The sequence below is a fragment of the Streptacidiphilus sp. EB103A genome (genome assembly GCF_041261405.1).
Lineage (GTDB): Bacteria > Actinomycetota > Actinomycetes > Streptomycetales > Streptomycetaceae > Streptacidiphilus.
In genome coordinates, this window is sequence record NZ_JBGCAQ010000014.1 from 57672 (window position 1) to 115342 (window position 57671).

At 71.8% G+C, this 57671-nt stretch carries 60 protein-coding genes (2 of these 60 cut by a window edge); 48 read left to right on the forward strand and 12 right to left on the reverse strand.

Annotated features, from left to right (window positions below; translation table 11 throughout):
• The 3 genes from ABH941_RS23125 to ABH941_RS23135 form a co-directional block, all read right to left on the reverse strand.
• Positions 1–273: the 5' portion of a hypothetical protein gene (locus ABH941_RS23125; protein WP_370131341.1), read on the reverse strand. Its footprint begins 12 nt before the window's first position; only the first 273 of its 285 coding nucleotides appear in the window; it begins with the start codon at positions 271–273; its stop codon lies off the left edge, out of view.
• A 387-nt stretch (positions 274–660) separates the two neighbouring features.
• Positions 661–972, reverse strand: coding sequence for a hypothetical protein (locus ABH941_RS23130; protein ID WP_370131342.1), 312 nt, complete (start codon positions 970–972; stop codon positions 661–663).
• A 417-nt stretch (positions 973–1389) separates the two neighbouring features.
• Entirely contained in the window at positions 1390–3249 is a 1860-nt protein-coding gene (locus ABH941_RS23135; protein WP_370131343.1) for an RNB domain-containing ribonuclease, read from the reverse strand.
• 465 nt (positions 3250–3714) lie between these two features.
• On the opposite strand from ABH941_RS23135, the gene ABH941_RS23140 reads away from it, so the two are divergent.
• The gene (locus ABH941_RS23140; protein ID WP_370131344.1) at positions 3715–8280 is read left to right on the forward strand and encodes an SNF2-related protein; all 4566 of its coding nucleotides are present in this window, start codon (positions 3715–3717) and stop codon (positions 8278–8280) included.
• Positions 8280–9503 (forward strand): hypothetical protein, encoded by a 1224-nt coding sequence (locus ABH941_RS23145; RefSeq protein WP_370131345.1) that lies wholly within the window; start codon positions 8280–8282, stop codon positions 9501–9503. Before ABH941_RS23140 ends, ABH941_RS23145 begins: the two co-directional genes overlap by 1 nt.
• A gap of 182 nt (positions 9504–9685) precedes the next feature.
• Here ABH941_RS23145 and ABH941_RS23150 read toward each other — a convergent pair whose 3' ends face one another.
• Positions 9686–10234, reverse strand: a complete 549-nt coding sequence (locus ABH941_RS23150; protein WP_370131346.1) for an N-acetyltransferase family protein — start codon at positions 10232–10234, stop codon at positions 9686–9688.
• 16 nt (positions 10235–10250) lie between these two features.
• Positions 10251–11228 carry a hypothetical protein gene (locus ABH941_RS23155; RefSeq protein WP_370131347.1) on the reverse strand — a complete coding sequence of 326 codons (978 nt, stop codon included), beginning with the start codon at positions 11226–11228 and terminating at the stop codon, positions 10251–10253.
• Between the two features lie 1374 nt (positions 11229–12602).
• Between ABH941_RS23155 and ABH941_RS23160 the strand changes: the two genes are divergently transcribed.
• The 3 genes from ABH941_RS23160 to ABH941_RS23170 all read left to right on the forward strand — a co-directional run bounded on the left by ABH941_RS23160 (position 12603) and on the right by ABH941_RS23170 (position 15954).
• Complete coding sequence (locus ABH941_RS23160; protein ID WP_370131348.1) at positions 12603–13652, forward strand: protein-L-isoaspartate O-methyltransferase; 1050 nt, start codon at positions 12603–12605, stop codon at positions 13650–13652.
• Positions 13653–14016: 364 nt separating this feature from the next.
• Positions 14017–14583 (forward strand): hypothetical protein, encoded by a 567-nt coding sequence (locus tag ABH941_RS23165; protein ID WP_370131349.1) that lies wholly within the window; start codon positions 14017–14019, stop codon positions 14581–14583.
• Positions 14584–14631: 48 nt separating this feature from the next.
• Positions 14632–15954 carry a GDSL-type esterase/lipase family protein gene (locus ABH941_RS23170; protein ID WP_370131350.1) on the forward strand — a complete coding sequence of 441 codons (1323 nt, stop codon included), beginning with the start codon at positions 14632–14634 and terminating at the stop codon, positions 15952–15954.
• A 31-nt stretch (positions 15955–15985) separates the two neighbouring features.
• On the opposite strand, the gene ABH941_RS23175 is transcribed toward ABH941_RS23170, so the two are convergent.
• Positions 15986–16411, reverse strand: coding sequence for a hypothetical protein (locus ABH941_RS23175; protein ID WP_370131351.1), 426 nt, complete (start codon positions 16409–16411; stop codon positions 15986–15988).
• A gap of 476 nt (positions 16412–16887) precedes the next feature.
• Here ABH941_RS23175 and ABH941_RS23180 point away from each other — a divergent pair, with 476 nt between their 5' ends.
• Both ABH941_RS23180 and ABH941_RS23185 read left to right on the forward strand, forming a co-directional pair.
• Complete coding sequence (locus ABH941_RS23180; RefSeq protein WP_370131352.1) at positions 16888–17268, forward strand: hypothetical protein; 381 nt, start codon at positions 16888–16890, stop codon at positions 17266–17268.
• A gap of 143 nt (positions 17269–17411) precedes the next feature.
• Positions 17412–17897, forward strand: a complete 486-nt coding sequence (locus tag ABH941_RS23185; RefSeq protein WP_370131353.1) for an NUDIX domain-containing protein — start codon at positions 17412–17414, stop codon at positions 17895–17897.
• A 128-nt stretch (positions 17898–18025) separates the two neighbouring features.
• Here ABH941_RS23185 and ABH941_RS23190 read toward each other — a convergent pair whose 3' ends face one another.
• Positions 18026–18748, reverse strand: coding sequence for a restriction endonuclease (locus ABH941_RS23190; RefSeq protein WP_370131354.1), 723 nt, complete (start codon positions 18746–18748; stop codon positions 18026–18028).
• A gap of 558 nt (positions 18749–19306) precedes the next feature.
• Here ABH941_RS23190 and ABH941_RS23195 point away from each other — a divergent pair.
• Both ABH941_RS23195 and ABH941_RS23200 read left to right on the forward strand, forming a co-directional pair.
• Complete coding sequence (locus ABH941_RS23195) at positions 19307–19825, forward strand: hypothetical protein (protein WP_370131355.1); 519 nt, start codon at positions 19307–19309, stop codon at positions 19823–19825.
• Between the two features lie 66 nt (positions 19826–19891).
• A complete protein-coding gene (locus tag ABH941_RS23200; RefSeq protein ID WP_370131356.1) occupies positions 19892–20272 on the forward strand; it encodes a hypothetical protein in 381 nt (126 codons plus the stop codon).
• 512 nt (positions 20273–20784) lie between these two features.
• On the opposite strand, the gene ABH941_RS23205 is transcribed toward ABH941_RS23200, so the two are convergent.
• Positions 20785–21867 carry a hypothetical protein gene (locus ABH941_RS23205; RefSeq protein ID WP_370131357.1) on the reverse strand — a complete coding sequence of 361 codons (1083 nt, stop codon included), beginning with the start codon at positions 21865–21867 and terminating at the stop codon, positions 20785–20787.
• A gap of 322 nt (positions 21868–22189) precedes the next feature.
• Here ABH941_RS23205 and ABH941_RS23210 point away from each other — a divergent pair, with 322 nt between their 5' ends.
• Positions 22190–22798, forward strand: coding sequence for a hypothetical protein (locus ABH941_RS23210; RefSeq protein ID WP_370131358.1), 609 nt, complete (start codon positions 22190–22192; stop codon positions 22796–22798).
• A gap of 130 nt (positions 22799–22928) precedes the next feature.
• Here the strand turns inward: ABH941_RS23210 and ABH941_RS23215 are convergent, their stop codons facing one another.
• The gene (locus ABH941_RS23215; RefSeq protein WP_370131359.1) at positions 22929–23513 is read right to left on the reverse strand and encodes an XF1762 family protein; all 585 of its coding nucleotides are present in this window, start codon (positions 23511–23513) and stop codon (positions 22929–22931) included.
• A gap of 435 nt (positions 23514–23948) precedes the next feature.
• Entirely contained in the window at positions 23949–24341 is a 393-nt protein-coding gene (locus ABH941_RS23220) for a hypothetical protein (protein ID WP_370131360.1), read from the reverse strand.
• A 251-nt stretch (positions 24342–24592) separates the two neighbouring features.
• Here ABH941_RS23220 and ABH941_RS23225 point away from each other — a divergent pair, with 251 nt between their 5' ends.
• The 5 genes from ABH941_RS23225 (at position 24593) to ABH941_RS23245 (ending at position 26614) form a co-directional block, all read left to right on the forward strand.
• Positions 24593–24718: a hypothetical protein gene (locus ABH941_RS23225; RefSeq protein ID WP_370131361.1), complete on the forward strand. Its 126-nt coding sequence runs from the start codon at positions 24593–24595 to the stop codon at positions 24716–24718.
• 59 nt (positions 24719–24777) lie between these two features.
• On the forward strand, positions 24778–24963 hold the full coding sequence (locus tag ABH941_RS23230) for a hypothetical protein (RefSeq protein WP_370131362.1): 186 nt from the start codon (positions 24778–24780) through the stop codon (positions 24961–24963).
• 100 nt (positions 24964–25063) lie between these two features.
• Positions 25064–25483 carry a hypothetical protein gene (locus ABH941_RS23235; RefSeq protein ID WP_370131363.1) on the forward strand — a complete coding sequence of 140 codons (420 nt, stop codon included), beginning with the start codon at positions 25064–25066 and terminating at the stop codon, positions 25481–25483.
• Between the two features lie 111 nt (positions 25484–25594).
• Positions 25595–26071, forward strand: a complete 477-nt coding sequence (locus tag ABH941_RS23240) for a hypothetical protein (RefSeq protein WP_370131364.1) — start codon at positions 25595–25597, stop codon at positions 26069–26071.
• A gap of 93 nt (positions 26072–26164) precedes the next feature.
• Positions 26165–26614: a hypothetical protein gene (locus tag ABH941_RS23245; RefSeq protein ID WP_370131365.1), complete on the forward strand. Its 450-nt coding sequence runs from the start codon at positions 26165–26167 to the stop codon at positions 26612–26614.
• Between the two features lie 211 nt (positions 26615–26825).
• Here ABH941_RS23245 and ABH941_RS23250 read toward each other — a convergent pair whose 3' ends face one another.
• A complete protein-coding gene (locus tag ABH941_RS23250) occupies positions 26826–27584 on the reverse strand; it encodes a VWA domain-containing protein (protein ID WP_370131366.1) in 759 nt (252 codons plus the stop codon).
• Positions 27585–27680: 96 nt separating this feature from the next.
• A complete protein-coding gene (locus ABH941_RS23255; RefSeq protein ID WP_370131367.1) occupies positions 27681–28076 on the reverse strand; it encodes a hypothetical protein in 396 nt (131 codons plus the stop codon).
• Between the two features lie 547 nt (positions 28077–28623).
• Between ABH941_RS23255 and ABH941_RS23260 the strand changes: the two genes are divergently transcribed.
• The 33 genes from ABH941_RS23260 to ABH941_RS23420 all read left to right on the forward strand — a co-directional run.
• On the forward strand, positions 28624–29247 hold the full coding sequence (locus ABH941_RS23260) for a hypothetical protein (protein WP_370131368.1): 624 nt from the start codon (positions 28624–28626) through the stop codon (positions 29245–29247).
• 290 nt (positions 29248–29537) lie between these two features.
• Entirely contained in the window at positions 29538–29786 is a 249-nt protein-coding gene (locus ABH941_RS23265; protein WP_370131369.1) for a hypothetical protein, read from the forward strand.
• 80 nt (positions 29787–29866) lie between these two features.
• A complete protein-coding gene (locus tag ABH941_RS23270) occupies positions 29867–30511 on the forward strand; it encodes a hypothetical protein (protein WP_370131370.1) in 645 nt (214 codons plus the stop codon).
• Positions 30512–30648: 137 nt separating this feature from the next.
• Positions 30649–30945, forward strand: coding sequence for a hypothetical protein (locus ABH941_RS23275; protein ID WP_370131371.1), 297 nt, complete (start codon positions 30649–30651; stop codon positions 30943–30945).
• 49 nt (positions 30946–30994) lie between these two features.
• Entirely contained in the window at positions 30995–31771 is a 777-nt protein-coding gene (locus tag ABH941_RS23280; RefSeq protein WP_370131372.1) for a hypothetical protein, read from the forward strand.
• 363 nt (positions 31772–32134) lie between these two features.
• Positions 32135–33727 carry a hypothetical protein gene (locus ABH941_RS23285; protein WP_370131373.1) on the forward strand — a complete coding sequence of 531 codons (1593 nt, stop codon included), beginning with the start codon at positions 32135–32137 and terminating at the stop codon, positions 33725–33727.
• A gap of 136 nt (positions 33728–33863) precedes the next feature.
• Positions 33864–34133 carry a hypothetical protein gene (locus ABH941_RS23290; RefSeq protein WP_370131374.1) on the forward strand — a complete coding sequence of 90 codons (270 nt, stop codon included), beginning with the start codon at positions 33864–33866 and terminating at the stop codon, positions 34131–34133.
• Between the two features lie 40 nt (positions 34134–34173).
• On the forward strand, positions 34174–34425 hold the full coding sequence (locus ABH941_RS23295) for a hypothetical protein (RefSeq protein WP_370131375.1): 252 nt from the start codon (positions 34174–34176) through the stop codon (positions 34423–34425).
• Between the two features lie 155 nt (positions 34426–34580).
• Positions 34581–35162, forward strand: a complete 582-nt coding sequence (locus tag ABH941_RS23300) for a hypothetical protein (protein WP_370131376.1) — start codon at positions 34581–34583, stop codon at positions 35160–35162.
• A 322-nt stretch (positions 35163–35484) separates the two neighbouring features.
• The gene (locus tag ABH941_RS23305) at positions 35485–35766 is read left to right on the forward strand and encodes a hypothetical protein (RefSeq protein WP_370131377.1); all 282 of its coding nucleotides are present in this window, start codon (positions 35485–35487) and stop codon (positions 35764–35766) included.
• Positions 35767–35808: 42 nt separating this feature from the next.
• On the forward strand, positions 35809–37215 hold the full coding sequence (locus tag ABH941_RS23310; RefSeq protein WP_370131378.1) for an AAA family ATPase: 1407 nt from the start codon (positions 35809–35811) through the stop codon (positions 37213–37215).
• A complete protein-coding gene (locus tag ABH941_RS23315) occupies positions 37212–39017 on the forward strand; it encodes a VWA domain-containing protein (RefSeq protein ID WP_370131379.1) in 1806 nt (601 codons plus the stop codon). The genes ABH941_RS23310 and ABH941_RS23315 overlap by 4 nt, the downstream gene beginning before the upstream one ends.
• A gap of 215 nt (positions 39018–39232) precedes the next feature.
• A complete protein-coding gene (locus tag ABH941_RS23320) occupies positions 39233–39775 on the forward strand; it encodes a hypothetical protein (RefSeq protein ID WP_370131381.1) in 543 nt (180 codons plus the stop codon).
• A gap of 89 nt (positions 39776–39864) precedes the next feature.
• Positions 39865–40230, forward strand: coding sequence for a hypothetical protein (locus tag ABH941_RS23325; protein WP_370131382.1), 366 nt, complete (start codon positions 39865–39867; stop codon positions 40228–40230).
• 187 nt (positions 40231–40417) lie between these two features.
• Positions 40418–41272, forward strand: a complete 855-nt coding sequence (locus ABH941_RS23330) for a hypothetical protein (RefSeq protein WP_370131383.1) — start codon at positions 40418–40420, stop codon at positions 41270–41272.
• Between the two features lie 180 nt (positions 41273–41452).
• Positions 41453–41809, forward strand: coding sequence for a hypothetical protein (locus ABH941_RS23335; RefSeq protein WP_370131384.1), 357 nt, complete (start codon positions 41453–41455; stop codon positions 41807–41809).
• Between the two features lie 101 nt (positions 41810–41910).
• Positions 41911–42465 carry a hypothetical protein gene (locus ABH941_RS23340; RefSeq protein ID WP_370131385.1) on the forward strand — a complete coding sequence of 185 codons (555 nt, stop codon included), beginning with the start codon at positions 41911–41913 and terminating at the stop codon, positions 42463–42465.
• Between the two features lie 309 nt (positions 42466–42774).
• Positions 42775–43275 (forward strand): hypothetical protein, encoded by a 501-nt coding sequence (locus ABH941_RS23345; RefSeq protein WP_370131386.1) that lies wholly within the window; start codon positions 42775–42777, stop codon positions 43273–43275.
• Between the two features lie 46 nt (positions 43276–43321).
• Entirely contained in the window at positions 43322–43753 is a 432-nt protein-coding gene (locus tag ABH941_RS23350) for a hypothetical protein (RefSeq protein ID WP_370131387.1), read from the forward strand.
• 65 nt (positions 43754–43818) lie between these two features.
• Positions 43819–44394 carry a hypothetical protein gene (locus ABH941_RS23355; RefSeq protein WP_370131388.1) on the forward strand — a complete coding sequence of 192 codons (576 nt, stop codon included), beginning with the start codon at positions 43819–43821 and terminating at the stop codon, positions 44392–44394.
• 93 nt (positions 44395–44487) lie between these two features.
• On the forward strand, positions 44488–45126 hold the full coding sequence (locus ABH941_RS23360; protein WP_370131389.1) for a hypothetical protein: 639 nt from the start codon (positions 44488–44490) through the stop codon (positions 45124–45126).
• Between the two features lie 138 nt (positions 45127–45264).
• Positions 45265–46281, forward strand: coding sequence for an ADP-ribosylglycohydrolase family protein (locus ABH941_RS23365; protein WP_370131390.1), 1017 nt, complete (start codon positions 45265–45267; stop codon positions 46279–46281).
• Between the two features lie 85 nt (positions 46282–46366).
• On the forward strand, positions 46367–47041 hold the full coding sequence (locus ABH941_RS23370) for a hypothetical protein (protein ID WP_370131391.1): 675 nt from the start codon (positions 46367–46369) through the stop codon (positions 47039–47041).
• A gap of 87 nt (positions 47042–47128) precedes the next feature.
• Positions 47129–47350 (forward strand): hypothetical protein, encoded by a 222-nt coding sequence (locus ABH941_RS23375; RefSeq protein ID WP_370131392.1) that lies wholly within the window; start codon positions 47129–47131, stop codon positions 47348–47350.
• Between the two features lie 74 nt (positions 47351–47424).
• Complete coding sequence (locus ABH941_RS23380) at positions 47425–47976, forward strand: hypothetical protein (RefSeq protein ID WP_370131393.1); 552 nt, start codon at positions 47425–47427, stop codon at positions 47974–47976.
• Positions 47977–48072: 96 nt separating this feature from the next.
• The gene (locus ABH941_RS23385; RefSeq protein WP_370131394.1) at positions 48073–49413 is read left to right on the forward strand and encodes a hypothetical protein; all 1341 of its coding nucleotides are present in this window, start codon (positions 48073–48075) and stop codon (positions 49411–49413) included.
• 433 nt (positions 49414–49846) lie between these two features.
• A complete protein-coding gene (locus ABH941_RS23390) occupies positions 49847–50845 on the forward strand; it encodes a DUF932 domain-containing protein (protein WP_370131395.1) in 999 nt (332 codons plus the stop codon).
• 115 nt (positions 50846–50960) lie between these two features.
• Positions 50961–51329, forward strand: a complete 369-nt coding sequence (locus tag ABH941_RS23395; RefSeq protein WP_370131396.1) for a hypothetical protein — start codon at positions 50961–50963, stop codon at positions 51327–51329.
• A 205-nt stretch (positions 51330–51534) separates the two neighbouring features.
• Positions 51535–51918, forward strand: a complete 384-nt coding sequence (locus ABH941_RS23400) for a hypothetical protein (RefSeq protein WP_370131397.1) — start codon at positions 51535–51537, stop codon at positions 51916–51918.
• 13 nt (positions 51919–51931) lie between these two features.
• Positions 51932–52297, forward strand: a complete 366-nt coding sequence (locus ABH941_RS23405; RefSeq protein ID WP_370131398.1) for a hypothetical protein — start codon at positions 51932–51934, stop codon at positions 52295–52297.
• Positions 52298–52371: 74 nt separating this feature from the next.
• A complete protein-coding gene (gene ligA, locus ABH941_RS23410) occupies positions 52372–54447 on the forward strand; it encodes an NAD-dependent DNA ligase LigA (RefSeq protein ID WP_370131399.1) in 2076 nt (691 codons plus the stop codon).
• A gap of 753 nt (positions 54448–55200) precedes the next feature.
• Positions 55201–56940: a hypothetical protein gene (locus ABH941_RS23415; RefSeq protein ID WP_370131400.1), complete on the forward strand. Its 1740-nt coding sequence runs from the start codon at positions 55201–55203 to the stop codon at positions 56938–56940.
• A gap of 153 nt (positions 56941–57093) precedes the next feature.
• A protein-coding gene (locus ABH941_RS23420) for a toxin glutamine deamidase domain-containing protein (protein ID WP_370131401.1) crosses the window boundary here: on the forward strand, positions 57094–57671 show its 5' portion. It continues 229 nt past the right edge of the window; the window shows 578 of its 807 coding nt (coding positions 1–578); the start codon lies at positions 57094–57096; its stop codon lies off the right edge, out of view.

The window sequence follows — 57671 nt, forward strand, 5'->3', positions numbered from 1 at the left end:
GTCCGTCATCAGCGGGAGGCCATGATCGGCGAGGGCACTGGATGGGAAGCCGTCGCGCAGCAGCGGCAGGACGCGGTCGATGTCCTGGAGCAGCCCTCCACCTTCGACGGGCCACATCCGGCAGTCTGCGATGGGTAGGCCGAGGTAGGCCCGGCCAGCCGCGTCGTCCCAGGTCGGGTCCAGCACGGTCTCGTCCGTGCGGACGATCCAGGCGTGCGGCAGGTAGATGCCGAGGCCGGGGTGGGTCTGGGCGAACCCCTCGGCGTACACCATGCCTTCGTCACGGTGATCCCAGGCGTAGCGGGCGCGTTCGTGAAGCAGTGTCCGGCGGGCATGCTGGTCACTCCGTCGGGTCTCGGGGTGTGGATGAATGTGCGGCCCAGGTCCAGCAGCAGGTGGAACACGCTTTCGTAGCGCCAACTCCCCGGGACGCAGTGGCTGCTCTCGGAGAGCTCGGCGTGCTGGCGGAGGTAGTCGATGACGGCCGTGTCGGCGGCGCTGGGGAATGCGGTCCGAGCCTTGGTCGTCATCCTGCTGTACTCCTCCGATGCTCTGGTGTGGCGTGGTCTGCGTCGCATCCTTGCGCACGCAGGGGTCCGGTCGGGCCTGAACCGGCCGCTTGTCGCCAATGCTCCGGCGAAGGCGCGTGAAGGGCTGTCCTCAGCTCAGGTACTCGTTCATTGCCCGGCGTCCGCGCTCCAGTGCCTCGCGCATGGCGTCGGCCTCCCGCTGGTTCTGCTCCAGTGCGGTAGTCGCCGAGGCTACGTCCGGTCGGTGTATTCGGCCGTCGCTGCGCGTGCGGACTCCCAGAGCCGTCAGGGACCGGAGCAGCTGCGATTCGGTCAGTGCGTGCAGACGCGGTTCCAGAGCCCGGATCGATCCGAGCAGTTCACCTGGCGTCGCGGGTGCAGTGCCCCAGGGCATCTGCACCGCTTCGAACACAGCTTCGGCTGCCTGCAGGACGGTCGGCATCCGGACAGCGTCAGTGGTCACGTTTCGCAAGAGGGCCTCCCCGAATCAACGTTATGACTATTAATCTACACTTTTCTCTACTCCTCGGCAATCTAGGTCCACCCGTCGGACGTCAACTGCCGTCTGCCGCAGCGCCTGGCACTGCGGCCGGAGGTGGCCCGAGCGGGAGCAGGGGTCTGGCCGGCACAGGCAGCCTTGGCCTGCGGAGGACACCGCTGCGCCCCGCCCCGGCACGGTGGCTGTCCGCAGTGGGTTCCAGTCGGCGGACGGCACGGGTCGATGGGCCGAGCGCACGGGCAAGCGCTGCCGGAGACGGGCTCGCCGAGCTCGGCTTCGCGTCCAGACGGCACCGGCCCGGTCCGCCGGTGTCATGGCCGCGGCCGCAGATAGGCGACGCCCGTGGGCGGTGAGCGGTGGTCAGTCGGCCCCGTGGTCGGCGATGCGGGCGTGGACCTGCTGGAGAAGGTCAGCGGCGGCGGCCGTTTTCGACCCGGCCTTGGCACTGGCTGAGCCGTGGCCGCGCAGGGATTCGCCCCGGTGGACGGCGTGGGCGCTGCAGGTGAAGGTCGGCTGGTGACTTGGGCCCTCTCCTGCGAAGTCGAACCGCAGATCGCTGATCACGTGGAACTGCGTGTATTCGTTGAGGACCATGACCGGTTGCCGCCCTTCGGCCTCTGCGGGCACGACGGCTCGCTTGGCCGTCATGGCCGCGCTGGCATCCGGGAGCACCTGGTCCGCCGATGGGTCCGGCAGTCCGGCGAGGCCGGCGAGGAGGCTGAGGGCTGCCTGTTGGCGTGCGGGTTTCTTCGCCGGGGCGGAGCGCTCCTGTCCGCTGGCTGCCTCTCCTGCGACCACGAGTTCGGCTCGGGACGTGAACATCGGGTTGTGGGCCGGACCGCGGCTGCGGTCGGTGAAGGTCGGCAGGGCGAGGTTGTTGATCTGCGCGTGGGTGGCCAGCACGCTGACGGCTGTCTCGGGGGTGGCGGCGATGGCGGCCAGGCATTGGGTGCGGGTCGGCTCCCAGTCGGTGCTGCTGGCTACGAGAAGGACCAACTGCAGTTCCAGGGAGGTGAGCTGCTGCCCGGCTGCGCGCCGGGCGGTCTCCTGCATGAGGTGGTCGTTGGCGATGTTCTCCTTGCAGCTGCGCTTGAGGAGAGCGTGGAAGTCGCGGCTGTTGAGTCCGGAGTAGTCCCGGTCGGTGGATGCCTCCCTGCGGGCGCGGGTGTGCGCCGAGGACTTGAGGGAGGCGTTGCGGGCCTCGCGCTCGGCACGGGCGCCCTCGTTCAAGGACTGGGCGATCTGCGCGAGTTCGGTGTCCGTGTAGGGGCCGGGGGTGCCGTCCAGGTGGCTGAGGACGACCCGCTGCACGACGAGGTCGGCGTATCGGCGAAGTGGCGAGGTCGCATGGACGTAGCCGGCGAGGTTCAGGCCCCAGTGGCCGCTCATGACCGGGGCGTACTCGGCGGCCCGCACCACCAGGAGGGTGCGCTCCTGCAGGGCCTGCAGGCGGGCCGGGGAGTTCTCGCTCATGGCGACGTCGAGGTCGTGCAGGAGCGACTCGCGGGGCGGTGCCACCTTCGCTGCGGAGTGGTTCCGGAAGAGGAGCGGCAGGTCGCGTTCGGCGGCCCAGCCGGCGAGGGCGGTGTTGGCGGCGATCATGCACTCCTGGACGATCTTGTAGCCGATGTTGCGCTCGGCCAGGGCCAGTCGCACCAGCTGCCCGTCCTCGTCGGTGGCCCACCCCTTCAGGAGGTCGTACAGCGCGAGGGCGCCCTGGTCACGGCGTCGGGCGAGGAGTGCTTCGCTCAGCTCGGCGGCGTCCCGTAGTTCGCTGTGCAGGGGGTGTACGGGGTCCGCTACCGCGGCCGCCACGGCCGCGTGGTCCATGGCGACCGCCCCGTTCATGGTCGCTCGCTCGACGAGGACGCCGGTGGCGGTAGCCGCGCGGTCGAACGAGACTCGTACGCGCATGGCCGGGCACGGGCGGTCCTCCGCGAGGGTGAGCTGTTCCTCGACCGGCCGCGGGAGCATCTTGGCCGTGCCGCGGATGCCGCCGTAGGCGGACTGCCTGCGCTGGAACGCCTCCTCGTCGACGGCACCGCCCGGTGCGACACCGGCCGCCACATCCGCGACGTCCACGGTGAGTTCCCAGCCGTCGACCAGGCGGCGAACGGCGAGCGCGTCGTCCCGGTCGAGTGTCCCCTCGTGATCGATCATGACCGGGGCGGGGGCGGCGAACGCGGTTTCGAGCGGGATGGCGGGAGCGTAGTCGGGCAAAGCTCAGTCCTTTCGCGACACGGGGTAGCCGGGTGTCCGGCAGCGGCCATCATCCCGCCTCGGCGATCAGGGTTGTCGGCCGCCCGAGGCTGGGCCGGATCCGCCCACCGTCCCGGCGCGGTCGGGGTGGTGTGGCCACCGACCCGGCCAGTGAGTGAGTGACGACGGAGCGGCCGGCGGCCCCGAGGACCAGGTCTGCGGAGTGCCGGTCAGCGCTGTCACTCCTCGGTACTAAGCTTTCCACAGCCTGTAGTCCCTGCGCGAAGGAATCTCTATGGTCGGCGGAATCACCGGGCGCGCAGGCCCTCTTGTGGGGGATCGGGGTACGCCCGGGCAGCGGTCGGAGCATGCTTGCCGCGCGGGCGGACGCGCTGCGCGATCCGCTCCGGCGGGCAGGGCCTCTTGCGTCGGCAGGGTGCCCGAACACTGGTGCGGAGCGGCCGGTATTCCAGGGAGTGCACGAGCGTGACATCACGTCCCACGCCGAAGACGACCGGCGAGTTCCTCAAGAAGCGCGTCCAGGAGCAGGAACGGCGGCAACTGCGTCACCCGGACGAGGCTGCCATGCGGCGCCTGGACGACCGGGAGTTCAGCCGACTGCTCTCACGCGCCTGCGCGGACAGCCTGTTCCCCGAGGCGTTCGTGGCCGAGTTGACCGGGCGCGCTTCGACGAGCCGCCTGCGGACACTGGACCTGCGGGCTCTCCTGCTCGAATCAGCAGCCCTGCCGATCCTGGGACCGGCGCGATCGGCGGCTTGGACGGTGCTGGCCACTTCACCCGAACGAGCTACGGCGGTACTGACGTCGCAGGCACAGGCCGTGAACGCCGCTTTCCTCCTGCGCCCCCTGCCGGCCCGCAGCGGGCTCGGGGGCTTCGGCGCCCAGGCGGCCTGGCGCACCACCGACGGGTTCGTGCACGGCATAGCGGCCTACGGGGACCAGCGGAAGGTCGCGCAGCACCGGGCGGCCGTCAGCCTGCTCGGCCACCTGTCCGGCGTGCAGGCGGTTGTGCAGGAGGCGCCGGACGGAGACCAGTGGGAACCGGTGGGGGAGATCTCCGCCGCCGCTCCCGGTGCTGCGCTGAGCTCGGAAGGGTTCCGCGCCCAGTTGCAGCATCTGGCCGGGCAGCCCGCGGTGGCACCGGTCCTGGTCGCCGAGGTCGCCGCCCGGGCGCGGGCCGGCGTGCTCGATCCGCGTGACCTGTTCCTCGTCCTGTTCGACGCAGCCGCACCGCAGTGGGAGCCGGCACGCCTCGCGATCCTGGAGGCAGCGGCATCGGGCAGCGGGACCGGACCCACACTGCTCAACCTCCACGCGTCCGGCACCGGCCGGCCCGCCCCCGTCTACCAGGACACCGTCACCACCGGCGGCTCAGTGGATCCGGCGCAGTTCCAGGCGAGCGTGGCCTACGACCCCGGCACCGGGCCGTTGCACGCGAACAGCGGAGCGCAGCGCTCGAAGAAGAACGCCCGCCGTACGGCCGCCACAATGCTGCTCGCCCAGCTCGCGGGACTTCCGGTGCCCGCGACGCCCGACGTGACGGACGCGCTCACACCGGCTGCGCCACTGGCCCTGGGCAAGAACCCGGTCAGCGCGCTGAACGAGTTCGCGCAGATCCAGCTCATCACCGACCTGGCCATCGACGTGTCGTCCGAAGTCAGCGGCAAGCAGCCGCTGTTCACCTGCCGAGTGACCTGTCGGCACGCGGGCCGCGACCTGGATGCCGTCGGAACGGGGTTGAGCAAGGGAGCAGCCCGCGAGGAGGCGGCTCGCGGCATGCTCGCCCTGGTCCTGGACGACGGCTCGTCCGCGCCGCAGGTGCCGGTGCAGGCGGTCGGCGCGATCAGGCCGCTGGCCGAGGGCAAGGACCCCTTCGGCGCGCTGGACTCGCTGAAGCGAACCGGTGTGATCACGGACCTCGACGCCGCGTACTCGGCCAGCGGCCCCGCCCACCGCACGGCGTTCCACTGCGTCCTGACGTGCCGTTACCGGGGCCAGCCGGTCCAGGTCCAGGGCCGGGCGCTGAGCAAGCGCGCCTCCTATCAGGACGCGGTGAGAAAGCTGCTGGCCGTGATCGCCCTGGTCCCCGCCGGCCCGGCCCCCAGCGAGCCGGCCCGAGCCGCGCTCGCCCCGCCGGTCGCGTTCGTGCCGCCCGCGCGACGCGCACCGGCCGACGCTGCGGGTCCGGCCGGGACCTGCGAGGCGGTCCGGTTGCTTCGCACCGTTCTGGCGTCCGGGGCCGCGGTGACCGCGGACCTGTCCGGCAGCACGGCGCACCTGCTGGTCTTCCAGCCCGACGGCGACCCACTGCCGGAGCCGCCGCAGCCGCTGGAGTCGGCGTCCGCCGAGCTGGTGCTGCCCGGCGACGGCATGGCCGTGCGAGCCGTCCTGGTGCCGGTATGGCGGGTGCCGCTGCGGCTGCTCGCCGCCGTCCTCACACACCTGGACGGCGACCGCGTCCACGCCTCGGCGCACACCTGGCGGACCATCGTCCGCCTCGGCCTGGAGGCCATCACCGAGGAACGGGTCTACCCGGCCACCGACCCCGTCGGCGCGGACGCCTGGCGCCTTGGCCCCCTCTCGCCGGGGCAGCGCCGCGAAGTCGCGCAGGCGGCGGACGCCATGCCGGCGTACGCGCACTGCAGGGCCGCCGCCCGCGGCCCATACCGTCTGTGGGCTCCCCGGATCGTGGTGCGCCAGCTCCTGGACGCGCTGGCCGACGCGGTGGTACGCGGACCTGGAACCGCTCACGTTCTGGGACTGCGCCCGTACACGGTCCCCGTCGCCCGTCCGCAGAGCGCGGCGATGGTGGCGTGGACCGACCGCCTCGAGGGCCAGGTCGACCGGGAGCAGCCGCCGGGGCTGGTGGTGACGGTCAAGCCGCCGCCGGCGAACAGCCCCCTGGACACCGAGCTGCTGTGGGCCGTCCTGCGGATCCGGACCACCGCGCCCGGCCGCGAGGAGCGATTGGTCGACGCCTCGGTACTGCTGCCCGACAACGGCACCGATCCGGTGCTGCTGGAGCGCGTCCGCCGGGCCCTTCGCGCGGGTGCCCTGGTCTGGCCGCCGCTGCAACGGCTGCTGGAACAGGAACGGCCGTCCCGGTTCACCCTGCGCGCGGCCGAAGCGGCCCTGCTGTTGGGCGAGATGGGCCATGATGTCGCGCGAGCGGGCGTCGAGATCGTCTGGCCCGAACAGTGGGCCCGCGCCCTGGGCGTGCGCACCCTGATCGGCGCCCGTTCCCCGCAGACCACCGCGGACCACGGCTTCGGCCTGGACAAGGTCCTCGACTTCCGCTGGCAGTTGACGGTGGACGGCGAGAACCTGAGCGAGACCGAGATGAACGCCCTCGCCGCCGCCGGTGGCTCCCTGATCAGGATGCGGGAGCGCTGGCTGCTCGTCACCGCCGCCACCGCCGCCCGGGCCGCGGATCGCGACCTCGGCACGCTGTCGGCGTCCGAGGCCCTGACCGCCGCGTTGACCGGCAGCGTCAGCGTCCACGGGGAACTCGTCAGCTGCGAGCCGGTCGGGGCACTGGCGGACCTGGTGGAGTTCCTGCGGGTCGGCTCCCACCAACCGGTCGCGGTTCCGGCCGCCCTTCAGGCGACGCTGCGCGACTACCAGGCCCGGGGTCTGGCCTGGTTGGCCAACACCACCCGTCTCGGCTTCGGGGCGGTCCTCGCCGACGACATGGGGACCGGCAAGAGCATCACCGCGCTGGCGCTGCACCTGCACCGCCGCGAGCAGGTCGACCCGCCCGGCCGCACCCTGATCGTCTGCCCGGCCTCGATGCTCGCCACCTGGGACCGCGAGATCGCCCGCTTCGCCCCGGCCACACCCACGCGCCGGTACCACGGTGAGGCGCGCACCCTTGAGGACCTGGCCGACGGCACGATCGTCATCACCACCTACGGCACGCTGCGACGCGACGCCGACACCCTCGAAGGACACGCGTTCGACCTGCTCGTCGCCGACGAGGCCCAGATGGTCAAGAACCACCGGACCCTGACGGCCCAGCAGCTGCGGCGCATCAACGCCCGGGTGCGCGTCGCACTGACCGGGACCCCGGTCGAGAACAGGCTCATGGACCTGTGGGGTGTCCTGGACGGAACGAACCCGGGCCTCTTCGGGGAAGCCCGCACCTTCAACGAGCGCTACGCCCGCCCCATCGAGCAGAACCCCCAGGGCGAGGAAGCACCCCGCCTGGCCCGCATGATCAGCCCCTTCATGCTGCGCCGCCGCAAGAGCGACCCCCACATCCTCACCGAACTGCCTCCCAAGATCACCACCCACCGCTACGCGGCTCTCGCCCCCGAGCAGGTCGCCCTCTACGAGGCCGTCGCCCGCGAGACGATGCAGCAGATCCGCGGATCCAAGCCGGGTGAACGCCGCGCCCTGGTGCTGACCCTGCTCACGCAGCTGCGCCAGATCTGCAACACCCCGGCCCACTACCTGCGCGAGACCCCCCAGCCCAGCGACTACGACGTAGCCGCCGCCCGGCGCCGGTCGGGGAAGATCGCCTGCTTCGACGACGTCCTGGGCCAGATCACCGAGGCAGATGAGTCGGCGCTCGTGTTCACGAACTACGCGGCGATGGGCCACCTGCTGGTGACCCACCTGCGGGCCCAGGGCATCGATCCGCTGTTCCTGCACGGCCAGGTCCCGCCGGGCCCGGCCCGCCAGGACCTCGTCGACGCCTTCCAGGCCCGCCGCCACCCCGTCATGATCCTGACCGTGAAGGCCGGCGGGACCGGGCTGACGCTCACCGAGGCCGGACACGTCCTGATGTTCGACCGGCCCTGGAATCCTGCCGTCGAGACGCAGGCGGTGGACCGGGCCCATCGCATCGGCCAGTCCCGCTCGCTGGAAGTGCATCTCCTGCAGACCGAACTGACGATCGAGGACCGCATCGACGTGCTCCTGGCCCACAAGCAGGCCCTGGCCGACGCCGTCCTGCACAGCGGGGAGACCGCCCTGGCCGACCTGTCCGACACGGAACTGGCCGACCTGATCGCCCTGGGAGCACGCTGATGTCCGACAACACGTCACCCTGGGCCCTCGCGTGGGAGAACGTCCACAAACGCGCCACCATCAGCGCCGCCATCCTGGTCCAGGGCTACAACGTCTACCGCGCCGGAGGCGTCCCCGCGGCCCTGGACTGCGAGTCCGGTCAGATCAGCGCCGTCATCACCCCCCGCCACGGCGAACCGACCCGCACCAGCATCCGCCTCCCCGTCTTCAGTGACCGCGACGAACAGGCGCTCACCGACGCCCTGGCCGCCGGCCCCTTCAAGGGCGCGGTCCTCCAGGGGCAACTACCCGCGGCACTGTGCGACCCCGCCGACACCGGCGAGGTCCCGGTCATGCCCGACCCCGGCCAGATCACCTTCGCCTGCGACTGCCAGCAGGCCCCCTGCCAGCACACTGCAGCTCTCGGCCACGCCCTGGGCCAGCGCCTGGCCGCTACCCCGTCCCTGCTGCTGACCCTGCGAGGCCTGCCGCACCGACGACTGACCGCCCTGCTCGACCCACCTGCCACCGCCTCCCCGGGCACCGCGCACATCCCGCCCCCCACGGCAGCCCCTAGCCCAGCGGGCCCCTACGTCCCCGCCCACCTCGCCTACCAGCACCGTGGCCAGGCCACCTCAGCGACCCCCAGGCAGCCGACCGGTGACGGCCGGCCGGCGGCGGACGCGTTCCCCCGGATGAGCCTGACCGACCCCCCTGAGCCCGCTCCCCCGCTGCGGCAGCTGCACCACCTGGTCGCCCAGGCCGCGCGCCAAGCCGCCCAACTCCTCACCGACGGCACCATCCTCGAACTGGACGCCACCGCCGACGCCGTGCGCCTGGCGGCGTCCCTCCCTGCGCAGGAGCGCACCGACGACATCGCGCACCGCCTCGGACTGGAGCCGCCTGCCTTCCGCCGGCTCCTGCAGGCATACTCCCTGGCCGGAGCCGCCGGCGTGCACACCGCCCGCCACCGCCACGCCGCAGAGCCCGGAATCCTCCAACGGGCCGCGGCCGCCATCACCGCACTGCGCCCCGAGACCACCACCGCCCTGGCGATCAGCGACAACCGGATCACCGATCCAGCGGCGGACATCGAGATCCGCCTCGGCCAGGACGGCGGCTGGTACCCCTTCGCCGCCAGCGGCCAGGACTGGCAACTGATCTCGGCCCCGGCCGAGGACCCTGCCGAAGCCTACGGGGTCGCACTCACAACGCTGCACGCCCGAAGCCGACCTGTGCCGTGATTCGGGAGGCGGCCGCGCCGCGGCCTGCCGGACCGACGCCTCAGCACCGGGCCTTTCCCCAAAGCCCACCGGCACGTCCCGCGTTGCCGAGATCAAGGGTTCACCGCGGCGCAACAATCCGCCTGCTGCCCGGGCGCCGCGCGGTGACCGGGCGGGTCCGCTCCAGCAGCTCCGGTTCGCTCTCAGTAGCCGAGAGTCCGTAGCAGGGAGTCGTATCTCGGTGCGTCGGGGTAGGGCTGCATGACGCCCATCGGCCGATACCCCCATCGCTCGTACAAGGCTCTGACCTTCGGGTGGTCCTGTTCGACCAGGAGGTGGGAGCGTTCCTCGATGCGGTGGGTCAGGAGTTCGTCGTGGAGGAGTCGTGCGATACCGGTGCCGCGCCAGGGACTGCGGACCATGACCTCGCACAGGGCGAAGGTGCGCGTGTCGGTCTCTGCGAGCAGGTCCGGCGGTACATCGGTGATCAGGCCGTGCCACTGGTAGGCGGCGGTGCGGGCGAAGCCGTACGCGTAACCGACGGGTTCACCCTCGACGTCGCCGAACGCGCAGCCCCAGCGCGGCGCTGAGGCGTGGGCGCGCAGGCGTTCGGCATACCGGTCGACGGTGAAGAACGGGTCGGTGGCCGCCTGGACGCTGTAGACCTCGGCGTACACCTCGAGCAACCGGTCCTCGACGCCGGGCAGGTCAGCGGCAGTGTAGTAGGTCACGGTCAGGGTGGCGGCGTCCACGGTCGGGTTCTCCCTGTCAGGCGACGGTCAGTGCGTCATAGCGTTCTACGAACGCGGTGGTCTCGGGAAGGCCGGTTGTGGCCACCTCCTCGCGAAAGCGGCCCAGGCGCACCGCCCAGCGGGGGCAGTTCACCGACGAGTACAGGTCCAGAGCTTGCCCGGCGGCATGAACCGCCTGGTCGGGACGGTGAGCAGCGAGGTGGGCCTCGCTGAGGTGGACAAGCTTGGCGAAGCGGTTGCGGCGGAATCTCGGGTCGAGCAGGGCCATGCCCTGCTCCTCCTGCTCGACTGCTTTCTCGGGATGGCCCAGGTCCATGTGGGCCATGGCGGCGGCGCCGAGAAGTTCTCCGGGTCCCACGAACGCCAGCCAGGGAGTGGGGGCCTCGGCGGTGGCCTGTTCCAGACAGGCGTCGGCGCGGACCAGGGAGTTCGCGCACCTTCCCGCTTCTCCGGAGGCGGCGTAGCCCAGGGCCATGCGACCGTGCAGCAGCGCGCTCAGGCGCGGGTCGCGGCCGGCGCGGGTGACCTCCAGAGCGGCGCGGGCGATGGTGACAGTCTCCATCGCACGGCCCAGCTCCCAGGACTGGCGGGACATGTAGGACCAGATCCGGGCCTGGAGCATCCGGTCCCCGGAGAGCAACGCGCCGCGAAGTCCAGCGTCGAAGTTGCGTCCGGCGCGGGGATGATCGCCGCTGTCGAAAGCGAACCATCCGGCCGAGGCGTGCAGCTCGCCCAAGACCCGGTAGAGGGACTTCTCGACGTTCGGGCCGTAGAGGCAGTCAGCCATAGCGCGCTCGATCTGGATGACGTACTCCTCGGCGACGCCGGCGAGCTGTTCGCCTCCGTAGGCGTCGTCCACCGCGTGGAGCTGGGCGATGCTGTCGCTGATGCGTCCGACGTCGCTCATCCCTATACGACCGTGAGCCGGGAGCGGGGCGAACGCGAAGCTGAGCAGGCTACCGGTGGCGGCGATCATGAACTGGCGGCGGAGCACTGGATCGGTCTCCTGGATATCGAGAGCGGGGCCTTCCAGACGCGTAGAGGGGCTCTTCAGGGACGCCAGCTTCATCGACCGAGGGCCGGTGAGAACGAAGCCAAGGCTGTCACCAGGGACGTGGAACACCGCTGCCAGGGCCGCTATGTAGTGCAGGTGGGGTGTTCCAGTCTCTCCGGCGAGCCAGCGCCGCACCTGCCGGTCGGTGGCATTACCAGGCTGGCCAAACAGCCTCTCCTCGGCCGAGTTCACTGCTTCGGCCAGTCGGCGCGCAGACAGCCCATGCTCGCGCATCAGCTCCCGTAAGGCCGTGTTCGGGCGTCCCATGCGCCGCTCCCCACCTCTGGTAGATCGACCGTACTGCCTGCGATGTGACGTTGCGCCATCACCTTGGAATGTCCTACCCCCAGGACCGGGCCCGCAGCGAATCGTCCTACCCCACTTTGCGTTTCCGCTCGTTGACTAGTAGAAGCGGCTGAGCGCTGGGAAACCTCCCCGCACAGCGTCCGCGCCACCGCCAGCCCCGTCGGGGCCACCAGGAAGGACGGCACCGCCATCAGCGACACCACCAAGCCCGCCCCGCAGGGCGACGACAGCGGCAACCAGCACGCGGGCAATGCCCACGAAGACGAGATCGACGGCGAGTAGTCGCTGACCCCCTCGTCCGGAGCCTGGGATTGGCCGCAGGAACGGACGAGGCCCCATTTCCGCCACGCCTTCACGCCAGGAGAAGCGCCGTGTCATCCCCCGCTACCCCCGATACCCCTCCATCCGAGTGTGCGAAGACCCAAGCTGCCCAGGCGAAGCCCTCCCCGCAGCGAGCCGTCGGTGCCCCGCAGCAGCCGGCCTGGATCAAACACGGGGCCGTGGTGCTGGACGCGGCGACCAGGCAGCTGGGAGAGGTCCAGCACATTGGGCCCCCCTACGCCACGGGCCCATCGACGAGGAAGGATCACGACAAGGTGTGGCTTCGGCCCTGCGGCGGTGGCCGGGAATGGGAGGCGACAGTGGCTGACCTGTCGCTGGCCGAGACCGGCTTGCAGGGGGCGGCGTGACCGCCGGACCCGTCGGGCCGCAGATCGGTGACCTGGTCAAGGAAGGCGGTGACGGCCCTGAACTGGTCGTCACAGACCGGCGGGCCGGCCTTCCTGTGGTGCGCCCGCTCCATCGCGGAGACGAACGCCTCGTCGAGGATCCCAGGACTCTGACTGTCGTAGCCCGGCGCGGGACCTGGGGCGCGCCCCCGGAGGGGGAGCGGCAATGGTGAGCCCGTGCCGCGCGACACCCGACCCGCCCGTGTGGCAGCAGCACGCGTCGAGACTGGCCGCCGAGGTCACGCACCCTGCGTCCCGTTGGGCTGCGGCGGTCGCTTCCGTGCCCCGGCACGTGTTCGTGCCCAACTGGTGGGCGCGCGGGGCGGAACTGTGGGACCGGTGCGAGGGCCGGGCCGACCCGGTTGCTTGGATGAAGGCCGCCTACGGCAACTGCTCGTTGGTCACCCGTGTCGGACCTCTGCACGCCGACCAGGCGGCAGCCGGCTACCAGGCCGCCGGGCTCCCCACGTCCTCCTCCACTATGCCGGGGCTGGTGGTGCGGATGTTCCAACACGCCATGCTCACGGACAACGCCCGAACCCTGTGCGTCACCGGCTCCGGCTACGGGACCGCCCTGCTGTCCCGCCGTCTTGGCGAGAAGAACGTCACCAGCGTGGACATCGACCCCTATCTCGTGGACCCCGCCCGCCACCGCCTCGAAGGCTTGTCCATAAGGCCGTTCATGAATGTCTGCGACATCACCGGCCCGCTCCCGGGAACGTACGACCGGATTGTCTCGACGGTCTCCGTTCCCCGGGTTCCGGCCTCGTGGCTGGAGGCCCTGAAAACGGGGGGACGTCTGGTGACCACGATCGCCGACACGGGGATTGTTCTCACCGCCGACAAGACCGATGACGGCGGAGCGACCGGAGGGGTGGGGTGGGATCGCGCCAGCTTCATGGCGACCCGCGACGGCGGCGACTACCCGCCCGCCCTGCATGAGTTGTTCGAGATCGCCGGAGAGCGTGACGGCGAGGACATCACTCAGAGTCCGTACCCGGTCCTCGAAGTCTGCGAGGCGTGGGATGTGTGGTCGATGCTGTCGCTCGCTGTCCCCGGAATCGAACACCGCTATCGGGCTGACGGCGAAACCCGGACCGCGTGGATGGCCCACCCTGACGGCTCTTGGGCGCGTGCGACCAGTAGCACCTTGCGCGGCACCGCCCTGGTCCATCAAGCCGGCTCCCGCCGGCTGTGGGACGAACTCGACCGCATCCGCCGCCGCTGGCTGGCAGAAGGAGGACTGCCGATCCACGGAGCACGCGTGGACATCACCCCCGACGGCACTACCACCTTCACTCGCGGCAAATGGTGCGCCGTACTCGCATGACCACGCGGTGGTCTGCACTGCACCGGACAGCACGCGGACAGACCGCGGATCACATGCGCGGTCCCCGTTCCGTCAGCGGCCGTCTGACGAAAATGCGGTCCCGGACTGGGGAAAACCGCGCCTGCCGGGCCCCCGGCCCGGCAAGCTGGATCCACCCGCACGAGCAGCCTCCGATCGCCCCACGATGGCGGCCGATCCAACCCGACACAGCGAGAGCAAGGGCCGCGCGATGAACGACAACTTCCCGGCACAACGGGAGACGGCTACAACCGCCATTCAGGCAAGCGGCGCGCTGCCCGCTGTCCACTCAGAGGCGGCTGTCGCGGCGGCACGGCCGGCCGGGCCACCATTCGGACGCGACCTGGTGGCCACCATCGGCCGGGCGTCGCAGGCAGTGGCCTACCTCGATGTGTTCACCGACCACGACGTCACGGTGAGCGCGATCACCACATGGGAATGTGTCGGCACGACCCGTGCGGACGCGTTCCAGGCAGCGGCCGACGCGGTGCGCCAGGACCCCGCCCTGGAGATCCGCGGTCTGTTGTGGGCCCGGATCCCCGCCCAGGCCCCGGACGCGGACGAGTATCGGGTGACGGTCCTGATTTCCTCCGCAGATCCCGACTTCGGCGAGAGTGAGGAGTCAGCGCACTGCGCCGAGCGCCGACCGTGCCAGGTAGTCCTCTACCGCAACGCGAGTGCCGGGCCCGCGATCCCGGCGCGGGTCCTGGAAGGGCTGGACCGCTCCGGGATGACGCAGGCACAGGCGCTGCAGGCGACCGCGGATGCCTTCCGCCAGGTTCCAGACATGGACGTCGAGGGGCTGCTGTGGGCACGGATTCCGGTCGGTCGCCGCCCGACTTGGGAGTACCGCCTCACGGTTCTGACCACCTCGGTGCCGACCGCGCTCGCCCCCACCGATCAGGCGGGCTGATCCGCGATGGATCGTGAGCGAGAGCACCACCCGCTGACCCCACTGGCGTTGGTACCGACCGGTGGCCTCAGCGACAGCACCGAAGCGATCGACATCGGCAGGTACAGTGATCTGCCTGATGACCTCGTGCTGGATGTCGCCCCCGGTGGCCGCCTGACGATCGGAGAGCGGGTCAGCATCGGCCCCGGCTCGACCATCCGGGTTCACCGCGGAGCCACCCTTGCGATCGGCGACGATGTCCCCATAGGGGAAAGCACCTTCATCTCGGCCATGGTCGGCATCCGTATCGGCGACGGCTGCGCCTTGTCGGACGAGGTGGTCCTGCGCGACCACCGGCCGCGCTCAGTCGGCGACGGGTTCGCCGGGACACCAGGGGACTCGAGGGTTGAGGCAGCGCCGATCTTCGTAGAGCCGGGCGCGACCATCGCCGCGGAGGTCACCGTCACGGGCGGGGTGCGCATCGGGGCGAACGCACTGGTCGGGGGTCACGCCGTCGTGTCCCGGAGTGTCGCCCCCCGCTCCGTCGGCGCGACCAATGTTCGCGGGAGCGCACACACTCGCACTGCGCTGGAGGATCGACGCACGTTGACCATCGGATGCTTCGGCACGAGCATCACGGAACACTTCGAAGCGTTCAGCCCGCAGATGGCGTGCCAAGCCGGGCTGCCCCCGGTCGGGTCGACCGTCACGGTCGAGTCCTGGCAACGGCGGGGATGGGTGCACCGTCTCGCCTTGGCGCTGCGCGCTGCACGCCCCCATGTGACTTTCGACGTCCGCAACCACGGCGAGGGCGGAGCCACGAGCCGCGACATTGCCTCCCTCGTTGCTGCCGACCGGGCCACGACCGGCACCGACTACGACTTGGTCGTTGCCGAGATGGGGATCAACGATGTCTGGCGCCGGTTCCAGGGCCGATTGTCCGAGGCCGTCGACCTGCAGGAGTACACCAGGAACATGGCACGCCTGCTGAAGGAGCTGGGCGGCTACACGCGCCGGATCGTCGTCCTCGCGCAGACGCCCTTCGGACCCGTCCATGACCCAGTGACCGTTACCGAGATGAATGTTGAGCTCGCCCGGTACAACGCGGCTGCGCAGGAGGTCGCAGTCGCGCACGGGGCCCTGTTCCTTGACGTGTGGACTCCGCTCACCGCGGCCGTCCGACTGCTCGGCTCCGACGGGACGGACAGGGTCTGGAGCGACGGCGTCCATCTGTCCGAGCTGGGCGACACGGTGGTACTCCAGCAGGTCGAACGCTTCCTCGCCGAGCACAGGATCCTCGAGGACCTCTTGGACTATCCGTTCCTGGAGCGCGAGCGCGCCTTGGCTGTGTACGGTCCGTTGTTCGCCCGCCACCGACTCGCCGACGTCTGAGTGCCGCCGCACCGAAGGCCAGGTTGGGGGTTCAGCCGCTGCTATCGTCCGTGAACGGGAAGATGGTCCGGGCATGGAGCCACTCCTCCAGCCGCGAGGCGACAGCCGCGGACATGGAGGCCTCGGTGCGGGGAGCCATGGTGCTTATCTGCCAGCTGACCCAGTGCTGGGCGAACACTCTTTCGTCGTCGTAGGTCCGCTGGTCGTCCTGGTCCAGGGCGTAGACCCTCAGCGGGTCGGCGAAGTAGGTCGTGATCCAGAGCGGCTCGGCCGGCAGGACCCAGACCGGTTCGTCTGCTTGCGGCTCGACGGCCTCAAGCAACGCATCCAGGGCAGCGACGACCTCGGAAGATCGATGCGCGGAGGCGAAGTGCGTACGGACGATTTGCTCAAGGTGGGCCGGGTCGACCACGACCACCTCCGCGGGCAACTCGGCGCCGCCCGGCATCACGCTCACCGGGTCATCCGGGCGCGGTGCTGCCAATGTCTCGGGAAGCGGCCCAAGCCGGGGGCATTCCAGACGCGTGCCGGGTCACCGCCCAACCAGCGCCCGCCCCGTCGACCGGGTTGGAGGTCGGTGCGCGTCGGCGGCGCTGTGATCTGGCGGTTCATGGTGCTCGGCTTTCGCACTCGGCTCATGGCGTCGCCCGGGTCGGGCTCGACACATTGTCCCCCGCCCCGGATCCAGGGCACGGGTGACCCCCGCCGACTGGGCACGGTGCCGGCGGCCCCGGGACAGGGAGCAGCGTGTGCCGCATGGGGAATCACCCTTGGCCCTGCCTCCGGGGGCCTACGATGGCTGTCGGATCACGGTTGCTGTGCAGTGTGACGGCGATCGCAAGCACAGGGGACACGGTGGGCACGGATTCGGGAGCCAGGGTGAGCGGCCGCTCCGAAGGACGGTTGCGGAGTCCGGCCGGGGCGGCTGCTCTGATGGCCAAGGCCGCCGCGGAGCACGACGGCACCGCCTTGTGGAAGGCCATGCAGCCGCCCGAGGGGGTGGGTGATCGGCCGGGCTGGCGGCTGGAGACGGTGCGCGAGCAGGCGGACATGCTCGCGACCGCGTACCGCCTTCCCGATGACGTCGGCCGCCACCGGATCGAGCAGACTGTCGAGCTCCCTCAGCTGGCCGATGTGCGAATGCGGGCCCTTGCCGTCGATCTGCTGTTCGAGGCCCGCCGTACAGGCTCCTGGTCTGCCTCGCCCGTCGAGGAAGCCTTGATCGATGTCCTGCAGCACCCCGAGTTGCGTCTGGCGTTGCCGACCATGCTGGCCATGGCCATTGCCCAGGCGAGCCAGGGGCGGTCGGTGTGACCTGTGGCGGCGTGTCTCGGCCCCTCGTGTGGTTCGCGCGGCGTCGCCGCTTGCAGTGGCTGGTGGTCTCGCTTGTTGCCGCGACGGGTTTCGCCGAGCCGAGCGCGGAATCCGATCGGACCCCATGGAGTCGGAGCAGCCTCGTGATCGAGCCCGTCATTCGCAACTCCGCCAAGGCTGTTGTCGTCCACGCGGGCCGCGTCCTGTTGCAGCAGACCGAGTGGGGAGGCCAGAGCGTACGCTTCCTGCCCGGCGGCGGGCAGCATCCTGGTGAACCGTTGGCGCGGACCGTTGTCCGTGAGGTGCTGGAGGAGACCGGGTTGACGGTCCGGGTCGAGCGGTTGTTGTGGCTGCGCGAATTCGTGAACCGCCCCTGGGGGAGCAACGGCGCGAGCCCGCCGGCCACCCACAGGGTCGAGGCGATCTTCCTCTGCCTGCCTGTTGGCGAGCCCGGCGCCCTCGGCGGCCCTCTGCCCGACGAGTTCCAGACCGGGCTGGAGTGGGTGCCGCTGGAGGCCGCTTCCTGGCCCGGCACCAAGCTGCTGCCGATCGCCGTCCGCGATCGGATCGCCGCCCTGGCCCACAGCGTGCCGGGCTGGCCTGACCCGTACCTCGGGGACACGCCGTGATCCCGGGTGGTCGCCTCGCCTGTTCGCCCGATCGCGCGGTTGGCCGACGGGCCGTCCGGGCTTGGGCGGCTTCGGTTCAGCGGTGACGGCGTTCGGTCCTCTGGCGGCTTGGTCGGGCCGGGGCGACGTCAGGTGCGACGTGCGTGGTCGGCGAGTTGGTCGGCGAGGACGGAGTAGAGGTCTTCGCCGTGGGCCCAGCGTTTGAGTTCCGGGCGTCCGACCAGGGCGATGTTCTGGCTTGCGGCGAAGTCGACGGCGGGTTGGCTGAAGCCGTTCAGGCCGACGACGACGGCGAAGTCGGCCCGGTGAACAGGTCGGGCGGTGCCGTTGAAGGTCTGGAGGGCTGGGGAGCCGACGCGTTGCTTGTATCGCTTGCACTGGAGGATGAGCTTTCTGCCCTGCTCGTCGTAGGCCTCGACGTCCGCGCCCAGGTCTCCGCTGCCACCGATGCGTCGGGCGTGGTGGAAGCCGTCTCGGATGAGAAGGTCGGCGCACATGTGCTCGAACGCGGTCGGTGACATCAGCTCCATCTGGCGCATGCGGTAGGTGAGCCGGTAGGGCAGCGTGTCCGCCTCTTGGGGTCTGTCGTACTCGTACTCCTCCGGGAGGGAGTCGAGGTAGCCTCCGGCGTACCACCAGCGCAGCGTGAGGCCGACCAGGAGCAGCAGGGCGGCGGCGATCAGGCCGCACCACCAGGGGTGTCCGTTGATCCATGGCCAGACGGTGGTGTTGAACCAGTGCGGCACATCAACGGTGATCCAGGTCCAGAGGATCTTCGCGAGAGCGAGGAACAGGATGCCGAGCAGGATCGCTTTGAGCGTCGGGTCCAGTGAGCCGTCTTCGTCCAACACTGTTGTCCCCCTGGTGAGCTCGAGTTGTCGTTGGTGCGCTGCAGGCTGAAGCGGTTGGCGTCAGTTCTCGGTCTAGCAGGGGGTGCCGACAGGAGCGGCGGGAAGCCGCGGGTGCCGGTTGGGGCTGCGCCGGTATCCGGCCACAGGATGCGGGGGGCTGGGTCTGGGGCCGGGCAACCGGATCTGAGCTGGGAAGTCTTGGCGTCGAGCCCGGGCGGAAGGGAGGTCGACGCGTTCGGGGCCGCCGAGCCGCGGTATCCACTGCGGCGTCTACCTGCGGTTCGGTTCGCCGGCTGCCGGCACGGGAGGGGTCGAACTTGGCGGAACTCTGACATGAGCCGAGGTGTCGTCTTGTTGGCGGTCGGCGCGGGGCGGGGCGGGGCTGCAGGGGGTTTCCGAGTGGGCGCCCTGGGCGGCGCCCGACCGTACTCCTCGATCCTCGGCGCGAACGGCTGGACGGCTCGCATGAGTTGCCCGGGCCTGCCGGAGGAGAACCTTGCCAAGTGATTGAATTTACTGTAGATTAATACTTGTAACGTCGAGCGCCCCGGAGGCCCCGTGAACACTCTGCCCCTGACCGATGTCCAGCTCAGCGCCGTCGCGCGGACCATGCTCAGCCTGGGCATGATGCACTTCGTCGAGCAGCCGCCCGCACCGCAGCCGATCGCCGGCCGTGAAGCCGAGTCGCGGCTGGCAGAGCTCGGGGCGCCCAACATCGTCTTGGACGACGAGCTGCGCGCCTTCGTCAAGGCGCGCGAGGCGTTCCTCGCCTGGCACCCGAATCAGCCTGTCTCGATCAGCGCCCACAAGTTGGAAGCGCCCGAATGGCTGATCACCGCGAAGGAGGCAACCGCCGCCCTGGCAGTCCTGGACCGCGTCCAGGCGAAGGTCCTGCGGTCGGTGCTGAACATGAACTTCGCCCCTGGCGAGGTGGACCGGGAGACCTGGGACGACTGGATCAAGGTCCTGCAGGGCAGCGGCCACTCCGGCTTCCCGATCCACATCCGCGACTCCGCCGACCCCGAGACCTTCACCGTCGCCGAACTCCTCCTGGACCGCGACTACCTGAACCTGTAACCGCTCCCCGGGCGGGGAGCCCTCCCCGCCCGGGGACTCGCTGTCCCCCTAAGAAGGAGATCTGCTTTGACCTACCCCACCGCCCCGTTGTCCTCGGACACAGCCCGCTACGCGGTGAACCAGTTGGGCCGCGACTACTTCGCCGTCCGCGACCTGGTCACCGAATGCGACGTCGCCGTGCGGAGCAGCCGCGCGGCCGCCGAGGCCCGCCTCGCCGAACTGCAGACCGCCGCGGCCCCGCTCCCGGACGCCTTGACCCGTGTCCTGACGGATGCAAGAGACTGCGGGGAGACCATCGTGTGCGAGGCCATCGGCGAGGACATGGGCCGGACCCTGCTCTACCTGCCCCGGCACCTCGGCGACGACCTGCCGTGGGTGATCGCGTGCACGACCCGCCGTTACGCCAGTCACCAGTGCAGCATCCGCGCGATCAACAGCAGCGACTAACTCCATCCTCGGCCGCCGCGCTGCGGCGCGCGGGGCGAGCGCGGTTTCCCGGACCGTCGCCACGACGTGCCGCCTTCGGAGGTAGGTCCTCGAAGGCGGCCGCGCGTTGTCCACCTCGTCGGCCAGGACGCCCCTCCGCCTGCGGTGCCGGCGGCGGAAGCGATGGACACGACGGGGGCGGTCGAGAGCAGCAGGCGGGCTGAGGACGATCGCCCGCCCGGGCGGTGGGGCTGCCGAGTTGGCGGTCCCGGCCGTGGACGTGGAGCCCGTCGGGGGGAACGCTCGGTCTGATGTCGTGCCTGCCGCAGGGCCGGCCGCCTTGGCGGGTTCCGTTGTCGGGGAATGACGAAAGCCCCGGCGGCGGCCAGGGCTTCGTGAAAGCAGACCTCCGCGGGGGAGGACTACACGATCGAGTTTAGGGGTGAAGCGGATTGACAGCTACGGAATTTGAGAGCCGCGCCCCTGCTCGCCCCGGCGGCAGGCGGACGTCTTGGTACTCGCCGGCACCCCGTTCACGGCGCGTGGGCCCCGCCCCTCGCCTCTGTTCGGCCCGCCCCGGCCAGCTCGCGCGTGAAGTACTCGGCCGCCAACTGCTCCAGCCCCTGGTACACCTGGGTCGCCCGCTCACTCCGGGCGCTGCCGAAAGCAGCCCTGTCGGCGGTCACCAGAGCCAGCCAGTGGCGCGGCTCGGGCTTGCCGCGCTCCAGGGCCCGGAGCGCGAAGAGCAGGTTCCGCTGTTCCTTGGCCTTCAACGTGCCGGCCACCGGTGTGACCAGTCGGTGCGCTCGCATTCTCAGTTCCGGCTGCAGCTGGGCCGGGATCCCGGCCCACACCGGGTGTGTCACGTCCGGCACGGGAAGTCCGGCCAGGACGCCGGTGGAGGCCGTACTCGCGTGGGACGGTTCCGCATCCGCTCGGGCCCCGGCCGCGGGGCGGGTACTCGGCCGCGCAGCGCTAGCCGGCGCGGTTGCGGCCCCGTCGAGGTCGGGCAGCACCTGCTGCTGCGCCGTGATCGTCGACGGTGCCGATCGGCCGGGCCCGGACCGCGGCGAAGGCGCGCTCCCGACTCCGGCTCGCTTGCCCTTCGCGGCTGTGCGGCGCCCGACCGGTTCGTCCGGGATCGCGGCGGCGTCCCGAGCGCCGTCACCCGCCGGCGGGCTCGCCTGGCCCTGCGCTGTTCCCGGGACGGACACGGCGGTGACTTGATCCGGTGCCGGGAAGTGGCTCGCTTCCTGCCCCGCGTGTCCATCCGGATTCGCGGCCGGGCTTGGACTGGTCTGCGGATTTCCTCCCGGACAGCCGCGCTTGATGTGTGTGGCCAGCGAGGCCGGCGCTCCCGCGTACGGACAGGTGTCGCACCGCTGCCAGCCGGCTTCCTGTACCGCTGCTTGGACGACCGACTGCTGTGGTCCGTAGCCAGCTGCCGACAGGCGCTGGGCCAGCGTGGCTCCGTCCACCGCGCGCAGCGCCGCCGCGGCGATGATGTCGTGGCCTCGCGCGAAGAAGCGGCCGATCTCCACGTCCGCTCCGCAGCCGCAGAAGCACAACCCGGTGGGGACTAGCCGTTCTTGGGGGGTTGGCGTGCTGGTCGTCATGGCGCCGAACCTACCGCCCATCCGGGCCGCGGCCCACATCGGCAAGTCGTCGCGGGCACAGACCACTCAGATGCCAGTTCGAGCAACGCCGTCATGTGGCTCTCCGGGGTCGGGGCGGGGACGGCGACGACCTCGGATCCGTCCGACCTTCGTGCTCATCGCGGCCTCCACCCGAGGAACCGACGGCGGGGGGCGGCTGGCGGGCCGTCAGGGACGGCGGCGGGAGCAACTTGCCCATCTGTTGAATATAATGTAGATTAATACATAGAGTCGTTGCGGGGGCCCACCCGGGTCCCGCCCTACTACCCGCTTGGGAGTCCCCGTGTTCAGCCTCGATGATCCCACCCCCACGGCCGAACCGGTCACCGATTCCCGCGCCCTGGGCCTGACGGCCGTTACTCCGGACGGCACCAGTGGAACGGTCCGCCTGGTCTACCGCGTCGACGCACTGGACGTGGCCCTCCTGACCTGCCGCAAGCCCGACACCGGCGCATGGACCATATACACCGAGCCGCTGGACCTGCTCGCCGTCGACGGCCGTCCGGCTCGCGTGCCCGAGTTCGCCGCCCGGCGCGACGAACTGTGCGATCTGGAGTTCTCCGTCCTGCAGGGCAAGGCCAGTGAGCAGGACGTCGAACGCTACAAGGAGGCGCGAAGCTTCTGCACCCCCTACCTGAATGCTGCTCCGGAACTGCACTGGGCCCTGATCGAGCAGGTCAAGGCCGGTGACCGCGTGCTGTATCCGCTCCAGGACCTGCACGGCACCGTCGTGGACCCTGACACGGTCCCCGGACTGGGCCTGCGGACGCAGATGCTCGTCCGCCTGGACCAGCGGCACCTGGACGAGGACCGGCTGCTGCGTGAGCAGAACCCGGACGGCCTCGCGCTGCTGCCCACCCCGTTCCTGATACCCACCCTCGGCCTGCTGTGACCGGCAGGCCCCGGCACTCGGCCGCCGGGGCCCTGCCGCACCGGAACGGTGCAGCCCACAGCAGCGCTGGCACCGCGCGGCCGTGCCAACGGCCCTCGCGGGAGCAGCCGCCGTCCTGCCCCCTTGCGGGTCAGCCGACACCCTGCTGCGCTGCCTTGCAGCACGCTGCGGGTCGGCCGCGTCCGATCGGGGCGCTGGCACCACAGTGCGGGCACGGGGCTGCCAGGAGCAGATCGCTGCTGACCGGTAGCAGCACCGCGTTCGACCGGGTCCGCTCCCACATGGTTCGGCTCAGACCGTCGGTGCCCCGGTCCAGCCGCGGGCGCGACGGCGTGCTCCACCCTGCCCGTGGGCGCAGCTCGGCGACGTTCCGCCAACCGGCACCGCGCAGGCTGGCCCCGGACTCCCCGCTCTGGGTGTAGGTGATCGCACGACGGAATCCGCACGCCGCGGCCACCCGCCAACAGCCGCCCAGGAGGGCCGAATTGGCGTTCGGCGTGCCATCAGTGGCGACGCGCGTTACCTCCACGGTCCAGCCGTCGTCCAGGGCGCGGGCCACTGGTCGGCCGATGATGGCAGCGCCGCGCAGGATGCCGTCGGCATCGACGACACCCAGGCTGTAGCGGTGCCCCTGGGGTCGCCGGTGATGGCGGTGGAGGCGGTCGACGACGATGCAGGCTTGAGCGAATGTCAGCGGGATCACGGTCAGTGCCATGCTGTGGTCCTCGGTGCCGGCTGCGCCGGAGCGGCAGCGTTCCGCTGGGCTGCGGTTGGCCGTGGTGGGTCCGTGGTGAGCATGGCTCCAGGTTGTCGGCGGACGCCTGTGGACAGGCCCCGCACGGCCGCGTCCGGGTGTCAGTCCGACGGGGGTGCACTGGCTCGTCCTCGCTGCTTGCGCGGCGCCGGGCCGCCCCGTGGCCGCCGTCGGCCGGCGCAGGCTTTCGGTTCGGTGTCGGGCCGCGGCCAGAATCCTCGAGAGTCGCGGTGTTCCGCGCCCCACCCCTCCGTGATGAGGCTCCGCGATTCACCGTCCCGGCAGGGCGCTCGGTGCGGTGGGGTGGCCGTGGCGGGCGGCAGCAGCGTGCGCGCGGGCGGGCGGGCGGGCGGGCGGGCGGGCGGGGCCGTGTCACCCCCGCCCGCCGGTGGCGGCTCAGGCTGCCAGCCCCAGGGCGGCGGTGCGCCGGTAGGTGCGCGCCCCGCCCGCCAGCGCCGGGTCCTCGGCGCGGTAGACGAACACGGGCACCCAGTAGTCGGTGCTCCGGTGACGCACCCAGGCCCGCTGCGGGTCGGTGTTGTTGTGCGCGGCCCGGTAGTGGGTGGCGACCTCGCGGCCGAACCAACTGCGGTACCCGTCGAGGAAGTCGTCCCCGACGCCGCGCTCCACGAGCCAGCTCTCCGTGGTCGTCGCCGCTCCGCTGTCCAGAGCAGCCTGCACGCGGCCGTTGAGGACGCGGAACCCGGCATCCGGAAGCACTGCGTTGAGCAGACGGACGTGCAGGGGAAGCGCCTTGACGGGAAGACCTGCGGGAGCGGTACGAAGCACGGGAGCCTCCATGAGATCGGGGGTGGGGGGTTCCTCACCCCCAACACGTATTAATATACATCCTTTTCTACTTGTGGTCAACATCATCACGCCCCTCAGATTCGGCATTTCGACTCACCTCACATGGGGCAACTCCCTTGACGGGGAGTTGAATATGATGTAGATTAATATCTATAGCCATCGCGTGCCAACCCTGAGACGAGGAACCCGTGAAGCGACAGACCCCCGCCCCGGCAGGCAACCGAGCCCGCGTGACCGCGGTTCAGGAGCGCCGCCGGTCCGCCGCGAGCGGCTTCCACGCTCCCGGCCCCCGCCGCAAGCGCGACCGCAGCGCCGCCCGCCGGGCCGAGATCCAGTTTTCGACCCGGGCGAACTGACCGACCCCCGACCCAAGTCGGGCGGGCCGGCCCCATCCGCCTCGCCCCGAAGGGAAGTCATGCCACCACACCGGGAAGAACCCCGACCGCTTCCACTCCCCCCGTTCACGCCCGCGGACTTCGAGGACCCCTGCGAGGACTGCGGAGCCCTGGCCGGGACCTACTGCTCCCCGGACTGCGACTCCGGCTACAGCGCGGAGGACGCCAGGGCGCAGGCCCTGCGCCGCGACCAGAACGGCCGTTGAACCGGACCCGCGGCGGCAGGCCCGGCACGACCCCGAGCACAACACCATCCCCCAGCACGCCCCCGGGCCGGCCAGCCACCCCTGGCAGCAAGGAGCTCCATTGATCTACGTTCCCGACGTCTACCTCGGCGCCACCGTTCCCGCTGACATCCGCGAACTGTGGTGGCGGTGGGAGGGGGTCCGCTGGCGCGAGATGGCGTACTCGGCCACCAACAAGCTCTTCCCGCCCGACCAGCGTTTCGGCGTGGTCCCGGCCGACGGCATGTGCGCTCTCCACATCCGGTTCTGGCGGGACTACCGCGACATGATGTTCAATCCGGTGACCGGCGACCGCTGGCCGGGGACCCCCGGGTCGCCCTTCCTCTACGTGGGCCACAACATGGAGCGCCTGCGCGAGGAGCGCCGCCGCGAGTGGGACGAGAAGGCCTCGGCGCAGATGCGGCAGATCGAGACGATCTGCCTGTCGGGGCGTTCACCGCAGTGCGCCGGCGACCGCACAAGCCCCAGAGCGGGCAGCTGACCCGGCCTGATGCGCAATTTCACCGGTCCAGGGATTGCCAAAGGCTCTAATTTCATGTATATTAATACATGAAGGGGCTGGAGTCGCCGCCCCCGCCCCGGAGGTCGCCCCTTGCCCCTTTTCGCTGTTCGCGCCCAGCTCACCACTGTCCTGTACGTCGACGCCGCCTCCCCCGCCGCAGCCGTCCAGGAAGTCCGCGAAAACGCGGGCGGCGAGTTCGACCTGCAGAGCACCACCGGCTTCGGAGCGCAGCTCAAGGCCGCGTCGCTCGCCGACTCCCGACACCTGTACCCCCGGGTCCTGGACGTGGACGGAGAGGATACCTCCACGCTGCACCTGAGGTGGGTCGCCCTGGTCGGAGGCGACGACGCGATCGGAGTCTTCGCTCTCGCCGACGGAACCCCCCTCGCCTCCATCCACAACGACGGGCTCCTGGGCACGGGAAAGCTGTGGTCGGTCATCTCCGCCCAGGGCGAGATCCTCGCCCTGGGCGTCCACCACGGCACGGCCCTGCGTCGGTTCTTCGAGGCGACCGCCCTTCCGGAGAGCTACGGCATCAGCCGCCCCCACCACCACGCCGCCGCGTAGTCCCGACCGCCTCGAACCACCCCTACCCGCGGTGCGTGCGTCAACTTCGCCGCGCGCACCGCCCCCTTGACGCGCCATGAGAGAAGGACGCCCTTGCCCAAGCAGAAACTCGGCTTCAACTTCCCCTTCCGGGGCGAGCGAGCCAACAGCGGCCCCGCTCAGAGCACTGCCGCCTACCACCGGCCCTACGTCTACGGTGCCAGCGACCCGGCCACTCGGCCGGTGGTCGACGATGAGCGCTACTTCCCCACCCCTGAGCCGGGTGAGCCCAACGACCCGCCCTCCACCAACCTCCCCGCCACAGTCCTGCCCCCGACCGATGCCGACGAGGTGGACCGTTCGATGCTGCTCATTGCCCGTCGTGGCGGCAAGTCCTCTTCCCGGCGCCAGCGGCGGTTCCCCACCACGGTGGAGGGGCAGCTCGCCGTCCCGCGCTGGGCAGCGGCGGGCTTCGACAGCTTCTGGGTGGAGTTCGGCTCCTCCGGACTCGTGCACTGCGACCTGGGACCGGACGGCACCCTGGTTCCCCGCGATACGCGGTGACGTCGACCCGCGCACGACGGTGACCCCCGGCAGCCTCTCGGTATGCGGGGCACCGGGGAATCGCGGCGGATCGGGTCCGGGTTCGGCCGCGCACCGGTCGGCGCCACAGGGCCACAGGCCGTTGCCTGTATCGCCCGGCCGGGTGGCGGTGTCCGAACAGCCCGCAGGGCCCGCAGCCGGATCGGCTGCGGGCCCTGCGGGCTGTTATGGCTCAGGCGACGATGCCCTGCTCGCGTGCGGCGCGCAGCCACTGCGGGTACTCGCCGAGCAGCAGCCGGTACAGCGCGTCGTCCGTCATGGCCTTCGGGTTCGCGCCGGCCGCGAAGAACCCGGCGTTGTCGATGACGCGCTGCTGCGGGACGGGCATCTCGTCCAGGCTCCGCAGGAAGGTGAAGGGGTCCTCGCCGAATCCGACGAACTGCCAGAAGATGGGCAGCCTCGACGACGACTTGATCAGCGCGGTGGTGGCGGCCCGGTCGGTGGGGGCGCCGTCGGTCAGGAAGGCCACGAACGCCGGGTCGGTGCTCCCGGATGCCTGGTAGTGCTCGATCACGGCCTTCATCGCGTCCGCGTAGTTCGTGGTCCCCATGTGGCCGAGGCCCTCGTGGATGGCCTCGATGCGGCCCTTGTAGTTGTCCAGGGAGACGTCGAACGTCTTCTTGCGGCGCAGGGCCCCGTGGGTGTGGACTTCGGTCGAGAAGAAGACGACGGGCACCACTCCGTCGTCGTCCAGGTGGGCGGCCAGTCCCAGCGTCTGCTCGGCGAACCTCTGGAGTGAACCGTCCCGGTAGAAGGGGCGCGTGGAGCCGGACCGGTCCAGTACGAGGTAGACCGGCCCGCGCTCACCGATCAGGTCCCTGTCCTTCAGTACGACCTCTGCCGACTTGTAGAGGTTGATGAGGTGGGGTGCGGCTACGGCGAGCTGGTCCACGCTCAGCGCGGAGGTCTTGGTCAGGTTGATCTCGCTCATGGCGTCTCCAATGATCAGGGGTGGTTCTCCCGCCGGCGGTGTTCTGCCGGCGGTCGGCTCGACTGTGGCCGGTTGGGCCTGTGGACAGTGGGGCGGTCAGCTGCGCGGCAGCTCGGGGCCGAACTCGGCGACCAGCGCGGCGAGGGGCACGCGCCGCCAGGCCAGGGAGCCTCGGGGGTTGCGGAAGGCCTCGTCGTAGTGCTCCGGGTCGCGCCCGGCGGAGGGGTAGTGCTCGATCACGCGGACGCCGTCGTGGGGCCACAGGGCCTGGATCGCCTGGTGGACCTGGTGGACGGCGTTGGTCACGCTCATGCCGGGCCCCTGCTCGGTGACGATGCAGGTGACGTGGCCCGGGCCGGTGCGGAACGCGCGGAGCGATCGCACCGCTGCCCCGGTCGCGGCCTGGTAGGTGAGGCGGTCGTGTTCGAGTACCCGGGGCCAGGGGCCGCCGGAGTTCCGGCCCGTCGTCTGCGCGGTGTTGCGGGGTGGCACGCGGGGTCCTCCAGTTGTCGGGTGCGGTCCAGCCGGCGCGGTGCTGGGTCCGCGCGAAGGCGGATCGGTGTTCCGAGGTGGGTACGGGGAGCGCTGGCCTGGCACAGGTCGCCACCGGGGTGTTCCTCGGCCCGCCCGCATCGCACGGGCCGATCGGAGGGTGGGGACGTACTGCTCGCCGCGCTCGTGCTCGGCGCAGGTGCGGAGGGCCGTCGCATGGCGAGCCCGGCGGCGGCAGGGTGGTCGCGGGCGAAGTCCAGGGCGTGCCCGGGAGGGGCGGGCCCCTCCCGGCGGGGGGACGCCGGAAGGGGCCGCTTGGGTCTCCAGCACCCGGGGGAGGCACGGAGGAGCACCGACTCAATCGGTGACACTTATAGTGTATCAATGCTTCTATCTCAGAACAACTTATAAGCGCGCTTGCCGGGATTCAGCCTCGCCCGCCGCGTCCGGACCCCGAGGGGCTTCCGTGTGATCCCGTCAGAACATCGACCTTGCCCACGTCTTGAAAACAGTGTAGATTAATACTATCCAATCCAGGGAGTTGCCCTTGCGAACTACCCGTACAGCCCTGCAGTTCGCCCGCCTGCTGGCCACCGCCCTCGGTCCTCAGTGGAAGGCCGAGTCCGCGGGCTCGACGCGCCGCGCGCACGTGGAGTCAGCCGACGCGGCGCTCGAAGCGAGGGTTGACCCCGAGACCCGGGCCGTCACGGTCTCACTCATCTCCACCTGGGGCAGCCGGGCCGAGCCGGACGAGATCCCTGCCGCCGTCACCGCCACGATGGACGACCCGGCTGCCACCGCACGGGCCGCGGCTGAACGGATCGTGGCACCGTGGCAGGCCCTGGCGGCCGTCCGCTCCGGGCGCGTCGAGGCGATCCGCGAGGCCGGCGCCGAGTTCGCCGTCAGGGCGGCCGCCCATTGCGGCCCCAGCGCGACGGTGTCCCACGGGAGCATGCCCGGCATCGCGCAGGTCCGCTGGGACGCCGGGGCCCTCCACCTGCACACCGACCGGGCCGGCGAGATCTACGGCTACGAACTGACGCTGCGTGACCTGGACGCCCCCACCATCCTGCGCGTACTGCAGGCGGCCCAGGGTCCCGCCGCACTTCGACCCGATCCGCTCGAAAGCAACCCAACCAACGCCCCCGGCCGAACCGCCGACCACCGGTAGGACCCCGGAGCAGCCCGCGTCCGTTTGCGCCCACCCCGATTCGACCTGCCGGCAAAACCTGCCCGGCCTGCCCCGCGGTGGGCTGCGCCGCGGGCTGATCGGCGGAGAGCACCGGGGAGGCGGGGTACTCGACAGGCCGCGCACCACCGGCCCGGAGGGCACTCCCCCGGGGGCGGCGACCCCGGGCCGGCCGGTTGAGCAGCGGCCCGCTGACGGCTTCAGCCGTTGACAAGCATTTAAATTAGCTGTAGATTAATACTTGTTGGCGCAGTCGGAGCATAGGAGTAGCCATGACCCCCACGAACGACACCCGGGCCCGTCGTCTTGCCGTGATCGCCGCACTGGTGGCGTACATGGACCGCACTGACGTCGAGACCCTGGTCGAGCAGCTGGCGCCGACCCGCGCCCACGACTCCCTGAAGGCCGACCCGCGCGCGCTGGCCGATGTGCTTCGCCGGAGCGACGCCGACAGCCCGGCGGCGGTGCTGCTGAGCGGCTACGACATCGCCCGCAAGGTCTTCGGTGCGGCGTTCCTCTGATCCCTCGGCACTGCTCGCTTGTTCTGTATCCCCTGAGCGATCTGAACCAGATCCGCCGCAGCCCGAAGGAGGCCGAGCCCATGGCACCGCTAGCGAGTGACGACGTTGACCCCTATGCGCACTTCACCCAACACCGGCTCCGCCCCGTCCCCGACTCTCCCTGGCTCGGCCAGACCGTCCGCGGCCCCTACCGCAGCCGATCCACCGTCGAACGCGTCTACACCACACCCTTCGGCGTGGATGTCGCCCTCTGCGTCAACCGGGCGAGTGGCTTCGACACGCTCCGACTGGAGGTCACCGACATGCTCTCCACTGCCGAGCGCCCCGCCGCCCAGCGCACGGCATACCTCCGCAACTACCGTCGGCTCCTCAGCCTCTACGGCACCCTCAACGAGGGGAAGGCGACCGGGCGGACGCACCTTGCCATCGAGCGCCGGGCAGCCTTCTACGAGCAGTTCTGCAACGCCAAGATCTACATGGAAGCCGTGCTCCTCGAACACGTCCAGGCTGGCGACCACGTGGTGAACGGCCAGGGCATCCAGATGACCGTGACCGATCCGGAATCCGCGAAAGACGAGCTCCGGGGCTGGCGCACCCACATGCGGGTCGAACTCACCCCCCAGTTCCACCGCTTCGCCAGCACGTGGGGCTGGGCCGAGGGCCAGCACACCTGGCACATTCGCCACGACGGGTGGGGCCTGCTTCCCACCCTCGGCCTCATCTGATCGCCCCGCAACAGATCCGGACCAACTCACCGGGAGTTGGCGTTGCCGAGCGGCTCCGACATCGGGCGCAAGGCCTTCGGCGCGGTGTCCCTCTGATTCTCCGGTTTTGTTCCGCATCCATCTGAAGGAGCCTGCCCTTGACCGACGCCCCCCACCTGCTTCCTCTTCTTCCGCCGCTGCCGGACCCGGTGGGCACCGACAACGGCTATGACTGGATCGAGCTGCTGGTCCTGAGCGGTTGGCGCGAGGTCGCCGGTCTGGGCGGCGGGCTCCTCGGGGACTGGCCCGAGGAGGTCGTGGCCGTGCACAGCGACCGCCGGCGCGGGGTGTACGGGCTCGCCGTCTACCTGTGCGGTGACATCACGATCCGCGCCTTCGCCGATCCGGGCAGCCGCCTCGCCGCCGCACGCGGGCACCTGCGCCCCGACAGTTGACCATCCATCCGCTCCACGCCCCTGTTCGCCGTCTCGAAGGGAACCGCCCTTGACCATCTCCGTCTCACCGTCCGTCCTGCTGCCCCCTGTTCCCGATACCAGCGCGGACGAGTGCGGAGACGACTGGATCGACCGGCTCCCGGGTACCGGGTGGACCGAGATCGCCCTGTTGAGCGATGTCCACGTCGGTCTGTGGCCGTTCGAGGTGGTGGCGCTGCACACCGATGCGGAGCGCGATCGCTACGGCCTGGCGGTGTACCGGATGCACGACGCCAGCGTCGAGGTCCGCGCCTTCCCCGACGCGCGCGCCCGCAACACGGCCCTGCTGGCCTACGCCAGTCCGCAGGGGGCGGACCCGCTGCGCGGCGACGACGGCCAGGGTTCGGCGGACAGGACCAACGCCGCGGTCCGCTGGCGGCGGCCTCAGTTCCGGGGACGCGAGGGCGAGCTGGTCCACCTGGCCCAGGCCGCGCGGCTGGTGGGCGTCAGCCGCGCGGCGGTCTCGCAGTGGGCCAAGCGCCACGACGCCTTCCCGGAACTGGCGCTGGAGGCGGGCTCGCCCGCCCGACCGACGAAGTTCGTGGTCCGCGAGGAGTTCCTGGCGTTCGCCCGTGTGCAGTTGGCGCCGGACTCCCGGCGCACCGGGCCGCGTTCCCCCAACCGGCCCGCGGCGGTCGTCGCCGCCGAGCAGCTGGCCACGCTGCAGCGCCGGATCGAACGCCTGGCGGCCAGGCGTCAGGCCCTCGCCGTCCAACTCCGCGCCACGGACGGACTGCTGCGTGCCGCACAGCGCGAGCTGAAGGATGCCGCCGACCAGTGGGCCTAGGTCCGATCGCCCCGGTGATCGAGAGGTCCGCCCGCACGCGGGCACATCCGCTTCGGGGTTCGACTCCCCGCGGCGGAACGCAGGGGGAAGTCGCGGGTTCAAGTCCCGCCACCGGTCCCATCGGGCACCGGTGTAGCTCAGCTTGGCAGAGCGCCCCCGGGTAGGGGCCGGCGAGTCGCGGGGAGACCACGCGCCGCGCGCCGGCCCCTGTTTCATCCCGTAGCCGAGGGGACCAGGGCACCGCAGAGCCACGGTCCCACCCCCACCGGATTACCGCGCGCCGCCGCGCACATCCACCGCACCCCACCTGGCCGGCCATCGAACGTCCCGGCCAACCGACTCTTGATCGAATGGAGGGCACCGATGCCCAGGAGTACGACGACCGCAAACGGTTCCGCTGACGGCTCGCTGCCGCAGGTCACCCGCTCCATGGCCATGCGGACCGTGAACTCAGGCGCTCCCGAACTGATCTCAGCCGATCGGGCCGCGGCCGAGATCGAGGGCGCACGGTCGGCCGGGAGGCACGCGGTGTCCGTGATGAGGCAGGACCGGCACGGGTGCGCCACCATCGCCTACCGCGACACCCGGGGGCTGGTGGAGCTGCGCCCGGCCACCGGCGCCGAGGCGGCGCGGGGCGTGGCCGAGCAGCGGTTCGCCCGCGGTGAGGCGGTTGTGGTGCGGGCGGTGCACTACGACCCGGTGACGCGCCGGCACACGGTCCAGCGCGGCTTCCTGGGCACGGTGGTCGGGGTTGTGTCGGGGCGCTACCGGGTCGCGGACCTCGGTGCCGGCGCGGTCGGGGAGTACTCGGAGCGCGAGGTCCTGGCGGAGGCCGCATGGCCGGGGGTGGTGGTTCCCGGGACGCAGTGGGTGGGCTTCGAGGAGCTGGCGGTGGGCGATGTTCTGGTGCGGGGGCCCGGTGGTGAGCAGCGGGCGCTGGTGCTGCGTCCGGCTGAGGACTACGTCGACTTCTTCGGGCGGCCGATGCGGCGGCTGTGGTGCCAGGACCGTGACGATGCGGCACGGTGCGGCTGGGTGCCGTTCGGGCCCGGTGGGGTGACGCGCCGTCTGGTGCCCCGGCGAGGGGCGCGGGAGGGTCTGCCGGTGCAGGGGCAGGTGTCGGCGTGCTCGGTGTGCTGGTCGCCGATCCTGTGGCTGTTCGAGGGGCCGGAGGCGGAGTCGGGCGGTACGCGGGGTCGGTGGGTGGACCAGCACGGGTGCGGCACCTGTCCGGCGGTCAGTGGGGACGCGAGGACGTTCCCTCACCTGCCAGCCTATCAGGAGCCCGACCCGTTGGAGCGACGGTGTGCGGCGGCGGCCGAGGCGGAGTTCGGTCGGATCATGGACGCGGTGGCCGTCGAGGACAGCAACCTGGTCCTGGCCGCGCTGCTGCAGCGTGCCTGCGACCTCGCGCCGGCCCTTGGGGCGGACGCTCCCGGGGGCGAGGCGCTGCGGGCGGCCCTGCACGCGGCGGCGGGCACCAGCCACCTGGTGACCGGTGCCGCGCTGGCGGTCCTGGTGGCGCGTCTGTGGCTGGACGGAACGGTCTGCGGGGACCGGCGGGCGGCGGTGGCGGGCGCGGCGGTGGCGGATTTCGGCGTCGAGGCGGTGCGGTCGGCGGTGGCCGCCGCCCGCGAGGGCGGTGTGGCTCTGGCCGTCCTGCCCGAGGGATGGCCGTGGCGGACCAGTGCGCGCGGTTTCGGGGTCGCCGGGGTGTTTTTCACCGCGCCCTTCGGTGAGCCGGTGCGGGCCGTGTGGGTCGAGGGTGGCCGCGAGGACGAGACGGGTCTGAGCTGGCGGCGCGTGCGCGAGGTCCGGTCGCGGCGCAACGGCCAGCTGGAGCAGCTGGCCCGGGTGCTGGCGGCGGCCGGCTGGACGGTGAGCGTCGAGGTGAGCGCGGCCGCCCGAACCCGCCGCGTGGTGGCTCTGCTGGCGGCTCCGCCCCGGCTGCGGTGACCGGGCCGGGGATCGCCCGGAGCGCCGCCGTGGTCAGGGCGACCCCCTTGCCCAGGAGTTGAAATTAGTGTAGATTAATACTTGTTGGGGCGGTGAGCAGGCCCTCCCCGGCACCAACTCACCCCTGGAGGCCCCCGTGACCGTCATCGACATGCGCCCGCTGGCCCCCCTCCAGGACACCACCGAGCTGGACGAGTTCGACCTCATCGAGTGCGACCGCTGCGGACTGCTCTCGGTCCACCTGGACGACGACGACCAGGGCCACGAGAACGCCGCCGACGAGGGCTGGCACATCTTCAACCGCGACGAGTGCCACTGCCCGCTGCTGTGCGGCGACTGCGCCCACGACTGGTGCGAGGCCGCAGACAACTCCCCCCGCCTGATCGGCATGCGGGTCGTGGGCTGAACGCGCCCCCCGCACCCCACCCCCCTTGGAGGACCCACGCATGAGCGACACCGCCGACTACCGCCGCGACCGCATCCGCGCCCTGCTCGCCGACGCGCCCCGCGAGCGGCTCGTCGAGGCACTGAGCGAGATCCTGGACGTGACGACCACCGCGATGACCCCGATCAGCTACGACTCCTACGGGATCGGCGGCTGGCGCTCCGACGACCTCGTACGCGCCGAGTTCGACGCCCGCACCGGTGTCGCCGAGGACGTGGACGCCGCGATCCTCATCGCCCTGACCGGTCCGTGAGCGGACCCCCTGCAGCACCCCGCAGGCCCCATCCCCCGCACCGGCCCCGGACCGGGCGGCGGGATGCCTGCTCCGCCCGAACCGCCGCGCCCCACGGGAGATCCCGCCGCACCCGGCAGCCCCGCCCGTCCAGCGCCGTCCCCGGAGGTACCGCCGTGTCCGACAGTCACGCCCCCGCCGTCCTGGCGCAGTTCGACTTCAGCCGCCCCACCGTCGGACTCGAGGTCGCGGTGATCATCTGGTGGGATCCGGCCGCCGGCCGCCTGCTCCAGCAGACCGCGCGCGGCTGCGCGTGCTGCTGCGACGCCGTCGCGGACAGCGACCCGCTCGACGCCGACCCCGTCACCCCCGACGAACTCGCGGAACTCCTGCGGCAACGGGACCTGAGCACCGCGGATGAGGAGCAGCCGCCGCAGTACCGGCGCGAGCGCCGCCACCGTGCACGCATCACCGTGCAGGCCGCGAGGGAGCTGCTGGCCGGGGCGTCAGCGCCGTCCAGCGCACGGACGCGAGCCCTGGTGCGGGCCGCCGCGCAGCCCGGCCACGTCATCCACCCGCTCGGCGTGACGGAGGCCGACGTCCTCATCCTGGAGACCCTGGGTCTGGCCGCCGTCCTCGACGGCTGCGGCCACGCCCCGGGCACCCCGGACCCCCGGCTCGCCCATCAGGGGCACCTGCACGTGCTGCGCCTCACCGAGGCCGGCCTGGCCCTGGCCACGGCGGCAGCACTGCGATAGCCGGCCGCCCCTTGGGCCCCGGCCGGGACGGGATCACCGCTGGCCTCCGGGACCGCGATCCGGCTGCCGGATGGTGATGAGCCCGACCCCCGCAGAGTGACGCTTATAACTTGTTAATCTGCATGTTTTCCTGTAGATTAATACTTGTTGGCGAGGCCGGAACCGGCCCCCGGCGCGGGGCGGTCCGAGCGCCCGCACCTACCTTCTGCGGACTGGAGCCCCAGCTATGAGCTGCCCTTCTGCCTCTGTGAGCCCCTTCCACCTTCCGCACCTCCACTGCGCGTGGGTCCGCCGGATCGCGTTGACGACCGTGGTGCCCCCCTTGCTGTTCGGCACCGTTCCCGCGATGGCCGCGATGGCCCTGTTCATGCTCGCGGTTGTCGGCGGGCTGTGGCTCCTGAACCTGCGCAGCGCCGCCACCGGGTACCGGCGTCGCACCACAGCCGTGGTCCTGGACGCGCTGGTGTGGTTCGCCGCGACCGGCGTACTGGCGGCCTGCACCGCCGTTCCGCAGGGCTCCGGGCCGCACCTGGGCACGCTCGCCCTGGCTGCCGCCTTCACCGCGCTGACGCAGCTGCACCGGCTGGCCCACCCCCGCCGCTGAACCCGGCACCGACCCCTCACCCCTCGAACACCAGGAGCGACCTTGGCCAACCAGAACACCGACGTGGAAGTCCACGGCTGGGAGCTGTACAACTCGAAGGGCAACAGCCAGAAGTACTACTGCTTCCTGGTCATCGGCGGAGCCGACCCCGCCTTCCTGGGCGTGCACGGCCGCGTCAACGACTCCGGCAACAGCACCCCGAAGCCGGACAGGAGTCTCCAGCTGGCGGCGACCGCCGCGCTGAGGCTGTCCAGGACCAAGGAACGCGAGGGGTACGAGGAGCAGACCCGCGAGTTCACCTCCTTCACCGTCCCGGCCGAATTGGTCACCACGGCCGCCCTGTCCGGTAGCGCCCGGGAGCTGCTGCGCCGGTTCCGGGACGCGGCCGGCGACTCCGTTGCCCAGCCCTTCCGCTCCCCCACCACGGCCGCGCCCGCGCCGCACACCGACAGCGTCAAGCCGCTGCTGGACGGCGCCCTCGCCACCCCTCCCCCGGCGCCCCCCACGCCGCCCTCCGGCTCCTGGCCGCTCCCTCCGGCGGGCCCGGCCCCGCTGGGACCGCAGCTGCGCCCCAACGGGCAGATGTACTTCCCGCGGCGCATCGGACACCTGGAGGACCTCGCGTTCCTGCGCGACGCCCGTGACCAGAATGTCGCGACCCTGCTCACCGGGCCGCCCGGAACCGGCAAGACTGCCATGATCGAGGCGGCTTTCGCGATGGACGCCACCGCCGGTCACAGCGGCCTGGAGACGCTGGTCGGCACGGGGGACACCACCGAGCACGACTTCCTGGGCACCTTCGTGCAGAACCCCCTGACCACCAGCTTCGACTGGGTGCCCGGACCGCTGCTGCGTTCCGTGCAGAACGACGTCCCGCTGTTCGTCGACGAGATCGCCCTGATCCCGCCCACCGCACTGTCGCTGCTGTACCCGCTGATGGACGGGCGCGGCGAGCTGACGGTCACCGTGAACCCCTCCCTGCCGCCGGTGAAGGTGGGCAAGAACTGGTGCCTGGTGGCCGCCTGCAACCCCGACGTTCCCGGCGCGCACATGAGCGAGGCCCTGCTGTCGCGGTTCGCCAACCACGTCCAGGTGACCACGGACTGGGACCTGGCCGCCGACCTCGGCGTGCCCACCAACCTGATCACGTTCGCGCGGAACCTGGAGACCAGGAAGTTCCCGCCCCCGATCGTGCAGCCCAAGCGGGGCGGCGGCACCGAGACCATCGCCCAGCCGAGCTCCTACTCCGGTTTCATTCCGCAATTCCGCGAGGCTCTGGCGTTCGCCGCGCAGATCAACCGCTACGGTCTGGAGTTCGCCCTGGCCGGGCTGCTGCGCAGGTGCCCCGAGGCCGACCGCGCCGAGTTCGCCGAGGCGCTGGCGATGAAGTACCCGGAACTGCCCGAGCCGATGCAGCTGGGCGCGCGGCTGCCGCAGGTCAGCCCGTGAGCACGCCAGCGGACCAGGAGTCCGCCGTACCCGCCGTCGACCCGGTGCTGGACCGCGCCCGCCGAGCCCTGGCCTGGCGGCTGGGGGGGATCGTCAACAAGCTCGCGGATCGCGACGACGTCCTTCTCGACATGACCTGGGCCCCGGAGCAGGAGAAGATCGCCTGGTTCGTCCCGGCGCTGGCCAGGGTCACCATCAACGGCAGCATCGCCCTGGAACAGGGCGTCCACCCCGACCAGGTCGACCCGCTCATTGAATCGGGCCGCCTGCGCCACCCCGTCGTGGTGGGCCTGTGCGGGCACGAGGCCGCCCACGCCCGGTGCACCCGCTGGGCCGACTGGGAACCGGGCGCGGGCCGAGCCGCCGTGCGAGCGGCGGTGATGCTGGAGGAACCGCGGATCGAGGGCCGCCACCTCGCGCAACGCCCCGGGGACCGGGTGTTCCTGCGGGCCTCCGCCGCGAACATCGTCCTGCCCCGCTCCAAGGACGCCTCGCAGCTCGCCGACCGATGGGCGGCGGCCACCGCCTCCGCGCTCGTGCTGGCCCGGGTGGACGCTGGCGTGCTCACCGACAAGGAGGCCGCGCCGGTACGGGCGCTGATCAACCAGTCCCTGGGGCGCGGCGACGCGACCCGTCTGCGCAACCTGGGCCGCAAGGCCCTGGCACTGGCCGACGGGGACCAGGCCGGCCTGCTGGAACTGGCCCGCCGCTGGGTGGAGATCATCGGAGCCGACCAGGACGAGGACCTGCCCGGCACCGGCTGCGCCGCCGGTGACCCGGACAACCCCGAGCCCTCCGGCCCCGGCTCCCCGGGCCCCGGCGGCACGACGGCCGGATCCGACCCGCTGCGGGAGGCGCTCACCCGCCTGACCGAGTCGGTGTCGGTGGACGCCCGGATCGAGACCGGCGCGCTGCCGGACCCGGCCGACGTCGCACGCCAGCAGCAGGCGGCAGCCCGTCAGGCCCGCGAGCGGGCAGCAGAGTCGGCCGCCCGGGACCTGGCGCGGGACTCGGCCCGGAGCGTCTTCGCCGCCCCGACCGAGGCACGCCAGGCCCCCACGTCCCCGGTGGTGGGCGAACGTGCCCCGACCTCGGCCGAGCGGGCCGGGGCACGGCGGCTGGGCGAGGCCCTGCTGCGGGCCCAGTTCCGCGCCCCGGTCCACGTCAACCGCCGCTCGGCGCTGCCGCCGGGACGCCTGATGGGCCGCGAGGCGATGTTCGGCGCGGCGCAGCGCGCCCTGGGGATGCCGGTGACGGCGCGGCCCTACCGGCACCGGGTGCGGCAGGTCAGCACCGAGCCGCCGGTGGTGGTCGGGGTCGCGGTCGACGTCTCGGGTTCGATGAAGCCCTACACCGAGCAGATCGCCTCGGTCGCGTGGATGTTCGCGCACGCGGCTCGGGAGACCGGGGGCCGGGCGGCCACGGTCGCGTTCGGCACGGCGGTCACCCCGATCGTCTCGCCGGACCGGCCGCCCGCGACCGTGACGCGGTTCCTGGCGAACGACGGCAACCACCGGTTCACGCAAGCGGCCGCGGCCTTGGACGGCGGCCTGGGACTGGCCACGGGATCCGGGGCGCGGATTTTGGTCATTGTTTCGGACGGATTCTGGGAGCCGTCCGAGCTCGCCTCCGGCGAGCAGTTGGTCAAGCGGTTGGTCCGCTCCGGGGCGGAGGTGGTCTGGATCTGCCTGAACCCGAGCACGGACGTGCTTCCCGGAGCGCGGAGGCTCGACGTCACCTCCGTGGCGGAGATCCCGGCGGCGCTGGGTGCCGTGCTGGTGAGCGCCCTGCGCAGGGTCTGAGGCGGGGCGCGGCGGGGCTCGTGGCCGAGGGCCGCCGGTCCCGCCCGCGGCCGCCCCGGTGCGCGCCGGCCGACTGCTCGGGCCGCGTGGCGAGGCCCCTTGCCCAAGTGTTGAATATGATGTAGATTAATACCTGCAATCGCAGTCCTGGACTACAGCCGGGCAGTGCGGCCGGGCCTCGCCCGCAACCCGATCCCCCGCGAACGGAGCCACCGATGGCCTACGACGACGAGCAGACGTCCTATCAGGTCGACACCCGCGCCCTGGCCCTCGACAGCGGCGAGACCTTCCGCGAGCTGCGCGCTGGCCGCCTCCTTCGGACCGCGGGCGATCTGCCCGGCATCCCCGCCGGCTACTTCAGCGTGGGCCACCACCAGCCGGAGCCGGACGGCTGCTGCCGGCCCCTTGAGCAGGCCGACCCCGCGACGGTGGACGCCCTGCTCGCCTCCGGGGAGACGATCCCCACCGCCACCGTCGCCCCGGCATGGACCGAGCCGCGGCCGCGGATGCTGCGCGGCCTGCGCCTGGGCGAGCTGCGCGCCCTGCTCGCCGCCACCGACCTGCCCGACGACGCCCTGGTCGTCCTGGCCCCCTCCGGCCACCCCGAGGACAGCACCCCCCTGGGCAGCCTGCACCCCATCCTCTACAGCCCCGACACCACTTGCGCGGGCAACTTCGGCGGCTACTACGACCTCAACGAGCTCGACCGGGCCCCGGCGAACGCCGCCGTCGCCCTCCAGCTGTGGGCCGAGAGCTGACCCGACCCGCGCGCCCACCGGGCCGCACCGCCCCGACGACACCCACCGGATCCGACCAGCGGACCGGACAGACCCACGGAGGCACCCGCATGCAGCACCGCCGCACCCTGACCTGGGACACCATCGCCCCGCGCACCCGCGTCGTCTTCACCCCCGCCGACGGAGCCGCGATCACCGCGCGGATCGACGAGATCGGACCGCTCGGCGAGGGCTTCAACGTCCGCCCCACCGGCGGGACCTACCAGTGGGTCAGCCGCGCCGACGTCGAGGCGGGCCGCGTCGTGCGGGCCCCCTCCCAGGTCCACAGCGCCGCCTACCACCGCGCCGAGCGCGACCACCCCCACCAGGAGGGCGACCACTGGGTCGCCGCATGCAAGGCCTGCGACTGGGAGACCGAGCCCCAGAAGGCCAAGGCCGCCGCCGAGTACGCGTTCGCGACCGGCCACCGCCGGTAGGGCACGCTCTCCGCACCTGCCACTGCCACCACAGGGCCCCGCCGGCTCCCCGGCCGGATGACCTCCGCCGACACGAGGCCACCCCGGGCGTCGACACGGAAGCCCATTGACCAGATCCATCAAAGCATGTAGATTAATAAGTTAATCGGGTGCCTCGGCCCCTTCCCTCCCTCCCCTGGAGTCCGCCGTGCAGGAAATCGCCGCAACGTCCGCCCTGGTCCCGGTCGAGGACTCCCCCTGGCTGGGTCGCCTCGCCCGCGACCTGCGCGGCGACCGGGGCATCGTGCGCCGCGTCTACCAGGTCCCCGGTGCCGTGGTGGCCGTCCTGGTTCCGGAGTGGGCAGGCCGGCCGGGCATGCCGTTCGTGGAACTCTGCGACCTGCTGCGCCTGCCGGGCCGCGCGCCGGAGGACATCCAGTACTTCCGCTGGGACCGGGGCGTGGCCCGCCTTGTGACGAAGGCACACGGCGGCACGATCTCCGCGCGCGGCCGCCACCGGCTGCAGGAGCTGACCGCGCTGATGCAGCCCGTCTACGACCTGCGCTCCATGGTCCGCTACACCCTCGCCGCCGCCCTGCGTCCCGGCGACACCGTCGCGGCCGAGGCCCGCGGAGGCCGGGCCACCGTCGTGTCCGTCAGCGACGACGGGATCGACCTGTGCTTCCACGACCGCCCGGACACCGAGGTGCGCCTGCCCCAGCTGATCCGCATCCGCTTCGAGGACGGAACCGAGACCGAGATGCCCGCCTCGATGCTCATGCCGTACTACGGCACCGTCGAGGCTCCCGCCACCCCACGCGAAGACCGCTCCGCCGAGGAGAGCGACTCCGCTGTGGCCACCCCCGAGCCGGTCTCCACGGCGGCGGACCGATTCGTCGCCCAGCAGCGCGGCTGGGCGGACTGGGCGGTGTACGACACGGCGTGGGAGCGGGACGTCTACGACACCCACGACCGCGACGACGCGGACCGCGAGGCCGCCGTCCGCAACCGGCAGGCCCTGGTCGCAGGGCCGGGCGCCGCCAAGGCGGGCGCGGGCAGCTGAGTTCCGCCCGCTCGGCAACCGGGCCCGATCACCGGGCCCGCGGGACTCGGCGGTACGGCCGGGCGCAGTACGCGCTCCGGCGCCTCGGACCCAGCCGGCCACGGGGTATCGGCGCGCCGCCGGCAGCGCCCTGGCCATCCAACCATTGATCAGCCATCAGCCCGACCCCGAGGAGGACGGATGCAAGCCCTGAAGTACACGCCCGAGGTGGTCTACATCGTCGAGCACCGCGATCTCGAGGCATTCATCGCCGAGCGGTACGGCCTGCCCTACGACCTGACCGCCGACCTCGAGTCGGTCAACGGGTCCGAGCACCTGGTCCGGGCCCATGTCAGCCACCGGGCCTGGGACCGCCCCTACGAGGACGACGGGGCGCAGCTGGTAGAGCAGCCAGGGCCGGAGCCGTCGTGGTCGCGGCGGGTGGCGGCCTGGGCCGCCGGTCAGGGGGCGGCGCCGCCGGTGCGGATGCTGCTCAGCGACTTGGCCTGGCGCGGAGTCCTGCCGCACGGCGCGTACCTGGTCACGGTGTCGTGGTGAGGCTTCCGCATGTCCCGAGTGACACTTATAACTTGTCAAAGACATGAAACACATGTACCTTAATACTTGAACCTGTCGAACCGAGCAGAGGTGGACCCGCCGTGACCACGACCGTGAGCAATGCCGCCCTGCCGCAGCCGATGCGGTTCTTCACCGGCGACAAGGTGCGCCACCTGCCCAGCAACACCACCTGGCACCGCCAGGTGGACGGACGCTGGGCCCAGGTCATCGACATCGGGTCCCCGTTCGCCGACAGCGACGCGCGGGCGGCTCTCGCCACTGGGTCCCGTCACCTGGACGGCACCCCCGACGACCAGGGACCGGGGGTGATGTTCCTGCCCCGCATACCCGCGGTCGGCGCGACGCTGCCCGGTGCCGCGCTGAGCGCACGCGAGGTGGACGAGATCGTCCTGAGGCCCGCTCCGTTCGCGCTGGCCTACGAGGCCGGACTCCTCCCCCGCGAGCTGCCCGGCACCAGCGCGCTGGACCTGGACGAACTGGTGATGCCGGTGGCCCAGGTGCGCCGGCTGCTGGCCCGGGAGCTCAAGGACCCGGACGCCACCGCCTCCTTCCACCGCATTTCGGGCCGGGTGTTCCTGCGCACCCGCACCGCCACCGGCCGCAAGACCTTCATCTACGTCCTGACCGCTCCCTGACCCTGCGGCCCCGCCAGCACCGCACCGCCGGAACGGCGAGGGACCCATGGGCTGCGGCCACACCTTCGCCGTCACGCCCAACGACGCCCGGTTCCGCGCGCTTCGCCTTCAACTGCTCCTCGACAGCGCCGTGATCATCCAGTACGTGGAGCGCATCGCCCTGCTCGAGTCGAGCTCGCCGGCGGCACCGGCTTCCACGAACCCTCCGCGCTCTTCACCGGGCGACTGTGCGCCGCCGGACCCATCGCGGCCCGGTCCGCGACCGACCGCCCGTGCCCCGACACGCCATCACCACCGAAGGACACCACGATGACGACGACCGCCACGCTCACCGGCGCCACCCTTCAGCTCGACCTCGAGAACGCACCCGAGGTCGAGCACCGCCCCAGCGTCATGCTCGCCCCCAACCAGGCCGAGATCATCTACGCCCCCGACCGTCACGGCGCCCTCGCCGTGACGGTGACCCTCAACGGCCGCACCCGCCGCAAGGACGGCCTCCTGGGCGAGCAGCCGCGCTGGGTCCGCTACCAGCCCGGCCACCTGCGAGCCGAATGGGTCCAGAAGCTGGTAAACGACAACGTCCCGGACATCCTGCGCGCCGCCCTGGAGGCCGGAGCCGACGGACAGCGCAGCCAGGCCGCACGGCGCACCGCCCTGCAGGACGCCCAGGAGTGCACCTGCGTCGTGAGCTGCGCCGATGACCCGGCCACCGCCTGCAGCCACTCCGGCGTCCTGCACGTCCACCCCGCCGGCCCGGTAGGCACCTTCGGCCCCTGCCCCGTCCACCCGGACGCCCCCGGCGACCTGTAGGCCACACCAAGCGCAGCCGATCCCACCCCAACAGACAGGACCCCCCATGAAGATCGAAGCCGCTCCCGCCGCCTCCTGGGAGACCCGCCGCAGCATCAGCCTGACCGTAGAGGACGGCCCCGTCGTGGAGATCGTGGGATCCACCCACCGGGGCAAGAGCCTCAAGGTCGACCGCCTGCGACTCATCTACGCGCCGGAGCAGGGCCGGTGGGCCGTCCAGCGGGCCTCGCTGGCCGGCCTCATGCTGCGCCGTGACGGCACCATCGGCAAGATCCAGGGCGCGGACCACTTCACCGGACGCGACGGAACCCTGCGGACCGACCTTGACTGGCTGCGCCAGGTCGCCGAGTACCACCGGCCCGTCGAACCGGCCCCCACCAGCCCCACCGAGCCGCTGACCATCGACCCCGCACCGGCCCCCGTCCCCGCCGTCGACACCGTCGACACCGACGCGGACACGCTCCTGCCCCTGCTGTAGAGGCCACCGCGCCCGCCCTGCACCGCTGCGCCCGCAACTCCCGTCCCCGACCTCCTGGAGCGACCTTGTCCGCCCATCAGCACAGCCACGACCTCACCCCGCACGGCCACAGCGTCGAACCGGCCCAGAGCCGTCCGCCCCAGGCGCCGGCGACCACCGCGTTGGAGGGCGTGATCGTCCACCACACCGGCACCACCCAGGGCTCCTTCCCGCACCACGCCGACCACCCCCTGGTCCGCGCCGCCCTCATATCGCTGAACCCCCTGCGGCCCGCCACCCTGAGCGGCACCGACCCGGCCGACAATCCGACGGCCCGCGGCTTCCTGGTGGAACCGCGCGAGACCCAGGACCCCGGACAGGCCCACATCGCCGTGTACTGGCTCGACGGCGGCTCGCACCGCGAGCAGGACGGGTCCGTACGCGAAGCCGAGGTCCTCATCCTCGCGAACAAGCTGCGCGCGAGCGGCTGGGTCGTCCAGGACGAGCCGCACGCGTTCGTCATCGCCCACACGCCGCCCGTGCTGGACCCCGACACCTACATCCGCTACCTGCTCTCGCGGATGGACCGTCCCGAGATCCGCCGCAATCCCACCGCCCTGGTCGAGTACGCCCAGGAAGTGATCCGCCTCGCCACCCTGTAGCCGTGCGGGCGGCGGCCCCGCCCGGCCGCCGCCCGCACGGCTTCCACGCCCCGGCCCCTCCCGATGCGAACCGTCCCCAAGGAGCCCGCCCCCGTGCACGACGCCACACCGATCAACCCCGCCACCGCCTGCGGACCCCGCGTCGCCGCCGCTCGCCGCCCCGTCTTCGGCGCCCTGGTCGCACCGTTCGCGGCCGGCCCCGTGCGCGCCGACGTGGCCGCCGCGATGCTGGACGAACTCGTCGCCGCCGTCCAGGCCCGGGACGCCGAAACCGTCAGATCCTTGCACAGCGCGGTCTACGACGACGCCGGCCGCCACACCGCCGACGGCGTCCTCCTGGCCGCGGCAACCCTGGAACGCCACTCACAACTCACAGCCCCCGGCCCCGGGCAGCTCCCCGACGTCGCCGACGCGCTCGAGGCGGTCGCCGGCGCGGTCCTGCGCACCGTCGCCGACTGGAAGCAGGCCCATCCCCGAGGCGCGGAGGACGGCGGCGACACGGACGGCCTGGGCAGCACCATCTTCGCCGCGGTCGCCGCCGAGGTCCTGGACCTCGTCGCAGCAGCCCGGGACCTGGCGCGCACCCACCAGGCACTGGACCGGTTCCTCGAACAGCACGCCGATCGCCGGGACCGGTGCGCCGCCGAGCTGCTGGCAGCCCTGCAGCACGCCGGCGCCGGCCTCCCGGCCGGCACGGGACACCCGCTGCCCGCCACGGGCCGCGGTCAGTGAACGGCCACGACAACGCCGGACCCACCGCCCCCGCCCCACGGTCCCGGCCCTGACCGGATCCCGCGGTGGCGACGCGCTCCCCCACCGGCCGGGCGGACACCCGGACCCCACCCTCCCCCGACGGAACGGACCACCGAGATGACGAACACCACCAGCGGCGACCGGGCGACCGGCGCCCTGCTGGGCCTGGCCCTGGGCGACGCCATGGGCGCACCCACCGAGTTCCTGACCAGCTGCCAGATCACCGAGCAGTTCGGCGCCTGGCGGTACCTGCACCTGCCCGACCCGGCCGAGGTCACCGACGACACCCAGATGACCATCGCCGTCGGCCAGGCCCTGGCGGCCGCGGGCCGACGGGGCATGAGCGCGCGGATATTTGAGGAGGAACTGCGCTGGCGGTTCATCGCCTGGAACCGCTCCGAGGACAACACCCGCTCCCCCGGGCTGACCTGCATGGCCTCCTGCCGGCTCCTGGAGGACGGACGTCCGTTCGAGGACGCCACCCAGGCCCTGTCCAAGGGCTGCGGGGCGAACATGCGGGTCGTCCCGCTGGGCCTGGACCGCTCCCTTGACGACGTCCAGCGCGCCGGGGCGGCGCAACTGCAGGCGGCCCTGACGCACGGCCACCCCACCGCGCTGGCCGCCAGCGACCTGACCGCCCAGGCGGTCCACCTGCTCGCTGCCGGGGTGCGGCCCGATTGCCTCCCGGCCGCGCTGCGCGCCTACGCCGTCGCCCACCGGGACCGCTACCTGGACAGTTGGCTGGGCGACAGGCTGTGGCGGGCGGGCGGGTACCGCACGGCCCGCCAGTACATCGCCGCCGGCTGGGACGAGGTCCTCCGGTCGCTGGAGCAACTGGACCGGGCCCTGGACCGCGGCGACATCGACGAGGATCCGTGCCTGGCTACCGGCGAGGGCTGGATCGCGGAGGAGGCCCTGGCGGGCGGCCTGCTCTGCTTCCTGCTGCTGGCCGACCAGCCCGCCAGCGTGCTGCGCCGGGCCGCGCACACCAGCGGCGACTCCGACTCCATCGCCACCCTCGCCGGGGCCTTCGCCGGAGCGCACCTGGGCCCGCAGGCCTGGCGGCCCCAGTGGGCCGAGCGGGTGGAGTACCACGAGGAACTCCTGTCCCTGGCCGCGACCTGGGACAGCTGACCCCCTGCTGGCCGGCGGATGCGGATGCGGCGCATCAGGAGGCCGCCCGTCGTCACCTGCGCCCACCGGCACACCTGGACCCGGCATGCCGGCGACCACCCGAGGAGACAAGGAGAGGGAAACGCGCATCACCACCATCACCTACGCCGGAGCGGACATCCCCGCCTGCCCGGCCGGGACCGACCACTGGACCGCCGGCGACATCCGGCTGCACTTGCGCCGGGACCTCAACTGGTCCGCGGCCCGGGGCGAGAGCACCGCCACCGGACCCACCGCCCAGAACGCGGTCAACGCCCTGGCCTACACCGAGGCCAGGGAGCGGCGCGCTGCGGCACTGGCGTCGCGTTCCACCAGGGGCCAGAACTTCGCCCGCGAGATGCGTTCCTACCTGCGCATCGGCACCCGCTCCCGCCGCTTCCAGACCGGGAGGTGGATTCTGGACGGCCACCGCGATGTGCTGACGCTGATCGCGGAGGCCCACACCCGCAGCGGCAGCACGGAGCGCAGGCGTGAGGACCTCTTCCGCTCCGCGTTCGCGGCCATGTGCGCCTGGCACAAGCACATCGACGGGTACCGCGCCCACCCCGCCCTCGTCCTGCGGATCAACTCGATGACGCCGCACCAGTTCTGCGGGCTGCTCGGGGAGATGATCGACGCCGGCGTCAGCAACAACTGGGAGGGTGAGGAGTTCTTCGCCGCCATGAACCGCCGCGCAGCCTCCGACCGGCCTGCCGCCGGGGCATCCACCGGCCAGCAGTGACGCTTATAACTTGTCCACTAGTTGAAAATCATGTAGATTAATTATTGATGGGTGCCGCTCTGGCGCCCCTGTCGAACCGGAGCCCACGTGATCGCATCGCAGACCCTCATCACGGCCAGCGCCATGTCGTCCCTGCACGACGTCCCGTGGTGGGTGCAGCTGCTGGCCGGGCTGGCCCTGCTGGCAGGCGGCCTGGGACTGAAGAGGATCGCGCAGAACGAGCAGAGCTCCATGGCGGACCTGGTAGACATCGCGGCCCACGCCATGGCGATCGGCGGCGCGATCATCGTGCTCAACGCCGTGGTCTGAACCCCGCCGGCAAGCCGTGCAAGGGGCCGCCCCTCGGGGCGGCCCGCCCGATCCGTCCTTTGATGGGAGTTGCCGTGTCCGTCGTCTTCACCGCCGAGTTCGTCCCCGCCCGGGCCTTCGCTGCGACCTGCGGCTGCCCTCAGGCGACGGCCCTGGCCCCGGACCACCCGACCTTCGAGGCCGCCGACGCCGCGGCGCAGGCCGCGAACCTCCTGCCGCGCACGGCACTGCCCGGATGCGACCTGGCCGACATCTGCCCCGACTACCCGTTGCGCGCCGAGGCCGTGGACCCCGACGCGGCGCCGGTGGTGGACGTCCACAACCGGAACGCGGAGCGGTTGCTGGAATTGCTCGGCCTGGAAGGCGAGCTGGAGGCCGCGGGAGCCCGCTCGCCCGCCGCGCCGCCGGCCCCGGACCGCTTCGGCGAAATGGACGCCGAGGCGTTCCTGGGCCGGGCCCTGATGGCGCTGGCCCTGACCCCCGAGGACGCCGGCAGCGAGGGGACCTGGCGCGGGCGGGTGTTCACCGGCGGCCGCAGCGCCGGGCACCTGCAGCGCCGCCTTCGGGAGCTTCACGACCTGGCCCAGTGGTGCGCCACCCGGGGACGAACGGTCACCTGGGGGTGAATCCTTGCGCGCGTTGACTCGACACCACACATTCAACTATTAATGTACACACAAGGCAGCCTGCTGCCGCCTCCGCCCCGACCCTGGAGTCACTCCATGACCAGCCCCGCCAGTGCAGAGGAGCCGACCGAGCAGAACATCCGTGCCCGCTTCGCCGAGCTCCCCGAGCAGATCACCCGCCAGCAGATCGCCCACGCGACCTTCCGCGCGCCCGTCAGCGTCCAGAACTGGATCAACAAGAAGTCGCTGGAGTTCCCGCCCGCGCTGAACACCGACGTCCCCAAGGGCAAGACCCAGTACCGCAGCCGCGACGCCGTGCGCGACTGGTACTTCCGGCAGTCGTTCGCCGTCGGCGAGAACCGCGGCCGCCCGGCCGGCGCGACCACCACCAGGCCCGCCCCGACCCAGACCAAGGCCCTGGACGCGGTCCGCCAGGCGTTCGCCGACCTGCCGGCCTTCGTCGACGTGCAGCAGATCGCCGACGCCACCGGGCGCACCCGCTACGCCGTGCACAACTGGATCCTCGAGGCCGGATTCCCCGCCGCGGTCCCCGACCCCGCCCTCACCGAGGAGCAGGCGGCCGAACTCAGCACCCGCGGCGGGGAACTGCGCTTCCGGGACCGCGACGCGGTCCTGGCCTGGTACGAGGACCGGTTCCCCGACGAGCAGGTCTTCGGCCCGGGCGACAGCGCCCAGGCCGCGCTGTCGATGGACGTCCGCCTGGAGCGCGTCTCGGTTCGCAAGCTCGCCGAGCTGTTCGGCGTGACCCTGAAGGGCGCCTACCTGTGGACCGAGGCCGACCTGGGCTCGGACCCGTTCCCGCCGGTCGACGACACCGCGCGCCGCGAATGGGCGGCGGTGCGCTCGTGGATGCTGCGCAAGACCGACCCGATGCCCAAGGTCGCCGAAGAGCAGCTGGAGGCGTGGATGCGGGCCCACACCGGCACCTCCATCGTGGGTACCGGCGTCGCCGACAAGCACCGGGCGACCTCGCAGGCGCACCTGGAGAAGTGGGTGCTGCGCAACATGCGGGCGAAGGGACCCGGCACCCGGGTGAAGGACCAGTACGGGCTGAGCATCGGCCACCGGGACGTGATCGAGCGCGCCCGGGTGGCGAACGCCGCCGGCCGGACGGTGAGCGCCGAGTGGGTCGCGGAGAAGCTGGGGCTGACGGCGGAGCGGGTGGCCGAACTCCTGGAGCTGACGGCCACCCCGGGGCCGGCGCCGCGGCAGCGGCTGTCCACGCTGGCACGGGACTTCGGGCTCAACGAGCCGAACCTGCGCTACCTGGCGTCCCGGTACCGCGAGGGCGAGGATCCGTTCCCGGCACCGGTGGACCACCTCTACGACGAGGAGGCGGTGCGCTCCTGGCTGGAGCGGCGCAACATCCTGACGCCGGCCGAGACACCGACAGGCCCGGAGGCCGGCGAGGCATAGCCGACCGGCCAGCCACCTGCCCGGGCACAGCCCCGCGGGCCAGGTCCCGATCGCACGCTCCCCTGAGGGCGGCACCGCACCCGCGGTGCCGCCCTCAGGCGTCCGTCTGCCGCGTGCCCCTGCCTCGGTGGGACCACGCGCAAGGCCGCCGGTCGGCGGCGCCGGGGCAGGGACACCGGCGTCCGCGCGCCGGCCCTGGCCCGGTGCGTCGCAGGGGCGCAGTCAGCCCTCGCAGCGTGCGCGTCGAGCGGATAGCGAAAGCCCCGTCGCACCCCGGGGAGGGCCGGCCCGTGGGACCGGCACGGCAAGGAGTTCAGGCACCACCCGCCAGCAAGCGTGACGCTTATAACTTGTACAAGAGGCCCATTGAGAGTACAATTATAAGCGTCAAGGGGGGTGAGTGCCCCCGCTGCTCGACGAAGGGTTGGCACCTGTGACTGCTGCCGTACTGGACATCCCCACCACCGGAATCGCCCACCGCGCCGCGGATCGCCGTGACGCCTGGACCATCCTGGGCACCGACGTGTCCGGGGCCTCCAGCGTCCGCGACGCCCTGGACCGGGCGGACCTCCTGGGATGGGACGTGCGCAAGATCGGCAACGTCACCGCCACCGAGATCACCGAGCACGGTGTCACCACCATCGCGATGCCCGGCACCTTCGCCAACGTGCGCACCAACGTGCGGACCCGCGAGACCGAGTACCTCGCCACCGTCGGCAACCGGTTCCGGCCCATCGCGATGGAACGCCACATCGACGCGCTTGAGCTCATGGCCCGCGAGATCGGCGCGACCCCCGACATGGCCGGGGCCTACAAGGGCGGTGCCCGCTCCTTCCTGACCCTGCGCCTGCCGAAGGCGGTCAGCATCGGCGGCGTGGACATGCACGACATGAACATCGCCGCCTACTTCTACAACGACGGCTCCGCGAAGGACTCGGTCAACCTTTCCCCGGTCCGACAGTGGTGCGGCAACATGCAGAGCCTGGTGATCGCCAAGGCGCAGCGCTCCTACAAGATTCCCCACCTGGCCAGCGCCGACAAGCGCCTGGGCGAGGTCTACGCGGCGCTGTCGTCCCTGCTCGGGTATCAGGACGCGTTCGTGCGCGAGGCCGAGCGGATGCTGAACACCAAGCTGACGCTGGGCAAGTTCGAGAAGGTGGTCCACCAGCTGTGGACTCCCCCGGTCGCTCCGAACAAGACGGAGCTCAAGACCTGGCAGACCCGCACGACCACGCTGCGGACCCTGTTCGACTCGGCCGACACCCAGGCGAACATCCGGGGCACCGTGTGGGCGGGCTGGAACGCGGTCGGCGAGTACCTGGACCACTACACGCCGCGCCGCAGCGACGCCTCGCGCGGCACCGCGTCCCTGGGGTCCGCCGCCCTGGCGATGAAGACCAAGGCCCGCAAGCTGCTGATGCTCGCCGCGTAGCGCCCGGCCGGGGGCCGTCCTGGCCCCCGGCCCCGGCCGTTCCCCGCCCCAGGCCAGCCGCCGACCGGCCCCGTCCGGACCCGCCGCCCCGCCCCTCGACCCCCCGGGAGAGCCCTTGGACCCGACATTCGCCCTGAGCTTTCAGAACGGCACCCGCTCCCTGAACTACAAGCTGAGCCCGCACGACCCGAACGGCATCGAAGCCCAGGACATGCCGGCCGAGATCACCCACTACCAGTACCCGCTGCGTCCCGAGGCCATGGTCGCCACCTACCTCACCCGCGACGGTGCCCCGTGGGCACTGGACCGCGTCACCGTCGTGGCCCGCCGCATCCGCCGCGACGGAACGGTGAACCCCGCGGCAGCGGCCCACAACGCGGTCTTCCGTCCCGGAAACGACTACTACGAACGCTGCGCCCCGCTGTGGCTGCGCACGTTCGTCGCCGACCACCGCGTCCCGCCGCCGCTGGCCCCCGCGGCCTGAACAGCCCTCGACCGTGGCGCCCTCGCCCGCGGTCCCTTGGAACCACCTGGCCCGGGCCGCCCGGCCCGCCGTACGCCAGCCGCGCCCCACGTCGCGCCGGTCCGGTCGGCGCGAGGGCTCCTCCCTTGCGGCTCCCGCGCCACCATCGCCGCGCCCAAGTGCGGGCAGTACCCCGCCCCTTCGCCTCATCCCCGAACGGAGAACCGTGCCCGACGACACTCCCCAGCCCGCCACCTTCACCGGAGTCCTGCGCTTCCTGGCCGACTCGGCCACCGCGGAGGACCTCGTCCGGATCGAGGCGGCCGTCAACGAGCGCCGCAAGCGGCTGGACCTGGCCCGCATCGCCTCGATCGCCGCGAAGCAGCTCGTGCGGATCGACAAGACCCGCGAGATGCGCTTCCGCGGCCTGACCGGCACCGTGCTGAGCGTCGAGCGGACCCTGATGCCGACCGCGTCCGTCCTGCTGGACGCCCCCTCGACCGCCCGCCTGCGCAAGCTGCGCCACCAGATCCCGGCCGGGGCGACCGAGTTCGCGGTGACCATGCCGCTGGGCTGCCTGTACCCCGTGTCGCCCGACGCCGGGAAGTAGGGAGGGACACACCATGCGCGCACTGACGGTCCAGGACGCAACCGCTTTCGTCCTCGACCACGCCACCACAGACGAACTGGACAGCTTCATCGCGCTGAGCGTCGCCCGCCAAGCCGTCCTGAGGACTGCGGACGCCGCACTGATCAGGGTCGACGCACACGTCACCGCCCGAAGGACTCAGCCGCACTACGCCACCGGGGTCAGCGGCACCGTCGTGTCGCTCACGCTCGGCGGCCAGGGCGAGGTGTTCGCCACCCTCCTCCTGGACGAGGCATCCGTCAAGAAGGTCTCCCGCGCCACCCGGGGCCGCTTCACCGGCCTCCTGGAGGGCATCCCGGTGCGCTCCCTGACCGCCACCCGACCCGCCCCTGGCCCCTGACCCCGCTGTTGGTGCCGCACCGCCCCGGGTGCGGCACCCGCCCGCTGTCACACCCCCGCGAAAGGATCACCCCCATGACGACCTCCACCCTGCCCAGCGCCCCGACGACCGCCGACGACTACAACTCCCTGGTCGACCTGTGCGTCCAGGCATCCGCCCACTACTACGGCGACGGGGACTCCACCCTCGACGACGCCACCTACGACCAGCTCGCCCGCTGGATCGAGGAGTGGGAGCAGGCCCACCCGGACCAGGTCCACCCGAACTCGCCGACCGGCAAGGTCGGCGGCGGAGCAGCCCCGGACGGCGACGTTCTGCACACCGTGCCGATGCTCAGCATCCAGAAGGCCCACTCCGCGCAGGACGTGGCCCGCTGGGAGTCCTCGCTGATCCGGGTGCTGAGCCGGGCCGGGCGTCGCCTGGAGGGCGGCTACGTGGCCGAGGTCAAGCTCGACGGCGCCTCGCTGGCCTGCCGGTACCGCCAGGGCCGCCTGGAGCAGCTCGTGATGCGCGGCAACCACGCGACCGGCGAGGACGTGTCCTTCCAGATCGGGAACATCCTGGGCCTTCCCACCCAGCTCGCTGAGCCCCTGACGCTGGAGATCCGCGGCGAGGTGCTCATGACCGAGGACCAGTTCGAGACCGCGAACGAACTGCGGCGTCAGCACAACGAGAAGGCGTTCTCCAACCCCCGGAACGCTGCGGCGGGCTCCCTGAGGGCGCAGAACCGCCCCTACCAGGTCGGACTCACGTTCTACTCGTACGCCGTGGTGCCGCTGGACGGCGTGCCGCTGGACCCGTCGGTGACCACGCACCTGGAGCAGATGGCCGCGATCGCCGCCCTGGGCGTGCAGACGCTTGCGGCCACCGTGGTGCCGCCAGCGGTGTACACCTCCCTGGAGGAGGTCACCGAGCGCATCGCGCAGATCGCCAAGCTGCGGCCCTCCCTGCCGTTCGGCATCGACGGCATCGTCGTGAAGGCGAACAGCCTGTCCGTGCAGCAGGCCGCCGGGTCCTCCACCCACCACCCCTACTGGTGCACGGCGTTCAAGCTTCCCCCCGTCGAGCGCCGCACCCAGTTGCTGGCGGTGGAGTGGAACGTCGGGCGCACCGGCAACGTCGCCCCGCGCGCCCGCCTGGAGCCGGTCGAGGTCGACGGCAGCGTGGTCGAGTACGCAACCCTGCACAACCCCAAGTTCATCCAGGACTCCGGGCTGAAGATCGGGGATTACTGCATCGTCCGCAAGCAGGGCGACATCATCCCGCGGATCGACGCGCCGATCGTGGAGCTGCGCACGGGCCAGGAGACGCCGATCGAACTGCCGACCGTCTGCCCGCAGTGCGAGGGTCCGCTGGACACCAGTGGCGGACGGTGGACCTGCGCGAAGGGAACCGCCTGCGGTCTGCTCGCGGCGGTGCGCTACGCGGCCGGTCGCGACCAGCTCGACATCGAAGGCCTGGGCAAGGTCTACGTGGAAAAGCTCGTCTCCTCGGGCAAGGTCTCCGACATCGCGGACCTGTTCACCCTCACCCGTGAGGAGTGGAGCGAGGCGACGGGCAGCGACAAGCGCGCCGACTCGCTGCTCCTCCAGCTCGACAAGGCCCGCAAGCAGCCGCTGAACCGGGTGTTCTGCGCGCTGGGGATCGTGCGGACCGGCCGGACGCTCTCGCGGCACATCGCCCGCCACTTCACGACGATGGACGCCGTGCGGGCCGCCACCCCTGACGAGCTGGCCGAGGTCGATGTCCTGCCGGGCGCGAACGCCCCGAAGATCGCCGCCCACCTGGCGGAGATGGGTCCGGTCATCGACAAGCTGGTCAAGGCCGGGGTCAACATGACCGAACCGACCACCACCGTGGGCAGCGGCCAGGGTCCGCTGGCCGGGCAGACCGTCGTAATCACGGGAGGCATGGTCGACGCGCTGGCCAGCCTGAACCGCAACCAGCTCAACGAACTGACCGAACGCGCGGGCGGCAAGCCCAGCGGGAGCGTCTCCAGCAAGACCACGCTTCTGGTCGCCGGGGCCAACGCCGGTAGCAAGAAGACCAAGGCCCTCGAATTGAATAGCAAGATCACCGACGAAGACAAGAAGATCCAGATCCTCGACGAAGACGGGTTCGCCGAGCTGGTGCGCGACTTCCTGGTCTGACCCGCAGGCAAGCGGCGCGACGGGCAACCGTGCAACGGCTCGCCCGCCGCAACCGGAGCCCGGCAGCTGATCTCCAGGCTGCCGGGCTCCGCCGCGCCCGCGCGACCACACAGCCCGCCCAAGCCTCGACGCCGAGGCGGGCTCAGGAATCCTCGGCCGCACGCACCGGGGACGGCACGCACCTCTCCTTCCCTGACAACGCTCCCGGCTACCCGCTGCGCTGCGGCGTCGGCGTGGATCACCGCGCAGCGTCCCCCTGGCCGGCCGCAGTCGAGCTGGCGTGCTTCGCCCCGCCACTGCGCCCGATCCCCGCCGAGTCCTCGTCCTGCCCCGAACGGGGCGCCAGCCCGGCTAAGGGCCAGGTGCCTGCGCTTCCGGCCCGGATTGCGGCGCCGGACACCAACCCCCGCCCCGGTCGGACGGCGCCCGGACGGCTTCGCGGCCCCGCTGCCGGGTCAGACACGACCAAGGGCGATCACCGATCCGGGCACTGATCCCGCTGCCGGCACCGCCGTCTCCATCCCCCGGCCCCAACCCGGCGCGCCCCTGGGGGGTCTGGGCGCGGCCTCTGTCCACAGGCCGCGCGCCGCACCGTGAACCAGCACCACCGATTCCCGGCACCTGCCGCCAGCAGTACCGATTCCGGGGCCCGGCGGCGCCGCTCCCTCCCGCACCGCGGGCCCCGCCATGCGCTCGACCACTGATCCGCCGTCCCGTGCACCGTCCCGTCCCCTCCGGAAAGGCCTGTTCACCATGGATCCGCACACCGACCCCGTCCTGCCCGCACAGCGCGAGCGCGCCCACTCGCCTCTGGTCCACCGTGTCGTCCTTCGCAGCCCTTCCCAGAGCGCGGAGCGGGTGCTGCCCGACACCCGTCGCCTGGTGGCCGGCTGGCTCGAGGACAAGTACCAGTGCGCTCCACTGGTCTCCGGGTTGCACGTCCTTCGCGACGGAGTCCGGATCGCGGTCGCGACCACGTTCGGGCGCGACGGCGAGGAGGACGCGCTGCGCCTGCAGTTGCGCGAGGACACCCCGGACGCCCTGTGGCGCACCACCGTGGTCGCCCGCCGCGGCCAGGGCCGGCGGCCCGCCCTGGTCGCCGTCGACCTCGAACGGTTTCCGCAGCGTCCCGGTCTTGGACCCGCCGCGCGGCCGCGTCTGATCCGCCAGCTCGTCGAGGAGCTCGACCCGCGCGACGGGCCGTGCCCGGTGACGTCGAACGCCTGGAGTATCGCGGCGCACCAGGTCGATGAACTCGTGGGCTGGCTCACCGACCCGGCCCGCACCCTGCCGCTGCTGCTGGCCGCTCCGCCGCTTGACGCAGATCCCTTGTGGCAGAGCCGGGTGGAGGAGGTCTTCGCGGCCAGTTGCGGTGCCGCGTCAATGTTCCAGCTCGCCGACACCGAGGCCGTCGACGCGTTCCGGCGGGTGGTGTTCGCCGCCCACCGGGTCGCCCCAGGGGCGCTGCGGACGTTTCTGCCGGTCGTCGACCCGGCCTGGCCGCCGGACGCCAGCCGTCACCGGGTGCTCTCCGGCGCCCGGCTCTGCGACCCGCAGGACCGCGCCTACAAGGCGGTCCCCGCCCAGGTCCACGAACTGGCCTGCGCGGTGCCGTGGCCGGCCGCTCTGCGCGAAGTCGCGTTCCCGACCGAGGACGCGCAGGCCAGCGCGGATATGCGCGAGGTGCGGAACCTCGCCGCGCAGATCGCCCGCCGCGAGGACACCGAGGTCTCCCAGCTGCGCGAGGAGGTCGCCACGCTCAGCGAGCTGCTGGAGCTGGCCGACGCCGGCTTCGCCGAGCTGCGGGGCGAGTTGGACCTCTCCCGGCGCCGCATCGCCGCGCAGGGAGAGGCCACCGCCACCGCGCAGAGCGGCTGGGAGGCCGAACTGGAAGACCATCTGGGCACCTTGGACCGTGCCGAGCGGCTCCAGGAGCAGGTGGTGACCCTGCAGCGCGCCCTGGCCGCGCAGGGCCGCCTCAGCGAGGCGTACACGTTGGCCCCGGACACCGCCGTGCAGGCGCCGCAGTCCTTCGAGGAACTGTTCGAGCGGGCGGCGGACTTCCCCCACCTAGTGCTTCCCCTGGACCCGGATCCGGCGCTCCGGCTGGACGGGCACGCCAAGCGGGGGGTGTGGGCGGCGAAGGCGTGGCAGGCGCTGCGGTCGCTGGAGGACTACGTCGTGGCCTCCGGGCAGGGGTTCCGGGGCGGGTTCTACGAGTTCTGCTGCAACCCGCCAGCGGGGCTGCGGCCCTATCCGGTCAAGCAGGTCGCCATGGCCGAGTCGGACCAGAGCATGGAGCGGTGGTCGCGCGAGCGGAGGTTCGCCGTGCCGGAGCGGATCGAGGCGCAGGGCTGCGCCGAGATGGTCGCCCACCTCAAGCTCGACACCGGCGGGATCGCCCCGCGAGTCCACTTCCTGGACCGCAGCGCCAGCCACGGCCTGCTGGTCGTGGGGTACATCGGCCAGCACCTCACGAACACCCGCACCTGACCGGAGCCGCGCTCGCGCGGCGCGACCGCGCGTCCCGGGCGTGCGCGCGGCCGCGCGCACGCCCGGGATCTGTCCACAGGCCCGCGAAGCCACCGTGGTCGAACCAACAAGGTCCGACCAGCCCCCACCGCGGTGGGGAGAAAGCGGGTGCCCGTGTGCCGATCCCAAGCCGCCGGCGGACGGCGGTGCCGCGGCAGCAGCCTGGCGCTGCGCCGGGCCGTGTACGCGGTCCGCAGCTCCGCGGCCGCGAAGAAGGTCAACCAGGCGCTGGCGGACGGTTCGATGACCAGGAACTCCCCTGCCCACGAGGCGTTCGAGCGCGCCCAGACGTCGGCTCTGCGGGCCCGGCTCGCCGTGATCGAGGGCGACGACGAGAAGGCGACGCAGGCCGCCCTGGACGCGAAGGCGGACATGAACCGCGCCGCCAGGCTGCTGGCGCGGTTCCGGCAGAGCCAGCAGGACCGCGACAAGGAGACCCGGGCGACCAACGCCGCCATCGACCAAGACCTGGAGCGCGTCAACCCGAACTTCCAGCCCGGGCAGGCCGCCTACTCCGTCAACTGCACCAGTGTGTGCCAGGCCCACGAACTGCGCCGGCGCGGCCAGCAAGTCCAAGCCGGCCCGATCGAGCCGGGCCAGAACGGCCGCTCCATCACCGTGATCGAAGCCGCCTGGGGCGCGGAGTTCACGTTCACCCACAGCAGCTCCAAGGAGGTCGCCGCCGCGTTCTC

What these genes read in the sequence shown, in the direction of transcription:
- ABH941_RS23130 (WP_370131342.1), bottom strand. Translation starts at nt 972, where the DNA reads ATGCCGACCGTCCTGCAGGCAGCCGAAGCTGTGTTCGAAGCGGTGCAG.
- ABH941_RS23145 (WP_370131345.1), top strand. Translation starts at nt 8,280, where the DNA reads ATGTCCGACAACACGTCACCCTGGGCCCTCGCGTGGGAGAACGTCCAC.
- ABH941_RS23180 (WP_370131352.1), top strand. Translation starts at nt 16,888, where the DNA reads ATGGCCAAGGCCGCCGCGGAGCACGACGGCACCGCCTTGTGGAAGGCC.
- ABH941_RS23205 (WP_370131357.1), bottom strand. Translation starts at nt 21,867, where the DNA reads ATGACGACCAGCACGCCAACCCCCCAAGAACGGCTAGTCCCCACCGGG.
- ABH941_RS23215 (WP_370131359.1), bottom strand. Translation starts at nt 23,513, where the DNA reads ATGGCACTGACCGTGATCCCGCTGACATTCGCTCAAGCCTGCATCGTC.
- ABH941_RS23230 (WP_370131362.1), top strand. Translation starts at nt 24,778, where the DNA reads ATGCCACCACACCGGGAAGAACCCCGACCGCTTCCACTCCCCCCGTTC.
- ABH941_RS23250 (WP_370131366.1), bottom strand. Translation starts at nt 27,584, where the DNA reads ATGAGCGAGATCAACCTGACCAAGACCTCCGCGCTGAGCGTGGACCAG.
- ABH941_RS23265 (WP_370131369.1), top strand. Translation starts at nt 29,538, where the DNA reads ATGACCCCCACGAACGACACCCGGGCCCGTCGTCTTGCCGTGATCGCC.
- ABH941_RS23270 (WP_370131370.1), top strand. Translation starts at nt 29,867, where the DNA reads ATGGCACCGCTAGCGAGTGACGACGTTGACCCCTATGCGCACTTCACC.
- ABH941_RS23285 (WP_370131373.1), top strand. Translation starts at nt 32,135, where the DNA reads ATGCCCAGGAGTACGACGACCGCAAACGGTTCCGCTGACGGCTCGCTG.
- ABH941_RS23295 (WP_370131375.1), top strand. Translation starts at nt 34,174, where the DNA reads ATGAGCGACACCGCCGACTACCGCCGCGACCGCATCCGCGCCCTGCTC.
- ABH941_RS23320 (WP_370131381.1), top strand. Translation starts at nt 39,233, where the DNA reads ATGGCCTACGACGACGAGCAGACGTCCTATCAGGTCGACACCCGCGCC.
- ABH941_RS23325 (WP_370131382.1), top strand. Translation starts at nt 39,865, where the DNA reads ATGCAGCACCGCCGCACCCTGACCTGGGACACCATCGCCCCGCGCACC.
- ABH941_RS23335 (WP_370131384.1), top strand. Translation starts at nt 41,453, where the DNA reads ATGCAAGCCCTGAAGTACACGCCCGAGGTGGTCTACATCGTCGAGCAC.
- ABH941_RS23345 (WP_370131386.1), top strand. Translation starts at nt 42,775, where the DNA reads ATGACGACGACCGCCACGCTCACCGGCGCCACCCTTCAGCTCGACCTC.
- ABH941_RS23350 (WP_370131387.1), top strand. Translation starts at nt 43,322, where the DNA reads ATGAAGATCGAAGCCGCTCCCGCCGCCTCCTGGGAGACCCGCCGCAGC.
- ABH941_RS23365 (WP_370131390.1), top strand. Translation starts at nt 45,265, where the DNA reads ATGACGAACACCACCAGCGGCGACCGGGCGACCGGCGCCCTGCTGGGC.
- ABH941_RS23370 (WP_370131391.1), top strand. Translation starts at nt 46,367, where the DNA reads ATGCCGGCGACCACCCGAGGAGACAAGGAGAGGGAAACGCGCATCACC.
- ABH941_RS23385 (WP_370131394.1), top strand. Translation starts at nt 48,073, where the DNA reads ATGACCAGCCCCGCCAGTGCAGAGGAGCCGACCGAGCAGAACATCCGT.
- ABH941_RS23405 (WP_370131398.1), top strand. Translation starts at nt 51,932, where the DNA reads ATGCGCGCACTGACGGTCCAGGACGCAACCGCTTTCGTCCTCGACCAC.
- ligA (WP_370131399.1), top strand. Translation starts at nt 52,372, where the DNA reads ATGACGACCTCCACCCTGCCCAGCGCCCCGACGACCGCCGACGACTAC.
- ABH941_RS23415 (WP_370131400.1), top strand. Translation starts at nt 55,201, where the DNA reads ATGGATCCGCACACCGACCCCGTCCTGCCCGCACAGCGCGAGCGCGCC.